The organism is Calothrix sp. NIES-2100, from assembly GCF_963875285.1.
Lineage (GTDB): Bacteria > Cyanobacteriota > Cyanobacteriia > Cyanobacteriales > Nostocaceae > Aulosira.
In genome coordinates this window covers 8,567,988-8,625,658 of the sequence record NZ_CAWNLA010000001.1, presented here as the reverse complement: position 1 = coordinate 8,625,658, position 57,671 = coordinate 8,567,988, and the positions used below count along the sequence as shown (strand labels likewise).

Annotated in this window: 50 protein-coding genes and 5 pseudogenes (2 of these 55 cut by a window edge); 15 read left to right on the top strand and 40 right to left on the bottom strand. The window is 41.5% G+C overall.

All coding sequences use genetic code 11. The annotated features are described in order from the left end of the window. A protein-coding gene (locus AACU32_RS35125; protein ID WP_096606867.1) for a hypothetical protein crosses the window boundary here: on the top strand, positions 1-568 show its 3' portion. Its footprint begins 242 nt before the window's first position; only the last 568 of its 810 coding nucleotides appear in the window; its start codon lies off the left edge, out of view; it ends in the stop codon at positions 566-568. A gap of 242 nt (positions 569-810) precedes the next feature. Here the strand turns inward: AACU32_RS35125 and AACU32_RS35120 are convergent, their stop codons facing one another. Together AACU32_RS35120 and AACU32_RS35115 are read right to left on the bottom strand one after the other, a co-directional pair. Beyond that, entirely contained in the window at positions 811-1,947 is a 1,137-nt protein-coding gene (locus AACU32_RS35120) for a tetratricopeptide repeat protein (protein ID WP_096606865.1), read from the bottom strand. A 97-nt stretch (positions 1,948-2,044) separates the two neighbouring features. Continuing rightward, the gene (locus AACU32_RS35115; RefSeq protein WP_096606863.1) at positions 2,045-2,677 is read right to left on the bottom strand and encodes an RNA polymerase subunit sigma-70; all 633 of its coding nucleotides are present in this window, start codon (positions 2,675-2,677) and stop codon (positions 2,045-2,047) included. 200 nt (positions 2,678-2,877) lie between these two features. On the opposite strand from AACU32_RS35115, the gene AACU32_RS35110 reads away from it, so the two are divergent. Next, positions 2,878-3,474, top strand: a complete 597-nt coding sequence (locus tag AACU32_RS35110; protein ID WP_096606861.1) for a glyoxalase-like domain protein — start codon at positions 2,878-2,880, stop codon at positions 3,472-3,474. A gap of 361 nt (positions 3,475-3,835) precedes the next feature. Here AACU32_RS35110 and AACU32_RS35105 read toward each other — a convergent pair whose 3' ends face one another. The 6 genes and pseudogenes from AACU32_RS35105 to lysS form a co-directional block, all read right to left on the bottom strand. Next, entirely contained in the window at positions 3,836-4,303 is a 468-nt protein-coding gene (locus AACU32_RS35105; protein ID WP_096608319.1) for a hypothetical protein, read from the bottom strand. Positions 4,304-4,346: 43 nt separating this feature from the next. Further along, positions 4,347-5,042 carry a hypothetical protein gene (locus AACU32_RS35100; RefSeq protein WP_096606859.1) on the bottom strand — a complete coding sequence of 232 codons (696 nt, stop codon included), beginning with the start codon at positions 5,040-5,042 and terminating at the stop codon, positions 4,347-4,349. Between the two features lie 109 nt (positions 5,043-5,151). Beyond that, positions 5,152-5,589 carry a CHAT domain-containing protein gene (locus AACU32_RS35095; RefSeq protein ID WP_339378547.1) on the bottom strand — a complete coding sequence of 146 codons (438 nt, stop codon included), beginning with the start codon at positions 5,587-5,589 and terminating at the stop codon, positions 5,152-5,154. Then, complete coding sequence (locus AACU32_RS35090) at positions 5,567-5,896, bottom strand: hypothetical protein (protein WP_339378546.1); 330 nt, start codon at positions 5,894-5,896, stop codon at positions 5,567-5,569. Before AACU32_RS35090 ends, AACU32_RS35095 begins: the two co-directional genes overlap by 23 nt. 420 nt (positions 5,897-6,316) lie before the next feature. Beyond that, positions 6,317-6,526 (bottom strand): annotated as a pseudogene (locus AACU32_RS35085) (hypothetical protein); the annotation flags it as partial. Positions 6,527-6,659: 133 nt separating this feature from the next. After that, on the bottom strand, positions 6,660-8,192 hold the full coding sequence (gene lysS, locus AACU32_RS35080) for a lysine--tRNA ligase (RefSeq protein WP_096606857.1): 1,533 nt from the start codon (positions 8,190-8,192) through the stop codon (positions 6,660-6,662). Positions 8,193-8,329: 137 nt separating this feature from the next. Here lysS and AACU32_RS35075 point away from each other — a divergent pair, with 137 nt between their 5' ends. Beyond that, positions 8,330-10,087 (top strand): GUN4 domain-containing protein, encoded by a 1,758-nt coding sequence (locus AACU32_RS35075; protein ID WP_096606855.1) that lies wholly within the window; start codon positions 8,330-8,332, stop codon positions 10,085-10,087. A 199-nt stretch (positions 10,088-10,286) separates the two neighbouring features. Here the strand turns inward: AACU32_RS35075 and AACU32_RS35070 are convergent, their stop codons facing one another. After that, the gene (locus AACU32_RS35070) at positions 10,287-10,688 is read right to left on the bottom strand and encodes a hypothetical protein (protein WP_096606853.1); all 402 of its coding nucleotides are present in this window, start codon (positions 10,686-10,688) and stop codon (positions 10,287-10,289) included. 458 nt (positions 10,689-11,146) lie between these two features. Here AACU32_RS35070 and AACU32_RS35065 point away from each other — a divergent pair, with 458 nt between their 5' ends. Next, positions 11,147-11,524, top strand: coding sequence for a hypothetical protein (locus AACU32_RS35065; RefSeq protein WP_339378545.1), 378 nt, complete (start codon positions 11,147-11,149; stop codon positions 11,522-11,524). Here the strand turns inward: AACU32_RS35065 and AACU32_RS35060 are convergent. Then, the gene (locus tag AACU32_RS35060) at positions 11,499-12,461 is read right to left on the bottom strand and encodes a M48 family metallopeptidase (RefSeq protein WP_096606851.1); all 963 of its coding nucleotides are present in this window, start codon (positions 12,459-12,461) and stop codon (positions 11,499-11,501) included. The genes AACU32_RS35065 and AACU32_RS35060 overlap by 26 nt on opposite strands. Positions 12,462-12,599: 138 nt before the next feature. On the opposite strand from AACU32_RS35060, the gene AACU32_RS35055 reads away from it, so the two are divergent. The 4 genes from AACU32_RS35055 (at position 12,600) to AACU32_RS35040 (ending at position 15,830) form a co-directional block, all read left to right on the top strand. Beyond that, complete coding sequence (locus tag AACU32_RS35055) at positions 12,600-14,171, top strand: helicase C-terminal domain-containing protein (RefSeq protein WP_096606849.1); 1,572 nt, start codon at positions 12,600-12,602, stop codon at positions 14,169-14,171. 34 nt (positions 14,172-14,205) lie between these two features. Beyond that, entirely contained in the window at positions 14,206-14,343 is a 138-nt protein-coding gene (locus AACU32_RS35050; protein ID WP_339378544.1) for a hypothetical protein, read from the top strand. Between the two features lie 28 nt (positions 14,344-14,371). Next, positions 14,372-14,587 (top strand): DUF2839 domain-containing protein, encoded by a 216-nt coding sequence (locus AACU32_RS35045; RefSeq protein WP_096606847.1) that lies wholly within the window; start codon positions 14,372-14,374, stop codon positions 14,585-14,587. A gap of 895 nt (positions 14,588-15,482) precedes the next feature. Next, positions 15,483-15,830 carry a DUF1815 family protein gene (locus AACU32_RS35040; RefSeq protein WP_096606845.1) on the top strand — a complete coding sequence of 116 codons (348 nt, stop codon included), beginning with the start codon at positions 15,483-15,485 and terminating at the stop codon, positions 15,828-15,830. Between the two features lie 171 nt (positions 15,831-16,001). Here AACU32_RS35040 and AACU32_RS35035 read toward each other — a convergent pair whose 3' ends face one another. Next, entirely contained in the window at positions 16,002-18,071 is a 2,070-nt protein-coding gene (locus AACU32_RS35035; protein WP_096606843.1) for a CHAT domain-containing protein, read from the bottom strand. A 238-nt stretch (positions 18,072-18,309) separates the two neighbouring features. Between AACU32_RS35035 and AACU32_RS35030 the strand changes: the two genes are divergently transcribed. Next, entirely contained in the window at positions 18,310-18,807 is a 498-nt protein-coding gene (locus tag AACU32_RS35030; RefSeq protein WP_096606841.1) for an acyl-CoA thioesterase, read from the top strand. A gap of 109 nt (positions 18,808-18,916) precedes the next feature. Here AACU32_RS35030 and AACU32_RS35025 read toward each other — a convergent pair whose 3' ends face one another. After that, on the bottom strand, positions 18,917-19,114 hold the full coding sequence (locus tag AACU32_RS35025; protein WP_096606839.1) for a hypothetical protein: 198 nt from the start codon (positions 19,112-19,114) through the stop codon (positions 18,917-18,919). A 409-nt stretch (positions 19,115-19,523) separates the two neighbouring features. Then, positions 19,524-19,928: a hypothetical protein gene (locus AACU32_RS35020; RefSeq protein WP_096606837.1), complete on the bottom strand. Its 405-nt coding sequence runs from the start codon at positions 19,926-19,928 to the stop codon at positions 19,524-19,526. A gap of 636 nt (positions 19,929-20,564) precedes the next feature. Between AACU32_RS35020 and AACU32_RS35015 the strand changes: the two genes are divergently transcribed. Continuing rightward, positions 20,565-20,993 carry a hypothetical protein gene (locus tag AACU32_RS35015; RefSeq protein WP_096606835.1) on the top strand — a complete coding sequence of 143 codons (429 nt, stop codon included), beginning with the start codon at positions 20,565-20,567 and terminating at the stop codon, positions 20,991-20,993. Positions 20,994-21,040: 47 nt separating this feature from the next. On the opposite strand, the gene AACU32_RS35010 is transcribed toward AACU32_RS35015, so the two are convergent. From AACU32_RS35010 to AACU32_RS35000, 3 genes are all read right to left on the bottom strand, one after another. Further along, entirely contained in the window at positions 21,041-21,589 is a 549-nt protein-coding gene (locus AACU32_RS35010) for a CAP domain-containing protein (protein ID WP_096606833.1), read from the bottom strand. A 188-nt stretch (positions 21,590-21,777) separates the two neighbouring features. After that, positions 21,778-22,419: a hypothetical protein gene (locus AACU32_RS35005; RefSeq protein WP_096606831.1), complete on the bottom strand. Its 642-nt coding sequence runs from the start codon at positions 22,417-22,419 to the stop codon at positions 21,778-21,780. 244 nt (positions 22,420-22,663) lie between these two features. Then, positions 22,664-25,666: a UPF0182 family protein gene (locus tag AACU32_RS35000; protein WP_096606829.1), complete on the bottom strand. Its 3,003-nt coding sequence runs from the start codon at positions 25,664-25,666 to the stop codon at positions 22,664-22,666. Between the two features lie 126 nt (positions 25,667-25,792). On the opposite strand from AACU32_RS35000, the gene AACU32_RS34995 reads away from it, so the two are divergent. Beyond that, on the top strand, positions 25,793-26,230 hold the full coding sequence (locus AACU32_RS34995) for a cyclic nucleotide-binding domain-containing protein (RefSeq protein WP_096606827.1): 438 nt from the start codon (positions 25,793-25,795) through the stop codon (positions 26,228-26,230). 50 nt (positions 26,231-26,280) lie between these two features. Here the strand turns inward: AACU32_RS34995 and AACU32_RS34990 are convergent, their stop codons facing one another. The 13 genes and pseudogenes from AACU32_RS34990 to AACU32_RS34930 all read right to left on the bottom strand — a co-directional run. Continuing rightward, positions 26,281-27,744: a cobyrinate a,c-diamide synthase gene (locus AACU32_RS34990; RefSeq protein WP_096606825.1), complete on the bottom strand. Its 1,464-nt coding sequence runs from the start codon at positions 27,742-27,744 to the stop codon at positions 26,281-26,283. Between the two features lie 162 nt (positions 27,745-27,906). Then, positions 27,907-29,274 carry a glucose-6-phosphate dehydrogenase assembly protein OpcA gene (opcA, locus tag AACU32_RS34985; RefSeq protein WP_096606823.1) on the bottom strand — a complete coding sequence of 456 codons (1,368 nt, stop codon included), beginning with the start codon at positions 29,272-29,274 and terminating at the stop codon, positions 27,907-27,909. Between the two features lie 103 nt (positions 29,275-29,377). After that, positions 29,378-30,907, bottom strand: coding sequence for a glucose-6-phosphate dehydrogenase (gene zwf / locus AACU32_RS34980; protein ID WP_096606821.1), 1,530 nt, complete (start codon positions 30,905-30,907; stop codon positions 29,378-29,380). A gap of 214 nt (positions 30,908-31,121) precedes the next feature. After that, entirely contained in the window at positions 31,122-32,267 is a 1,146-nt protein-coding gene (tal, locus tag AACU32_RS34975; RefSeq protein WP_096608318.1) for a transaldolase, read from the bottom strand. Positions 32,268-32,604: 337 nt separating this feature from the next. Beyond that, positions 32,605-33,654, bottom strand: a complete 1,050-nt coding sequence (gene fbp, locus AACU32_RS34970) for a class 1 fructose-bisphosphatase (RefSeq protein WP_096606819.1) — start codon at positions 33,652-33,654, stop codon at positions 32,605-32,607. 1,129 nt (positions 33,655-34,783) lie between these two features. Continuing rightward, positions 34,784-35,083, bottom strand: coding sequence for an RNA recognition motif domain-containing protein (locus AACU32_RS34965; protein ID WP_096606817.1), 300 nt, complete (start codon positions 35,081-35,083; stop codon positions 34,784-34,786). Between the two features lie 364 nt (positions 35,084-35,447). Continuing rightward, positions 35,448-35,603 (bottom strand): hypothetical protein, encoded by a 156-nt coding sequence (locus AACU32_RS34960; protein ID WP_339378543.1) that lies wholly within the window; start codon positions 35,601-35,603, stop codon positions 35,448-35,450. Positions 35,604-35,640: 37 nt separating this feature from the next. After that, a complete protein-coding gene (locus tag AACU32_RS34955; protein ID WP_096606815.1) occupies positions 35,641-35,859 on the bottom strand; it encodes a hypothetical protein in 219 nt (72 codons plus the stop codon). Between the two features lie 197 nt (positions 35,860-36,056). Then, entirely contained in the window at positions 36,057-36,698 is a 642-nt protein-coding gene (locus AACU32_RS34950; RefSeq protein WP_339378542.1) for a glutathione S-transferase family protein, read from the bottom strand. A 261-nt stretch (positions 36,699-36,959) separates the two neighbouring features. Next, a pseudogene (gene nrdJ / locus AACU32_RS34945) lies at positions 36,960-38,033 on the bottom strand (ribonucleoside-triphosphate reductase, adenosylcobalamin-dependent); the annotation flags it as partial. A gap of 317 nt (positions 38,034-38,350) precedes the next feature. Further along, positions 38,351-39,235: pseudogene (locus AACU32_RS34940) on the bottom strand (ribonucleoside-triphosphate reductase, adenosylcobalamin-dependent); the annotation flags it as partial. 93 nt (positions 39,236-39,328) lie between these two features. Beyond that, positions 39,329-41,122, bottom strand: a complete 1,794-nt coding sequence (gene ltrA / locus AACU32_RS34935) for a group II intron reverse transcriptase/maturase (RefSeq protein ID WP_096608317.1) — start codon at positions 41,120-41,122, stop codon at positions 39,329-39,331. Between the two features lie 677 nt (positions 41,123-41,799). Continuing rightward, a pseudogene (locus AACU32_RS34930) lies at positions 41,800-42,057 on the bottom strand (ribonucleoside-triphosphate reductase, adenosylcobalamin-dependent); the annotation flags it as partial. A 156-nt stretch (positions 42,058-42,213) separates the two neighbouring features. Between AACU32_RS34930 and AACU32_RS34925 the strand changes: the two are divergent. Next, positions 42,214-42,801 carry an Npun_F5749 family FMN-dependent PPOX-type flavoprotein gene (locus AACU32_RS34925; protein WP_096606813.1) on the top strand — a complete coding sequence of 196 codons (588 nt, stop codon included), beginning with the start codon at positions 42,214-42,216 and terminating at the stop codon, positions 42,799-42,801. Here AACU32_RS34925 and AACU32_RS34920 read toward each other — a convergent pair. The 6 genes and pseudogenes from AACU32_RS34920 to AACU32_RS34895 form a co-directional block, all read right to left on the bottom strand. Next, positions 42,798-43,037, bottom strand: coding sequence for a L,D-transpeptidase (locus tag AACU32_RS34920; RefSeq protein WP_339378728.1), 240 nt, complete (start codon positions 43,035-43,037; stop codon positions 42,798-42,800). The two genes, AACU32_RS34925 and AACU32_RS34920, sit on opposite strands and share 4 nt — an antisense overlap. A 176-nt stretch (positions 43,038-43,213) precedes the next feature. Beyond that, positions 43,214-44,030: pseudogene (locus AACU32_RS34915) on the bottom strand (IS5 family transposase). Between the two features lie 169 nt (positions 44,031-44,199). Next, the gene (locus tag AACU32_RS34910) at positions 44,200-44,385 is read right to left on the bottom strand and encodes a hypothetical protein (protein ID WP_096606811.1); all 186 of its coding nucleotides are present in this window, start codon (positions 44,383-44,385) and stop codon (positions 44,200-44,202) included. Between the two features lie 117 nt (positions 44,386-44,502). After that, a complete protein-coding gene (locus AACU32_RS34905) occupies positions 44,503-47,394 on the bottom strand; it encodes an LGFP repeat-containing protein (RefSeq protein ID WP_096606809.1) in 2,892 nt (963 codons plus the stop codon). A gap of 145 nt (positions 47,395-47,539) precedes the next feature. Next, the gene (locus AACU32_RS34900; protein ID WP_339378541.1) at positions 47,540-48,907 is read right to left on the bottom strand and encodes a tail fiber domain-containing protein; all 1,368 of its coding nucleotides are present in this window, start codon (positions 48,905-48,907) and stop codon (positions 47,540-47,542) included. Between the two features lie 73 nt (positions 48,908-48,980). Then, entirely contained in the window at positions 48,981-49,217 is a 237-nt protein-coding gene (locus AACU32_RS34895; RefSeq protein ID WP_096606805.1) for a hypothetical protein, read from the bottom strand. Positions 49,218-49,578: 361 nt separating this feature from the next. Between AACU32_RS34895 and AACU32_RS34890 the strand changes: the two genes are divergently transcribed. The 3 genes from AACU32_RS34890 (at position 49,579) to AACU32_RS34880 (ending at position 54,644) form a co-directional block, all read left to right on the top strand. Further along, positions 49,579-50,220 carry a sigma-70 family RNA polymerase sigma factor gene (locus AACU32_RS34890; protein ID WP_339378540.1) on the top strand — a complete coding sequence of 214 codons (642 nt, stop codon included), beginning with the start codon at positions 49,579-49,581 and terminating at the stop codon, positions 50,218-50,220. Positions 50,221-50,371: 151 nt separating this feature from the next. Then, positions 50,372-51,736 (top strand): DUF1822 family protein, encoded by a 1,365-nt coding sequence (locus AACU32_RS34885; protein WP_339378539.1) that lies wholly within the window; start codon positions 50,372-50,374, stop codon positions 51,734-51,736. Between the two features lie 142 nt (positions 51,737-51,878). Next, positions 51,879-54,644, top strand: coding sequence for a pentapeptide repeat-containing protein (locus tag AACU32_RS34880; RefSeq protein WP_096606799.1), 2,766 nt, complete (start codon positions 51,879-51,881; stop codon positions 54,642-54,644). Positions 54,645-54,679: 35 nt separating this feature from the next. Here AACU32_RS34880 and cysE read toward each other — a convergent pair whose 3' ends face one another. The 5 genes from cysE to AACU32_RS34855 form a co-directional block, all read right to left on the bottom strand. Beyond that, positions 54,680-55,444, bottom strand: a complete 765-nt coding sequence (gene cysE, locus AACU32_RS34875) for a serine O-acetyltransferase (protein WP_096606797.1) — start codon at positions 55,442-55,444, stop codon at positions 54,680-54,682. A 205-nt stretch (positions 55,445-55,649) separates the two neighbouring features. After that, positions 55,650-56,141, bottom strand: coding sequence for a hypothetical protein (locus AACU32_RS34870; RefSeq protein WP_096606795.1), 492 nt, complete (start codon positions 56,139-56,141; stop codon positions 55,650-55,652). Between the two features lie 211 nt (positions 56,142-56,352). Further along, positions 56,353-56,787, bottom strand: a complete 435-nt coding sequence (locus tag AACU32_RS34865) for a type II toxin-antitoxin system VapC family toxin (protein WP_096606793.1) — start codon at positions 56,785-56,787, stop codon at positions 56,353-56,355. Next, positions 56,784-57,008 (bottom strand): hypothetical protein, encoded by a 225-nt coding sequence (locus AACU32_RS34860; RefSeq protein WP_096606791.1) that lies wholly within the window; start codon positions 57,006-57,008, stop codon positions 56,784-56,786. Before AACU32_RS34860 ends, AACU32_RS34865 begins: the two co-directional genes overlap by 4 nt. A gap of 207 nt (positions 57,009-57,215) precedes the next feature. Further along, positions 57,216-57,671, bottom strand: partial view of a hypothetical protein gene (locus tag AACU32_RS34855; protein WP_096606789.1) — the 3' portion only. Its footprint extends 1,329 nt past the window's final position; only the last 456 of its 1,785 coding nucleotides appear in the window; its start codon lies beyond the right edge, outside the window; it ends in the stop codon at positions 57,216-57,218.

The following is a 57,671-nucleotide window of genomic DNA, read 5'->3' as shown; positions in this document are numbered from 1 at the left end:
GACAGTTCCTTATAATTCTGCTGTTCCTGCTAATCCATCACAAAATCAAACAGGTGTAGGTGGAGAAGCACCTACAAGCACGAAACCTACAGGACTTAACCCCAATCCCCGCATCTTAAACGAACCGCCTTATAATCGCTCTGGGCAGAATACACAGACAGATACTTCAACTACTTACTCCACACCGCAACAAGTTCCTTCACAATCAAATTCTGTAACTGAACCATCCCTAAGCCAACAGGGACAAAGCCCAGTTGCCACAGTGGCACTCAATAATGGTAATGTTAATGTCAGGCTGGTGAATGAAACTGGAGCTAATGTAACTTATCAAGTCATTGGCGATACAGAAGAGCGATCGCTCAGTGGTAAATCTAATGTAGTCTTACAGGGTTTACGTGCGCCAGTAACAGTGACATTTCAACGAGAAGATGGTGGATTAATCTCAGTCAATGCACAGCCTTCTTCCGAAACAGGTTTGTTGGAAGTGAGATTGGATGAAACAACAGACGTAGCCCAAGATGCAAAAGCCATGAGAATTCAATCTAATGGCTCGGTATTTTTGAATTAGTCATTAGTCATTAGTCATTAGTCATTAGTCATTAGTCATTTGTCATTTGTCAGTAGGGGCGGGTTTATTTGGATCTTTGTTAATGAATGAGGATATCTGTGAACCCGCCCGTACGGATCGTAGCTTGGGCTTAGGGTGTGAGAAACACAACACACTGCGAAAAATTTTGGTCAAGGGGAAAAGGGAAAAACTTTTACCCTTTCACCTTTTCCCTTTCCCCAAAACTTCTGAATTTAGAAAACTCAACGCTTGGGCAATTTAGTTAATTTATCAACTAAGAAAACCTCATTCTTGCTATCTTCGAGAGTCCGCGCTAAAATCAGCGCTCTTTCGTAAAAGTTACGGGCAGTTAGATAATTATTTAACTGCTCGTACAATTGACCATAGGTCATAAAAGTGGAAAATTCTTCTCGCAGATTTTGCAAGTCTCTAGAGAGAGCTAGGCGTTGTTCTAATAAGTCAAAAGCACGTTCATAACGTCCTACAGAACTGTGCGCTGCAACTAAACCATCAATTGCTCGTAAATAGTTAGTGCGATCGCCTGTGGTTTTAGCTATCCGCAAAGCTGCTCCATAAGTGCCAATTGTATCCGGATAATTCCCCGTTGCTAGGTAAGCATCGCCTAAGTTATTTAGGGTATTGGTTTCACCAAGAAGATCGGCAACTTGACGGCGGAAAGATAAAGCATTTTCATACAATTTAATCGCTTTGTTGTAATTGCCCAACCTAGCATTTACTAGTCCTAAATTACTCAAAGACAATCCTTCGCCTGCTAGATTTTCGACATTTTTCGCAATTGTCAAGGCTTCTTCTACGGTTTTAGCCGCTGGGGTATATTCTCCTTTTTGCAACAGCACAGTACTAATATTATTCAGTGCGAAAATTTGCGACTGAAAGTCTTTAGTATCCCGCGCGATCGCTAACCGCCGCCGCAATGCATCTTCCCCATCCTGAAACCGATTTAGCTGGATGTAGGCTTTAGCAAGCAAATCGTAAGTCGTACCTTGGGCTTTGTAGTCTCCAAGGGCGTGATAAATTTCCAGTGCTTGCAAGCAAGAGTCAATTGTTTTCTCAGAATACCCTGAGATGTTTTGTTGCTCACCAATACGCAGTAAGCTGTCTGCTTGATCTCTTGATTGTCGTAACGAGGAATTATTTAAAGGGCGGTGCAGTTGTTGCGTAATGTCAGCAGCCCTAGCCCCTAAAGGACTAAAAAAAATCGCCAACATTAAAAAGCCAGAAGTCAAAAATGGGAATTTGCTACTTTGGCACCAGGCTAAAATAGCAAAATCCCAAATTCCCAACCCGTAACGTCTTGATCTGAGGGTGGGATTGACATCCAGAATGCTACCCTCTGGTAAGAAATACCGTTGTTTCATAAAACTTACCCGGGAAATTTCGCTTTTAAGTACAAAGTCTAAGCAGGAGTCTTAATTATCCAGAATAGAGATAAAAATATACGCATTTATACTTAAGCTAAGATGAGACTAAATCTTCGCCCAAGTAAATGGCGCGAATATCTCCAGGTAATTTGGCCTCTAACATACGATATCCTTCCTGAATAAAATTGGCTACCTCAAGAGGGGTAATATTTTCTCCTTCGGCTTGGAGGTACGCAGCAATCCGAGTTTCACTCCACCGGAAAGTCTGAGCCATTAAGACGACAAACCGCAAAACAGGTGGTAGTTGATCTAAAGCTTGTTCAACGTAGCACCATAAAGCAGGCGAAGTTGCCTTAAGAGAATAATGAATTGCTTCTGTAGGTGGTAGTTCAATCTCGTTAATGCAAAAGGCTGTGATGTTGATCAGCCAATTTTGTAAGGTTAAGGCTTCTTGGTCTGGTGAAGAGCTTTTGTTTAAATCTAGCCCACCGAGTTCATAGTAGATATGCCGCCAGGTGAGGGCAAACAGATAATCTGCTTGTACAGGCGATCGCGCTGAGTGGCGAATCAAGGTGTAGACTATTGGGCTATAGCGACAAAAAATCGCCGTAAAGTACTTTCCGGAATCCGGAGAGTTTTGAAAAGAAGTTAGCAGTTCTTGGTCACTTTGATGAAACAGTGACTTGACTAGTGGGTGGTTAGCTTCAGGAAAGTGGGGTATTTGCACAAGCCTTTGAGTTGATAGTTGTTAGAATATGTGTGAGATGTTAATCTCCTATTTAAGCGCACAATATCTTCATATTTGTCTGTTGGACTTCCGACTTCAGACCCTAAAGTTATTGATACACTATAAACAAAGACTTAATTTTAGTCTTAATCGACAATAATTAAAGCGGCTCCCTAATACAATAAATATTTGACTTGTTCATGGTTATAGTAGCTAGCGTCATCCCCGTCCTGCTCAGTCCTTTGACTTTAGGCTCTTTTTTACCTTCTTTGCCCCTGGATAGCCTGTTATCAACCCAAGGCATTATGGTGTTGCTACTGGCGGCTTACGCTGGTGCCATGTGGATGTTCCTCACCAGTGCCCCAAAAGTACATACTGTAATGGTGTCGGATTTGGAAATTGCCCGACAGTTGTATGAAGGGCTGCTAGATTTACCTGCGGCTGAAGTGCCTTTGCACTACTACTACAACTACGAACAAACCATAGGCGCAACCAGCATAGACCCACTTTATATGTCTACTGGCTCTAGTTTCTCTGGCAGAACCATGAATAATGCTAGTGAAGGTTTGTGGTATCAGTTAAAGAAAAATACCCAGTTACACGTAATTACTGGCGCTAGTTTGGGGACAAAAAATCAGCAACGCCATGTTTGTTTTGACCGCGACTGCCTAGAAATGATTTTATTGCGAGTCGAAACACGCGGGTTGAAATTTAAGATTCGCAACCAAAAGCCCCTCAATTTTTTAGTTAAGGATTATGAAGAGCGAGTCATTGAAATGGCTGAGATTGCCAATTAAGGGAATTCCAGAAAATAACTTATCCTGCAATTAATGGCACGGTAAGCAAATACTTTCAGTCCTGTACCCCTACCATTGGGGTATTTTTTTAATTGCAAATCCTGGTATTTCGCCACATTAATTTTGATCAACTGCGAGATCCCCGACTTGTTTAAGGATGCTACTGGCAAATGGTGGGTTTGACCCCTCAATTGTGAGCAAAAAGTTTTCTCGCATACCCGAAATAACGCCCACAGGAACCGGAAGCCTGCGGCTATCGTTACAAAGCCTGCGAAGGCAGGCTTTGTAAGATTAGCCGCACCCGGAGGTGACGGCGGTATTTCGGGATAAGCGATAGGCTTTTAGCTTAAATTGACACGTATTAACTCTGATTTTTTCCGGACATTTGTTGCAATTTATTTAAAAGTTTTGCTACTAAATCACAAAGTTCAAGTTCTTCAAAATTATTACTAATATTACGGGTATTTTCTTCTATAAACCTACCTGCTAAAAAATTCTTGAGAGCAAAAATCCGCTCTGACTCTGGGAAACTATAGTATTTTTCTAGCTTTTCGGCAATTTCTGTAATTGGTTTGTTGGCTAGTTGCTGGCGGACTTTTACCGCAATCCAGTCATCACTTTTCAGAAACTCAATCACTAAGTCTAAAAAATTCTGCTGTTCTTCTTCCTCCCACTTTTCCCACCAGTCTCCATCCACATCCTCAACATATATGTCTACACAATCAAGTCCATAATTCATCCAATTTCTTTGTAATTCTCTAGCTGCTTCTAAATGCTCTAAAAATTCTGCGAATCTTTCTTGAGGTGCAACTGATCTTTGTGTCCCCATAATCATGTATTTTGGTTAAGACAGTGAAAAAAATGACCTAAAACTATAAGCTAAATCTTAAATAAATGCCCGTTTTTAAATGATCGCTGTTATATAGTGATATATTCACTACCTGAGTGACAAAATCCGTAATGTGGGGGTTGTAACTTAAGAACAAACCTCTATTTATGCCCCAGCGTTGCAAGGTATTTTCCCAATTATCAGACTTTTCTTGAGAAAATTCATCCGAGAGACTCGTAATTTGAATACACAGTGGTTGATTCTCTCTATTACTTACAATTATATCAGTTGCCATTGAAAAGTCGGCTATATAGCAATGCCAAAAGGTACCTTCCCGATGGGCGATATCAGTAGCGATCGCTCTGAGAATATTGATATCCGCTTGATGAAATTCCCCCGCCATCAATTTTTGTTTCCAGATAGAAAATTTTGGATCGGGTTGATTGAGCCATTTGGGAAATAAATACCTATACCAATAATATTCCGTTGGCGTCATGCGCGCATAATACTGTTCCTGCTCCTCTTCTGATTCTAAGGCTTGGATATCCAGCCAAATCAGAGAATCCTTAATAATTTGTTGTAGAAAAAAAAGTACAAATTTTTTAGCCGTTAGGGAACCAGGCTTAACATCTTTAACCCAGCGATTTATATCTTCTAACCTTTTCGCTAAACCCGGATCGATGACAGATGCTTCCTCTATAAGTAATCTTAATTGATTTTTAATTTCTTTGGCTTGCAAATAATGATAAACCTCAAAACTGGAGTAGGTAGCAGGAATTTTAAGATTATTTTATAGCATTCTCCACTCCGAACTTGTAAAAACGCAAAATCTGGGAGGAGATCGCCCATCATCTTAAACCCTGACAGATAAAAGCAGACCAGTAGCTAGGATGTGAAAAGGGAAACTCTTCTGTAGCACTTTCGATTGCTTTAATTAAGCGGTTAAATCTTGCATACATCTTATATTCACGCTCCCAATCACGATATTCTACTGAACCCCTGCTGTATTGTTTTCTACTATTTATCAGTTCTCTTTCCCTGGCTTCTGCTGCTGGAGAAATTTCTTTAACATCCTCTTTCCTTAAACTACGTAAAGAGATTTGCGCTTGTCGTAAAGCTTCAGGACGGCTTTTACCTTGTTGTCGGTGTTCGTAGTAAAATATCGAAAATACTGCTGTTGCTAAATCATCTACTGCCCATAGAGTACTGACAACCCTTCTAGCACCAGCACACAAAAAGCCTGTGGAGAGGGTGAGAATATCATCAGTTAGGGAAGGAATACCCAAATTCTTCTCGCAGGACAAAAATATGGGTGTCGTTATCGGTAGAGTAGAAACTGAGAATAGCGGTGGTTGGCTGGTCAATTAGCTTTTGTATTGCTGAAAAATTAGGGTTGCTAACTTGAATTTCGCCAGCTAGCACAGGATCTAAGCGTCTGAGATTTTCCCAAACTTGTTGTTTTTGGGCTTCCAAGGATGCGATCGCTTCGTTGTAAGCTTGGGATGTAGCGCGTGTTTGACTACCGTTATCTTTGAATTTTGGGCGATCGCGTTCTTGATCAATTTTCTGTTGCAGTTCTTCATACTGCTGCAATAATTCCTTGACTTCTGAGGGAATTTCGCCGCTTTGGTAGAGGTCGTTACTGGGTGCATCTCAGTTTTTATTTTCCAATAGACTTCTTGCAAAAGTCCTTCTTTTGAAGCTTTTCTTTGCGCCTTTGCGCCTTTGCGTGAGACAAAAAAATATTTATGCAAGAGGTCTAATGAGATAATAACTGTCATTGCGTAAAGCCTTCTCTTCGAGAGGCTGCGCCAACGGCATAGCTTCGCTTAGCGCGAAGCGTCTCGAAGAGAGGAGGAACGACGTAGCAATCGCATCGACTCGCTCTTAGTTGGAGGATTTTGCGATTGCTTCTCTTCGCTCGCAATGACATTCAAAAAAGTGGGATGCTCCCGTCGTTACTTGCCATTAAGTCTACCAGGCGTTTAGAGCGCGATCGCTCGGCGTATTCAATGGTAATGATTTAAGTCTCAGCCAAACTTCAGCATCTTGGAGCATTTGTTGCAAAAATAGGATGACAAATCTTTTAGCTGTCAGCGAACCCGGTTTGACATCTTTCACCCAGCGATTTATCTCTTCTAATCTATTCGCTAACCTGGGGTCAATTGCAGATGCTTCCTCAATCAATGACTTTAGTCTGTCTTTAATTTCTCTTGCTTGCAAAAAACACCATACCTCAAAAAATGAGTTAATTTTGCATATTTTACGACTATATTAATAGCAATATCAAGTAAAAAACCTGTAGAAATGCGATATTTCGTCTTTATACAGGTTTTTTTGCTGATTTGGTTTTTACTTATTGCTCAGTTGTTGGTTCTGGGGATGAATCAGATTTTTCGGGTTTGAGTAGGGGAAATGCGATCGCATCCCGAATACTGGCAGAATCAGTTAATAGCATCACCAACCTATCAATCCCAATCCCTAATCCGCCTGTAGGTGGCATTCCATATTCCAAAGCGGTCAAAAAGTCTTCGTCAACGCCGTGGGCTTCTAAGTCGCCAGCAGCTTTGCGCGCGGATTGTGCTTCTAGACGTTCTCTTTGGTCAATGGGGTCGGTAAGTTCTGAAAAACTATTACCTGTCTCCCGCCCAACTATAAATAACTCAAACCGTTCTACCAAACCAGGTTTAGAACGGTGTGGCTTAGCCAAGGGCGAAATTTCTACGGGATAGTCAATCACAAAGGTAGGCTGAATTAAGTTTGCTTCTACCTTTTCTTCAAAGGCTAAATTCAGTAACTTGCCAATAGATTGAGCTTCATCTACACCTGGAATCCCCGCATTTTTACTGGCTGTTTTTGCCTCTTCTAAGGTTGGGAATGAATCGTAATCTAAACCTGTAGCTTCTTTAACTAAATCATGCATCGTCACCCGTCGCCAAGGTGGTGTCAAATCAACAGCTTCCCCTTGGTAGGTAATTTGCAGCGTACCGAGGACATCTTGAGCGACAGTGGTAATAATTCCCTCTGTCAGCGCCATCATGTCGTTGTAATCGGCGTAGGCTTGGTAAATTTCAATTGTGGTAAATTCCGGGTTGTGTCGAGTCGAAATTCCTTCATTGCGGAAAATTCGCCCTAACTCAAAGACCTTTTCAAAACCACCCACAATCAACCTTTTGAGATGAAGTTCTGTGGCAATCCGCAGATACAACTCCATATCTAAGGTGTTGTGATAGGTGATGAACGGACGTGCATCTGCACCCCCAGCTTCACTTTGCAGAACTGGCGTTTCAATTTCCAGAAAATCGCGCTGTTCTAAATAGCGACGAATACCCGCAGTAATTTGGGCGCGTTGGCGGAAAGTTTTGCGTACATCAGGGTTGACAATCAAGTCAACATAACGCTGACGGTAGCGTTTTGCCACATCCGTCAACCCATGCCACTTGTCGGGTAGAGGCAATAAGGATTTGGTCAGGATGCTATATTGTTTGACGTAGACAGATAACTCGCCCTTTTCAGTCCGTTTGATAGTACCTTTGACTCCCAGGATGTCGCCTGCATCTGAAAGTTGCTTGAGGTGATTGAAAGCATCAGCATCAATATCTGCCATGCTTTCTTGGATGCGATTTTTCTCTAAATAAAGTTGAATAGTACCTGTTTCATCTTGCAAAGTGAAGAAAGCCAATTTACCAAAAACACGACGCGCTAGGATACGTCCAGCAATGGCAACTTCTAAATCAACTTCTTCGCCACTGGGTAAATCAGCAAATTTTTCTTGCAATTGCGCTGCATGGTGGGTAGATTCCCATCGATAGGCATAGGGATTCATTCCTAGCTGTTTTAGCTGGTCTACTTTTTCCAGCCTCGCGGCACGGATATCTTCTTCCGACATGGTAACGAACGCTCATAGGGCAAGATTAATTATAGATGCTGTAAAAGTAGCTGGGACTTTCAAGGAGAAAAAGGGGCAGGGGGACAAGGGGGACAAGGGGGACAAGGAGGACAAGGGAGATAAATAACAAATGCCCAATGCCCAATGCCCGTGTCCCGCCACAAGCCCAATGCCCAATGCCCTTTCCCAAAAGAATTAGTGACACCTTTGCTGCTAACAGGCTACAACAGAGTGGATTTTCCGATGCAATAACATCTACCTCTATGGCTAACCCGGCAAAAGTTATACCCTTACCTGCGTCAATTGATCATATTCTCTCAAACTTGCTGAAAAATACTGCTGCTAGCGTTGCACGGAAACTAGAAGAAATAGCTAGTGGTTACAGTACTTCAGCTTTTTTACCATCGACTCTCAAGGATGAGACGCGCTATATTGAAGCACTAATCCAATCTCAACAAGCTTCTAATAATACTCTCAATGAGCTATCTTTACAGTTGCGATCGCAATTTACCAAAGAACTTGTAGATTTGTTGCTAGAATGGCAAGCTAATCAAATCCAGTACCAGTTAAAAGATATCCGTAAATTATTTGAACAGAAAAATTTAGCAACTATTTTTAGTCAAGAACAAAGTTACAATATCTTAACTGAAGGGCAAGAAAAATACCGTTTAGTTGTCTTGGTTTCGCCTCCAAATGTTAGCCAAAATTGCCCATCTTCTTTGCAACACGACTTACCAATAGAATTACCAGAGAAGTTAAAAGCTTTTTTACATAAGGACTATCCACTCAACAGTAATTTATGTCCCGTTGCATTTTATAGTGACTTTTTTATCCGTTCGATTACTGATGTAGACCTCCTCCAACTACAGAAAATTTTAGCTCCTGTCCCAACAGTAGTATTGCACAGCAATATCACTGATTACGAAGTTTATTTTCATGCAAATTTTTGGCATCCCCAAAATAGTAACATTACTAAAATTTCCATGCCGGCTTGGAACTGGGAAGAAGTCAAGGAATCTTTACAAGCAGCAGATCATGATGATATACGAGCTATTCGCACTATTCGACAAATCATTGTGACCATTCACCAATTGCTAGCAGCTTTTATTACAGATTGGTATTACCTACATCTTAATCATACCTATGAACCACAACTATTTAATTTACAATCAGAGTTGGCAGTGGGCAGATGGTCATCAGATTTGCTGAGTCCTTATATTGATACTATTAAAGATATTTATTTACAGCAAAAACTTGTTTTTGAGGAAAATTTACAACATTTAACTGAGGATAAATATACAGCAGCTGGTGAGCAAGATAAAGGAGGAGAAAATTTGTTCATCCCAGTAGAAGATTGGACAATAGGTGAGTCAGAAGCTCCTAACTCCAATACTAAATCAGCCATCTATTACTCTAAACTGCGTTATCTACTATCAGAAAAAAACTGGAAAGAAGCCGATGAAGAAACCAGCAGAATTCTACTCAATCTCGCAATTCAATACAAGCAAAACTTAACTTTAGAGCAAGCAATGAGCGATGAGTTATTTTTGTCTAGTGAATCTATTGATCATTTTCCTTGCGAAGATTTGCGCATTATTGATAAGCTCTGGTTAAATTATAGTAATTACCATTTCGGTTTTAGTACTCAAACATGTATTTGGCAAACACTCAGTCACTCCCAAAAAGATGTGAACTTTAACTGTAAAGATTTTGTTGAACTTGTTGGCTGGTTAGTAAATGAGAATGGGCTTAACGACGAGGAAATAATCTATGGACTTGATGCTCCTATAGGCCATCTTCCTTTTGCTTTTACAAAGTTATTTCCCATAACCGAAGTTAACAACTGCGGCGGTTGGTACAATTTTTACTATCGCCTGCAAACTTGTGAAATATAGCTGTTGACTGTTGACTGTTGACCGTTGACTGACTTGAAAGCCCTTTATTGTCAGGGTTTTATCTTAGCTTGATATCCTAATCTATCTGGCTACAGCTATATAAAATATAGCATTCCTATGTAATTTGTAAACTTACTTATAGAATTAAGCAACAGGGAATAAATTTAATTTTTTGACTAATTATGTGGGATTGCTATATTTATATTGCCGGTGGATTTTTAGGAAAAATAAATTTTATTTTTAGGTTGGTAAATTTCAATATTGCTTTGATTAGTTCTTGCTGTTCTGGTTTTAAATTAAGCTTTTCTAACCCTTGATTAAGGTTATTACCTCTATGTAATTCTTGAGCAAGTTGGGCACGTTGAGATGAGTTTAAAACAGCCTGAATTTCTCTATTTCTTCTTTGACGCACAGCCTGAAGCCTTTGGCGCTGTAAAGGAGTTAACTCAATTTCTGAGTATGAAGTAGTAGTGTGGGCAACAATGAAGTTAGCTCTTGTGTTAATTTGCTCTGGTAATGCTAAGGCAATTTCCGGGAGAAAAAATACCAGAATAACAATATAAGTTAATACAAAGAGAGATTTGGTCAATTTAATTATCATAAATCTATTCTTGATCAGTTAGATCCCCGACTTCTTTGAGAAGTCGGGGATCTGGAAGTAGGGAATTTTCACAACTCCTACACGGATTGCTATAGTTGGGGTGCGTTGAGTAAAGTTTACCATATAGCAGTCCTATGTAAACTGCCGTACAGCTTTAACTTGTGAGCAATACCCTTAGGGGTTGTTTGAAAAGTATTATTGCTAACACCGAAGCCTCAAAAACCTAACCCCCCTACCCCCCTTCCCTAGAAGGGAAGGGGGGTTTCAAAGCCTCTTGTAGGAGAGAGGAATGGAAGTGAGGTTTCTAGTATACTTTGCACTTTTAGATACCCCTACCGCCCCTTTCCCAGGAGGAAAATCTCTCAAAGTCGCCCTAAAAAAGGGGATAATGGGGGATATAGAATGTTTTGCTACCGAGAAGAGGACTTTTCAAACATCCTCTGAGAGCAAAATTGTTAATGCTATCAGCAATTCCAGTCAAAAAATCAATAAATGCGATCGCCAATATAGCAATTGGGTTTCCCAATGTAGCAATTGGGTTTCCCAATATAACAATTGGGTTTCCCAATATAGCAATTGGGTTTCCCAATATAGCAATTGGGTTTCCCAATATAGCAATTGGGTTCGCCAATATAGCAATTGGGTTTGCCAATATAACAATTGGGTTTGCCAATATAGTAATTGGGTTCGCCAATATAGTAATTGGGTTTGCCAATATAGCAATTGGGTTTACCAATGTAGTAATTGGGTTTACCAATGTAGTAATTGGGTTTGCCAATCGTCGATTTCCCTTTTGCTTAGTAACAAAAGTTACTCACGGTTTTTCATGCGGTTAATTTCCTGTTGTAATTCTTCAATTTGGCGGCGCAAATTTTCGGCATCATTTTCCGGGGTTTGGGATGGAACATTGACTGCTCCCGATGCAGGCGATCGCTGATAATTACCTTGGCGAATTTGCTGAAATTCTGCGGATACTGCCCACTCCCGTAAATACCGCAAGCGTTCCACCGCAAAAGGATGGGTGAGCATCATTCCTTGAGAGCCATTGTACATCAGGAATTTGTAGACTTGATTGAGTGCATCTGTATCTAATGCCTGATAATTTTCTGACTGCTGGATAAATTCTTGTAAACTACATTCATTGGCATATTTGATACTACCGCCTGAGATTTTCATCATCGATGACATGACTGGATTCAAGTCATCGATGACTAACAGCGCCGCCCGATCCGCTGACAACTCCGCTTTGCGCCGCCATTCAAAAAAGGCGAAAATTAAGGCTTGAGTCACAACATTGCCAATGCCAAAGGTTAATTCACCCAAGGCAGAAGCAGCACTCATCGCCCACATCGCCATTTGAATTAAAATAGTATGACCACATTTAATATGCCCCAGTTCATGGGCTAGCACCGCCCGAATTTCGACTTCGTCTAGTAAGTCTAGTATCCCTGTATTTATGACTATGTATGGATTCTCTTGCCCCAAAGCATAGCTATTTGCTTCGGGATTCTGCAAGACAAAAAGTGTTGGTTCTGGGTAAATATCCAAATCCCGCACACATTCGCGAAACATCTGGTAAATAGTGGAGTATTGACGTGGCCCAACTTGGATGGTGTTACCCATTAGATAAACTAACTGTGGGCGTTCATAGATAAATTCCACAAATTTACGGGCAATCAAATCAAAACCCGGTAAATTGCGTAAAGCTTGCTCGGCTTGGCGATCCAGTGGATGCCTAAAGGCTTCGCTGGAAATTCCTGTGTAAGTTGGCATAATTCAGGTAATTGGTGATTTGTCATTAGTCATTAGTCATTTGCAATTACAAAGGACAAATAACAAATGACTAATGACAAGATAATAGAAATGGGGCTATTTGGAAGTAAAAGTCACTTTGTATGGGATTAGAAGCGTGTGATTGAGGCAGAAGTTCATTTGTCACTACATAACTTTTTGCGATCGCAGGCGGGTTTCCCTTCCTGGCCCCATCATTTGACGATGGCAAGGTTGGTAGCACGCGCCTTGCGTTTGGGACGTAGCGCCTTAATTCAAGTCGGGGCTGTGTGTGGCTATCAAGGACGATATCGCACTAGTTTTGTGGCCTCGGCATTGATGTGGTATGGCCCTGTAATTATTGTGGCACCACAAACAGTGCAGCAACGGTTGTTAAAAGTCGAAATTCCTCGGCTACAGCAGTGGCTGCAAACCAAAAAACCAATTAGAACTGGTGACGATTGGCCTGGTGCGGAGTTCCAAGGGCTACTATTAACTACCCCAGCCGCTTGGTTAAGCAGACAATTCGCAGATGGGGAACATTTTCCTGTAGGGATTCCCACGATTATTGATGGGGTAGACGATTTGGAAGATTGGGTACGTCAAGAACTTACCCAAAATATTCAACCCCATGACTGGGATCAACTCATGCTGGCTTGTCCGGAACAAGCGGAAATTATTCGCTCTGCACGAGCGCAACTGACGAAGGAATGTTTCCTGCATCCGGCTAATCCTTATGAGTGCTATCTCATTTCCCAACCAGAAATAGAGGTTTTGCAGCATCTCTATTCAGCGTTAGATCAAGCTGAACTTCCCGATGCTTGGAAAAATTTTTGGCACTACTTCCAAAATCTCAAAGAAAATCCCTCTCCCTCATCTCCCTCATCTCCCTCATCTCCTCCCCTCCTGTGGGCAACTATTGCCCGTCGTCAAGGTTTATTTTCGTTACACTGCGCCCCCATTGAACTAGGAAAAATAGTCTCAGAGATTTGGCAGCGACAACCTGTAGTTTTTGTTGGTAGCGCCTTAGAACCAGAAACGGAGGCTCCCCTGTTCCGTCAGCGTTTGGGGTTGGAGGATGTCACTTGCTTGAAGTTCTCTAGTGATAGCCAAACAGATGCTATTCAACTGTATGTACCCTATCAGTTACCTTTACCGAACACACCAGAATTTCAAGCGGCGTTTATTCACAAAGTTAGGACTCTACTATGTCTGGGTGCTACTGCACCAGGATTAACAGTGGTGTTAATTGGGGACGTGCCACTCAAAGCTCAAGCAGGAGCAATTCTGGCTGCTGAGTTTGGTTCACGGGTGCAGGTAGAAAAAACTTGCCTCGATGACAATGGGATTTTGGTTTGTGGTTGGGAATTTTGGCGAGAACATCAAGGAGTTTTACCCGCACCCCATTTGTTAATTATTGCAACTTTGCCCTTGCCATCTTTAGAAAGTCCCCTAGTAGCTCTTCGGGTGGCTCATTATAAGCGATCGCATCAAGATTGGTTTCGTTTATACTTATTGCCCACAGCTTTGAATGAATTGCAACGAGCCGTGGCTCCTGTGCGCGAAAGTCAAGGGATTGTGGCTTTACTTGATGGGCGTGTAGTCAATCGCAGCTATGGTGCGCAAATTCTCGCAGCTCTGAGTCCCCTAGCACGGATTAACTACCTCGATCCCAGCCTGTTCTCCCATCCCAACGAAGAAAATTCTGCTTAATTTGTATTGCCCAATGCCCAATGCCCAATGCCCAATGACAATTTACGTTTTGTCAACCGCCGCGCGATCGCCCCATAGCAAAGGCTATCATCATCTCACAGATGTCATTGGCAAGTGCGTAGACCACAGGGCTTGCCACAGGCATGGCTGCCAATCTCCACCAAAAACTTAAATGAAATTAGAAATTTAAATTGCTGATTATGGGTGAAGCAAAACGTCGTAAAAACACACTAGGTGAAAACTACGGTCAAGATACTCGGATCTTACCCTGGGTTCCCATTTCCAAATCCCAAGCTGAACTATTTGTCAGTTGGACTACTCGTGCTGCTTGGATTGGTATTGTCGGTATGGTTGTTGCTTGGGTAACCATCCGTTTTATTGGCCCTGCTTTTGGTTGGTGGCAAGTAGTTGCTTAACACCGCCAATCTGGTTGTAAATCTGGAATTACACATTAGGGGCACATTTATTGTGCCCCTAATCTATTTGACACTTGCTTAACCAATGAGCAAAACTTCCAGGTAGACCGCAAAAATACGCTTAAATATTAAATTTTCTGTATTTTGTGTAACGTTTACTTATAATTAAAAAAAAATTTAGTAGCTTATGCAACAATTTCGCTATACTCTACAAAAGTCCTGAAAACTTGCCTAAATGGCAACATGAGTTGTCTGAGTCGAGTTATTCTCAGTATGAAACCTATTAATTTTAGGTTTTACATTTGGCATTAAGCTCACGATACACCGAATGTATAATCGAAAATGGTTAAATTATTCAGCTGTCGGGAATAACAAATCTCAAAGTTGTACGGTCATCTGCCAAACGCCATAGATTGAGGAGAATGCAACTCGGCGGATTAAGTACTTGGGCAATACCAAGCAGATGTCAGAGAAGAAACTGACTTATTAAGCTATCCTATGTTATTCAGGCTACAAAAATCAGGGTCAAAGCCTTTATCTGTAAAAGATTTGGCTACACTAGTCAAGAAAAATATAATATGTATCTTTTATATGGTTGACTAGTGACAAATTTGAGTTACTCTTAAAGCGGAATCCTTCTCGTAAGCATCTAACCTGACAGAAGCGCATAAAGACAATCTTAAATTTGGCAATTCTGTCGGATATTATGACTTTGCAAACTGAATACTTTGATACGGTACTTAAAACCGTTATCCACTACCCTAAGCAAGGTAGTCAACAAAAGTCTACGTAATCTTCTGGTTATTGTAATGGATAGTTTACAATACCAATGGATGAGAAAATCTAAAGAAAATATAAAAGTTACACAAATGACTGTGGTGTCTGGAGGACAAAAGTGTTTCTGAGACTAGCGCATCAACATCGGCAATTCGTTCAAGACTTGGTAATGAACCTGCAAGCCTTGGCAATAGTACTGGAGCGACGCGGTTATCCTGCGTCTTGTTATACCTGCGGCGACCAGATGAATAGCGCTTCATTTATGGTGAGCTTGGGAGATAATCATTTAATTCGGTTTTTAGTATCTGACTACGGGATTACTTGGACAGAAATGCGAGATGATCGCGAATTAATGAAGCTAGAAGGTGCGGAAGCGATTAACCAGTTACAGGAACTTGCTAATCTCGTCAAGCAAGCTGCACCAGCTTCTACGACAACAAATAAAGCCCTCGCCAAGAAGTATTAAGGATTCTGGCATCTAATGGGGCATTATAAAATCCATCACAAGAGGCTAATCAATGGCTATGTGGTAATTGGGAATTGGTAATTATGAGTAAGTTCTGACTCATAAATTACCTATTCACCATTACTAGTCAACAGTCAACAGTCAACAGTCAACAGTCAATAATCTCCCTAATTACAACCCATTACCAATCAAAATAAATGGGGCCCAATAGTAGGGATGACTCAGACCAGTACCGGCGGCTATAGGAATATTCTGATTTTTCACCTGGGATTTCCCGGTAATTAATGCAACTTGTGCTTGTCGCAAGGCTTCAGCTTTTGTGAGCTTACCTGAGGATAATAGGGTGTAAAAAGCACTCATCAATGCTTGCGTACCACCATCATCCACAGACCATAAAGAGGCTATAGTTGCTTTAGCGCCTGTTTTTTGCATTTGGTAGGCAAACCCTAAAATTTCCTCACCGTTACCTAATTTACCTCCCAAGCCGGTTTCACAGGCACTTAACACTACTAAATCTACATTCGGTAAAGACCAATTGGCTACATCTTTGAGATGAATGCGATCGCCGTTGCCAAATAAAATAAATGAATCTTCTGGTTTACCCACCACAAAAGCAGCATGGGTTGCTAAATGGACAATTGTATAATCATCCATTTGCGGTATGGTAGTTTGGGGACTGAAGGCTTGGTCAATCAGTTTTTGAGTTCCGGGAATCGTGGCGGCTATATTGTCTACTTCTTGTCCAGCAAATGCTAACCCAGAAAAATTCAGCCGTTGATCGCCGACTTGGACTTGATAGTTACCCTTGGTAAAAGCACCAGCTAAAGCCCGGAATTTTGGTTTTGGTGGGGTGTTGAAGTTACTCAGACTAGCCGCAGTAATGTAATTGACACTAAAACGCTCAATTAGCCATTGCTTGCCATCATATAAAGCAGTTAAAGGAATATAGCGTAACTGGTCATCTGGTGCGTAAATCAGTTGGGTTACACCTGAACGTTTAATGTCATTTTCTATTGGTTTGATCAGCCAGTTATACAACTGGCTGCTAGATTGTTTAGCACTTTTAGCACGAGAACTTTTTAAATCTTGGCGGAACCCTGCGATCGCCTGGTTCAGTTGTTCCCGTGTGACAGCAACGGTGCGATGAATTGGCACAGATTCCGGACTTACTACTACCAACTCCAAGCGATCCTGCAACACTAAGGGATAGATTAATAAAGATTTTTGCGGTAATTTCGCCAAATTATCCCGGAGTTCGTTTATATTCGCCAAATTTAAATTTTGCCCCTTGGCTGTGAGGCTAATTTGATCCAACTGTGACTTGACTGGTGGACTGGCAATAAAATCGTTAAATTGTTTTAAGAGTTGTTGCTGAGTTAATACTAATTGCTCGATCCGTTGTTTTTGTTGTGGCGATCGCTTTTCGGGGGGAATTTTCCGGAGTTTTGTTAATTCTTTACCCAGTTCTACAGCATTATCCAGGGTTTGATCTAATTTTTGTTTAGTGGGTTTTTCTGGTGGGATGATATCAATACCTTTAGCAGTCCCTTCATTACCACGCACCCCCTGAAGAAACCCTTGTAGTTCTTCAACTTTCAGCAGATCCAGACTTCGTTGTGCTTCGGCTACACGTTCCTGTTTCAGCAGTTTGTCAGCCAAAATGCGATATGTTTGGGCAACAGTGATACTATAAGCATCGGGTTGGGGTGCAGAAAGCAATGATGGATTTAGCCGCGCCATTTCCCGATTAATTAGACAATGCTTATAGAAGAAAATTGCCAATTCTGGTTTGTTTTGAATATCAAACAAGTACCCGATATTACTGTAAGTTTTACCAGTTTGGACGCGATCGCCAAGTTCTCTGTTAATCAATAAAGCTTGCTGATATGATGCCAGTGCTTGGGAGTAATTAACTTGTTTTTGGTAGATTCTGCCAATATTGTTCAAAGTTACCGCTTCCCAAAAACGTTCTCCCGTTTCTGTGCTAATGGCTAATGCTTTTTCTAATCTCTGTAATGCTGCTTTTAAATCACCTTGCTCAGAGATTTTCACCGCTTCTTCATTGAGCAATCTGATTTGAGATGCTGGCTGATTATTAACTGAAGACTGAGTGTTTGCTGGAGAATTTTGCTGTGTGCTGACATTTGTATTTACCTGTTTGTTTCCAGGGGAAGTACACCCAGAAAGCAAAATCACAAGAGTAGTCACAACAATACTGTATAGCTGAAAATAATACCGCATAACAAAACACCCCCAATTTTTGGGAGCGTAAATCTGAGATTAATAAATTACCGTATTTTGATCATCCTGAGTGAGCAAAGCTAACTCAGCATTTCAATATATTTATACTATTATAACAGAAACGGAACCTGCGGCTTCTCGGTCGCACCTGTAGCTTTTTATCTACATTGAGAAAGATTGTGCTTTGACAAGGCATAATCTATAAGATGTACATTCATACGTACTGATAAATTTAACAATGTCACGAGGAAAACCAAGTCAACCAGAACTACCACCAACTAGTGCCATTGACAGTCCATTAAATCATGCATTTGACAATTGGTTTGCCTATCCTGTCAGAGTGCAACCTCACCATACCGATTATGCAGGCGTTGTCTGGCATGGTACTTATATAGCTTGGATGGAAGAAGCAAGGATAGAATGCTTGCGATCTATTGGGATTGAGTATGCCGATTTAGTAGATTTAGGCTGTGATTTACAAGTTGTAGAACTTTCCCTGCGTTATCATCGTGCTATTCCATTAAGTACGGCAGTTTTAGTCAAAACACGCATGGCTGATGTGACTGGTGTGCGAATCAACTGGGATTATGCGATTGTTTCAACTGATGAACAACAGTTGTATACCACCGCCAAAGTGACTTTAGTCGCATTAGATCGCCAAAGAGGTAAAATCATGCGCCAGTTACCTGCAAGTGTCAAGGATGCACTAGCAAAGATTTCCACATTACATAAATAAGGTGATTTCCGAGAAAGAAAATACCAGAAGTCGAAACCAACGGCGGCGGTATATTTATTCCTGTAAATCGCCTAAATAAGAAAGATGAAGGATGCATCCTTCATCTTTCTTACTTACCATTGCGCATCTGGGACAAAGTTTGTGGCAAATTAATGATCTGATCCCAAATATCTTGGGGAGTAATGCCAAAACTTATCTGTAATAAAACTAGGATCGCCGCTATAGTCAATGCAGTTCTTACAGTCGTTTTTAAGATTTTCCACAATACTGCAAATACGATCCAAGCTAAAATTAAGGTAGGAATCATAGGTATAAATTGCTGAAAAATAGCCCTTGTTTAAAAGGGTTTTCGTTCGGAAAGGTTAAATTTTTATTGGGCTAACAATTACGACTGCAAAAATTAAATTCTGGCTTTTGAGACCAATGATTTTGAGCATTATACCATCAACGGTCAGAATAGTTGAAATTTAAAATAATAATTTTTGCTACAGATATGTAAATAATTCTAGTTCTGGCCTGTAAACCCGGAAAAATCAGAATAAAGTGCGTCGTTAGACATCGCCAAATCCACCGATAGCTACCTAGTAGTCTATCGCATTAATTTTCCTGGGCTGCGAGATCCCCGACTTCTTCAAGAAGTCGGGGATCTGACACCTCGCAACCTGTCATAACTTATGTGGTGAACTACTAGCTTGGGGAAGCCAAGCTGGAGTTTACTAAGAATTATCATTTCTCCCAAATAAATTTTTCTTAACAGATTTGTTTTTATCAGGTGAATATTCAGAGCAATTTTTAGCCTCTTCTGTCATCACAATATCAGGCTTGACTGCACATTTAAGATAATGGTTGTTAGCATAATATTGACAGTTTTTACAAGGAACTTTAGTTAAGCTATTAATGATAAAACTTTTTTTATGATCTGTTGATGTTTGATGTTTGCGTAAAAGGAGAAAAAAAGCCATACAACTAATAACCAAAGCCAAAGGAGTTAAAGATATAGCAATATCGGTTCTAGTAGGTTGCTCGGATTTGCCGGACTCATATTTAACATCATTTCGTGTTACTTGATGAATATTTTCATCGGCAATTAGATTCTTTTGTAGAATAAGCTCAATAGACATATTATCTACCTTTAACTATTATTAGTTTGACCAAATTGATTCGGGAAATTACAGGGTTAGAGTCAGGGAAATTTTTACAGAGAATAGAGAAATAAAGGTGTGATTCTAGCAGGTCATTTTTTCAAAAATCAAATAGAAGTTTTATCTGCAAAGGGGCAGTAGATTTTGTCCAATAGATGTGTGGCAAATCATTAAAAATCTTTACTAATTTAAACTAAGTTTGATAAATCTCGTACTGGCTTGTTAAAGTTTGAAAATGCAAGGCTTCAATTATAGGTTTAGCAAAACAGAAGTTATCGTATATCTGTCGAGAGTTTTGCTTGTTATTTATAGTTATACATCTAAAGGAATAAATCAATGGTTGAATTTGCCAATCTAAGTTTTTATGTTATCATATATAGACACTCTAATAGGAATTAACAGATAGTTCAGGTGTAATACTGGCAGTTTTTTAGATGGAATAGAACTGAGTATATAAGTCTAGAAAATAAACAATTTCACTGCTGATTAATAATAACTATTTTCTCCCCTACACTTACGCAAGAAAAATATTTTTATCATGGCAGTCAAGTAATTGAATAACCGCTAAAACAGATAGGTTCAATTACTGGACAAAAGTTGAATTTGTAAATAGATATGAATATAAACTTTGACAACACGATGCCCTGGATGCCTTTGGCATTACTTTGGCTAGCTTATACACTTTTAGGATGGTATCTTGCTGCTCATCACATTATTTGGTTGGCGGGAGGTTTTATCGCTGGTGTAGCTATAGCTATCGCGAGAAAAAGTATCTCTTGGTTAGAGAGGTTGTTGACTTTTGGCTCTCAAACTTTAGTAATTATCTTATTTTTAAGTATCTCGATTGGTACTATTGCAACTTGGTCAATAATATACAGTCTTTTCCTCATCCCATTAGCAACGACGTTTTTAGCAGATTTAGAAATGCGTTTTGCAGGTTTTAGGAAACTAGATTCATTTTTGATTTTAACAGTATTAGCAGTATTGGGCTTAGTTGTGGGTGAAATGATAGATATTCTCATTTTACCCAGTAGCAGATACTAATAGTAGTTGTTCCAATGGATCAACAGATAATGATGGGGAGATTGTAGTTAACCCCGCAAAAATAACTGAGTAATTACGTAGGTATTACCTTTGCGCCACACTCCCACACCTGTTTCTCTAAACACCGGACGGAGAATATTTTCTCGGTGTCCGGGACTTTTTAACCAACCTTCAACTGCTGCTGATACAGGCTGAGGAATATTTTTACTTCTAAATAAGTTTTCTCCCACTATCCAATAGGAGATTTTCCCAGCGCTGACTCTTTGAGAGAGTGTGCTACCATCAACTCCGGTATGGCTGAAAAAGTTTTTTTCTATCATTTGGCGGCTGTAGTTTCTGGCTACCTGCGCCAATTTTTCATTATTTTTTAAGGATTGAAGTCTATTTTTTTGGCGTACTTGGTTGATTGAAGAGCGAACTTGTGATTCAATTTCGGCAGTTTGGGGCGTTTGAGCAGGTTGTGGCGGTTGTGGCGGCTGTTTGGATGGTATTTCAATGTTGGGTAAGGGTGGTAAATACTCGATCGCTTGGTCACATCCGGTTAAGCAAAGTGCGATCGCTATCCCTAATGCCTTAATTATCCAATGGAACAGCATTGGACTTGACAGCAGTCCACTACGGTACAGTTTTTTAGTCACTTTTTGCTGCTTGATGTCTCATCTCAACCTCAAATTTAACAAAATTCAATCGAGAATGAGTTCGTAGTTTTGAACAACTGTAGACGCACAGCAGTAAGCCAGTGCGCCTTTGTGTTTCCGTGACAGCAGTTATTATTGATTACTTTTTATTGCGGATTGTTAAGAGCAGATTTGAGCTTCAGCTTAACTTTTGTGCCTTTTTTGAGAACTACTTCACCACCAGGACTAGATAAAACATAAGCACTCGCAGCAGCAGCACCCGCTAAACCACCATGTTTCACATTGGTTTTTTTGCCGATAAAATGACCTGCAACAGCTCCGCCTAAAATTAGTCCAGCATTCTGAATGAATTTGCCTTTAGTTTTTGTTTCTACCTGAGTATTTACTAAAGCCGCATCAATGGGATAAGTTTCGCCATTTTTGAAGGTAATTTCATCAAAAACTAGATTTAACTTAGCTTTTGTCCCTTTGGCTGCTTTGACTACATTTTCTAAATGTCCTTGAATTACAGCATCTTTTAAGTCAGGTTTTACACCCTTTACAGAGTCTTTGACCCGAAGACTAAAGCGCTCATTATTAGTATTTTTACCAGTTGATAACTCTTGTTGAAGAACTGTATCTAGATTGGTATTTGCTGGGATGGATACTGGTGATGTTTGAGTATTAGTACTGGTATTGGTGGTTTGAGTAGAATTAGTGGTATTAGCAGTGCGATCGCTTGGCTTACTACAAGCAACAGTGTTACTAACTAAAGCTACACTTAGTAACAATGGTAGGAAATTTTTCATTGTTCTTGGTATTTGAAATTTTGTAAACTATAAATCGGAAACTAAGCGCAAAAAAAGCGGCATAAAACCTGATTTTTTACAGATTATATGCCCTTTTTTCACCTTAATAAGCAATAATTTTCATTAATATTGGGCATGGGGCATGGGGCATGGGGCATGGGGCATTGGGCATTGGATATTTCTTATTTATCTCCCTTGTCCCCCTTCCCCCCTTCCCCCCTTCCCCCACTCCCCTCCCTGCCCCTCATCTCCCCGTTTCTTCTACTGGGCGGATAATTGCCGGGGCTGGTGTCACTTGTGGTTGGAAGATGGCTTGTAATCCCTGTTCTAAGGTTTGTGCCATGACAATGCGGTTTTCGTAAGCGACGACTACCCGTACTAGAGTAGGTAATTTATTTTGTGTAGCTTCTAAATAAATTGGTTCGACGTAAAGCAGGGATTCTTCTATCGGTATAATTAAGAGATTACCTTGAATGGCTCTGGAACCTTGGCGATTCCATAGAGAAATTTGCCCAGATATCACAGGATCTTGGTTAATTCTGGCTTCAATTTGCTCTGTCCCGTAAATTAGGCGTTCCTTGGGAAAGACATACAATAACAACCTACCGTAGTTTTTACTATCCGATCGCGCTGCTAACCAAGCGATTAAATTAGTTCTTTGTTTGGGAGTGTAGGGCAACAACAGGATAAATTCTTCAACGGATACGTTGGGGAGGCTGGTAATTAAATAATACGGCTCTACCGGACGGGCTTGACTACCATAGATTTCGTTAGGGATTTGCCACTGGTCTTCCCGGTTGTAAAATACCTGAGTATCAGTCATGTGGTAGGTCATCAACCGTTCAGATTGAATTTTAAAAAAGTCTACCGGATAGCGGAGATGACTTTTGAGAGTTGCAGGCAAGGCACTCAGGGGTTTAAATAGTTGAGGGAAGATATTCTGCCAGGTGGTAATTATCGGATCGTTGGCATCGGCAATGTAAAAGTTAACAGTGCCGTTGTAAGCATCAATGACGACTTTTACGGAATTGCGAATGTAGTTAATACCATCGCTACCTGTGTCTGAGTAGGGATAGCGATCGCTTGTGGTGTAGGCATCAACAATCCAGTAAAGGTAATTTTGATTGTTGGAGAAGTCTTGATTAGGATTGTCAAGATTGGCATTGGCGACAACTAAATAAGGATCGCTGTCATAGCGTAAAAAAGGTGCGATCGCGCGAATTCTTTGCTTGACATTTCGCCGCAACAAAACTTTTGTCTCTGGTAAAAAGTCCCGCGTCAGCGCCATCTGCCAATCTTTCAAATACATCGCAAATAGCCACTTCCGCCCAGAAGTCCCAATGGTAATACCACCTTGTCCATCATAACTGTTGTAAACATTATCACTACCACTGGGATAGTCTAGTTCTCTAACTTTTGTGCCAGTAATTACATAATTATTAGTAATTTCACCGTAATAAATTCTCGGTTGACCAATGGGAATACTTTGCCGAATGGCGTCGCTGGAGGTAGTCAGGGCACTACTATCACCACTAATATCTTTGACAAAATACTCAGGTAATCCACCCTGTCCCACTGTATTGACCGGGCTAACGGTAAAACCAAAACCGTGAGTATAAATTAAATGACGATTCACCCAGGTCTGCGCCTCCTGTGGTACTGCACTGTAATCTAACTCCCGCGCTGCAATTAGTACTTGCCGTTGTTCTGTATTTTCTACGGGTTTTTGCTGAGGATTTGCTGGTGCAGCAGGTAGTTCTGTGTCTGTTTGCAGAGTGTAGCGGTCAATATCAGCATCAGGAAAGCGATAGTATGGTCGAATTTGCTGCAACTGACGGTTAGTTTCTAATAATGGTCGCTGATCCCAAAGGCGAATATTACGAATTGTTAGATCATTGGCTTTGATATCAGCTTCAGTTAATTGACCTTGGGGGTTGAATGTTCTCGCATCGATCGCTTCTAAATCGAATGCTCGCCGTGTCAAGGCAATAGTACGCTGAATGTAGGGCTGCTCTCGTTGCAATTCATTCGGCTCAACGATTAAATATTGCACAGCTGTGGGTAGGAGAAAATCACCTACTACCGCTAACAGCAGATAAATTCCTAATCCATAAAATACAAATCGCCGATGTTGGGATTGAGGTTTCCAGAAAATCGTGCGCCAAAACAAGTAAAAAGCGATCGCTAACGCCAGTACCCACAAAACATTGTCAGCTGGTAACTGTGCCATAACATCGGTATAACTAGCACCATAACTGACTCCACGCTCTGAATACACCAATTCATAACGATCTAGCCAATAACTCACAGCCACCATCAACATTAATCCACCACCCAACCCAGATAAATGACGCTGCTGTGGTGGGGAAAACCCCGGAAAAATCCCTTGACTTAGACTGTCTGCCGATAGTAGATAGGTGAGAGTAACGGCGATAAAACCATACAAACATAATCCCAGCAACCAGAGTTCTAGGAGTTCCCAAACTGGTAAGGAAAATATATAAAAGCTGATATCTTGACTAAATAGCGGTTCTGTGATGTTGAAGGGAGTGGGATGGAAATATTGCAGCACCTTTGCCCAATTTTGGTAGAATATCAGCGCAAATAAGACACTGAACACAAGCGCGATCACTGCGAGTAAAAATCGCGGATAAATTAAAATAGCGATCGCTATGACCGCAACTAAACCGAGATACCAGCTTTGAGAAATTATTTTCCTGACTAACTCCCAGATGGTCTCTAGTTGGAACATGGCGTTAACAGGTATACTCACCTTGTTAACATCAAAAGACCAGTAAGACCAGATCGTTTCGGCGTAGTGAGCCAGTAATAAGCCTACCAACAAGCTCAATCCTAAAGCTAGAGGTAGCAGCCAACGCAATTTTAAAGATAACAAGCGCCCTGTATTCGGTGACTGAGTGCGATCGCCGATCGGATACCGAGGACTGAGATAGTTTTTTAGTTCACTACTAAGTACTGCTTCCTCTTGTCTAACTTGCGCAATTTTCAGAAACTGGGGATACTTCCACCTTTGTGCTAAGTGCAGATTGACCAGTAGATAAGCAGCACTTATCCCTACCACAACTACCCATAATCCGCCCTTCGTCACCAGTCGCAGCAGAAATACTTGCAAATAGCCGACTTCCACAAACCAGAAAATCTCTACTCCTAAACGCGAACTTAGTTCTAAGAGTAGCCACAGACCGAGGAATACTATTAATAGTTTTAAGCACCATTTCCTACACATTCCTTGGTAGCCACCTTTTTGCTAAATCACAGCTATATAATGATTGTCCTTTGTTTCGCAGGTGCTATCCTACGATTTAATTGTGAAAGATGACCTAAAATGATGTTTGATTTTTAACTTGCAATCATGCTAAGCAGCGTTGACCGTTTATTGTTTGTGCGGCGAGTCCCCATTTTTAAGGAATTGCGGGATGATTTTATCGTGCGGCTGGCTTCTGTGATGAACGAGCTGTCATTTCCGGCTCATCATGCCATCTTTAGACAAGGAGAAGAAGGGCGATCGCTCTATATTGTTGTGTCTGGTCGTGTGAAAGTCCACATCGGCGATAAAAAGTTAGCAGAAGTAGATAAGGGAAAGTACTTTGGCGAAATGGCGGTTTTTGACACCCAACCCCGTTCTGCTTCCGCAACGACTTTGGAACCTTGTGATTGTTTGGAACTGACACAAGAGCAACTTTATGACGCTATTGAAGAAACTCCCGAAATTGCAGTTAATATTATTCGTGAATTATCGCGTCTCATTCGCAAACTGAATGAAAATATTAATGTGGATAATAGTCATTAGTCATTAGTCATTAGTCATTAGTCATTGATTATTTTTGTGCGTTCCCATGTCTATGAGTCTGTTTTAAATTCCAAACATTTCTTAACAAACTGCTGTGGGATCTCTACACTTGCGCCCCAGTGCAAATGAACATAAGAGGCGTGAATATTTGCAGGTAAAGCCCAGCCTTCAAATCCCATATTTTCCTCACAATCGTAACGGTAAGTTGCAAACAACGGTTGATTGGGTGCTGATATTAACTGCGAACGATGAAATTCATGTCCATAAACAGTTGTACCTGAATTTATTAGCAGACTATCTTGTAAAGCAACTGCGCGACGATAACCTAAAGTTAAGCGTCCTCCCATTTGGCTAGATGTGGGTAATACTCCTAGCATCGGCCAAGATTCCCCAGCAAAATCAATAATTTGTTCACACAAATACATCAATCCGCCACATTCAGCAATTGTGGGTATTCCTTGCAAAATTGCAGTTTTCACAGCTTTACGAAGGCTAATATTTTCTGATAATTGCTGGGCGAAAACTTCCGGAAAACCACCACCAAAATATATTCCTTGGACATTTTCTGGTAATTCACTATCAGCTAGAGGACTCCAAAAAACCAGTTCTGCACCCAGTTGTTGCAATAAATCCAAATTATCTTGATAGTAAAAATTAAAAGCGCGATCGCGTGCTACCGCAACTCTCACTACACAGCTACTAGACTCTTGTTTATCCCCCTTGTCCCCCTTGTCCCCCGGTTGGTGAGCGTTCGCGTAGCGTCTCGCAGAGAAGTCGAACCACATCCCCTCATCCCCACTCTGCAACAGTGGTAACAAGCGTTCCCAGTCAAAACAACTATCACCTAAGTCAGCAAGGCGATTGATGACAGCATCCAGTTCGGGAAGTTCGGCTGTCGGTACTAAACCCAAATGGCGATCGGGAATTGAGATATTATCCTGACGCCGCAGCACGCCGAGAATGGGTAATTTTAATGGTTCTAGGGAGTTTTTGAGTAAAGAAAGGTGGCGATCGCTCCCGACGCGATTAAGGACTAAACCAGCTATTTTAATATTGGGATCAAACGAGCAATAACCATATGCGATCGCCGCCACAGAACCCGACAAACGACTACAATCTATTACCAACACCACAGGTAAATTTAGTAATCGGGCGATATGTGCTGTACTAGCAAAATCAGTTATTTGTTTTTGGTCATTTGTCATTTGTCCTTTGTCATTTGCAAACGACGATATCCCATCAAAAAGCCCCATGACTCCTTCGATGAGAGCATATTGACTTTTTTGACTATGTGTGGTAAAGCAATGCTGAACATAAGCTTGTGAAGTCAGGACTGGGTCTAAATTCCGACAAGCAAGACCAGTAACGTGGTGATGAAACATCGGATCGATATAGTCCGGGCCGACCTTAAAAGATTGTACAGCGATCGCGCGGCGACATAACGATGCTAAAAGAGTGAGCGTCACCGTTGTCTTGCCCACCCCACTACGCTCTCCAGCAATTACTAAAGCCATAAAAATAGATTTTAATTAAAAATGCGATCGCAACTAGACAAAGACTAGGAAATAAAATTGTTGCACAAACGCAAATAGAAAATTTAGATAAATGCCTCCAGACTTGAGATAAAAATATCTTAAAATCTGGAGGCGATCGCAGTATTTGATTTTTAGACTGAACTAACTCTTTTCTCCTAACTTTAATAATTGCGCTGTTAGTACCAGACTGTCTTCAAACAGAGTCTCATGACCCCAACGCTGCACCTGCTGACTCATCAACACTTCTGCCTTTTGTTCCGAAAGTGAACTGACTTGTTGAAACAAACCTGCGGACTGCGCACCACCGTGGGTTTCCATGCGCATACAACCGCCAGTTTCCGAACAAATCACTGTACCGCAGTCGGCTTTGGGATTGGTAGAACTTAGGCGTAGAGCAATTAAATCACCTGCCACTTCACCCGCATCAGCAACTGGAACACCTGCTACTTCCGCTTCGACTTGCCTTTGATCCTGGGTAACAAAGCGAATTTTAGCAATATCATAGTCTCCGCTTTCTTTTGCATAGGCAATTGGCTGCCATTGCAATCGACTTGCCAACCAACCTAAAAACAGCAAAGCTTGTGAGGGGTTGCCTTTTTCGTAATCAATGTTAACTCGGTCAATTTCTTTCAGCGCCGCACAACGCTCCGGTGAATCGTAAGCTTGAGCTGTCAATTCTTGCCATGCAGCCAAGCGTCGCCAGTTCAAATCAGCTAAAGGTATACCATTTTCTACCAACTCTTGTAAGCTGAGTAGATCGGTTTCTGGCTTGTTGAAATTGCAAGAATCTACGATAACATTGTTACATACTGCTGCCAGTCGCTTAAATAAAGGGTTGTTGGGGTCTGGTGTTGCTTTCCACCACAGAAACTTGGGTAAACCACCAATCAACAAAGCTGGGATCATTCCCCCTATCCGTTCCAAGGCGCTGGTAGTTCCAGACAGAGTGATGTATTCACAGCAAATGAGTGTACTTGAAGATTGCTTTTGAATCGGGCAATAGGCAGAAACTTGCGCTTTCACCCCTTCATCTTCACCAACAATCGGACACAGCGCAATAATCCGGCACGGGTTACGGATAGCAATCTCATCAGCAATCCGGGGACTAGCCCCATCTCCACTATAGGAAATAGAACTGTCTCCAATAGACCCGTTACGCTGACCTTTGGCAAATTGTTCCCGCAAGATAGCCAGGGTTTCTGGGGTTGCGGTTCCAGTTTCTGGTAGTTGAAATTTGCGCTGCACTTCTCGCAGTGCTGCGTCTGTTTGTGGCCCTAAAATGCCGTCAATTGGGCCATTGTAAAACCCTAAAGTCGCCAAAAGATACTGAGTTTCTTCTGGTTCATAAACCACTAAGGTAAAAGTAGTGGCGCGAGTGGCTGCTGGTAGCGCACCATCATCCCCAGCAATACCATAACTTTGCCAAATTTGATTCAGTTCCGCTTCTATTTCTGTCAGCGAAATATCCTTTGGTGCTTGCAGTGAGAAAATCGTAGGAGCTTGAGTCATAGTCAATTTTGGTTTTTGTCATTTGTCCTTGGTCATTTGTCCTTGGTCATTTGTCATTGAGATTTTTACTAATGACTAATGACTAATGACTAATGACTGATACTTACAGTCTGCGCCAGCGACGACCATCCTGATTAATCAAGAGTTCTGCTTCTGCTGGTTCCCATGTACCGGCTTCGTACTGGGGAATGGTAGCGGGATCTGCGGGTGCATCCCAAACTGAAAGGGCTGGTGTGACTACCTGCCAAGCTGCTTCTACTTCATCTGCCCTGGTGAACAATGTTTGGTCGCCCATCATACAATCGAGGAATAGGCGATCGTAGGCATCAGAAGTAGCTTGGATACCAAAGGAACCATAGCTAAAGTCCATGTCCACGGAACGGGTGCGGAATTCTGCCCCAGGCATTTTGACATCAAAACGCAGGGATATGCCTTCGTTTGGTTGAATCCGCATCGCTAAAATGTTGGCATTCCTTTGTTGTGCAGCAGATGGGAACATCCGAGACGGAACATCGCGGAAATGGATGGAAATCTCACTGACTTTTTTGGGCATCCGCTTGCCGGTTCGCAGGTAGAATGGCACACCTTGCCAGCGCCAGTTATCCACCAAGAACTTCATTGCTACATAAGTAGGTGTTGTTGAGTTGGGATCAACCCCTGGTTCTTGATGATACCCAGGTACTGGTTCTCCTTTCATCCAACCAGCGCTGTATTGACCGCGTACAGAGGAACGTGACAAATTATTTACATTTGCCAATTTAGTAGCTTGCAGCACCTTCACCTTTTCCGTGCGAATACTGTCGGCATCCATTGAGTTTGGTGCTTCCATTGCGGTCAAACAATACAGTTGCATCAGGTGGTTCTGCAACATATCCCGTAGCGCCCCGGCTTTTTCGTAGTACCCAGCGCGGTCTTCAACTCCTACGGTTTCTGCCACGGTAATTTGGACGTGGTCAACAAACTGACGATTCCACAAAGGTTCAAAAATCGCATTGGCAAAGCGAAATACCAATAAGTTCTGAACGGTTTCTTTACCTAAGTAGTGGTCAATGCGATAAACTTGGTTTTCTTTGCAGAATTTCTGCACGACTTTGTTGAGGCTTTGGGCAGAAGCTAAGTCTCTACCAAAGGGCTTTTCAATTACCAGACGGTGCTTGTAGGGGTCGTCTAGCATTCCTGCTCCCCCTAATTGCTTAATGGCTTCAGGGAAGAAGTTAGGAGCCACAGAAAGGTAGAACATTCTGTTGCCCCTTGTGCCCCGTTTCTCGTCTAATTCGCTCAATAAGTCTTTTAATTTTTGATAGCTTTCCGGTTTGTCTATGTCGCCAGGACAGTAGAACAGACCTTGTAAGAAGTCTTGCCAGAGTTCCCCTAATTCGACACTACTATGAGCCTCTTCCATGCCTTTTTGCATTTGCTCGCGGAAGTACTCGTGGCTCCACTCGCGACGAGCTACGCCGACAATGGTAGTTTCTGGGGGAATGCGCCGTTCCCGTCGCAATTTGTAAAGTGCTGGTACTAGTTTGCGCCAGGTAAGGTCACCAGAAGCGCCAAAGATCACGATAATTTGGGGTTCGGGCATCCCTTGTTGTTGTAGACCAACGCGCAAGGGATTTTCTAACAGACTGACCATAACAGTTTTGGATTGAAGATGGGAGGGTTAAAGATTGGGCATGGGGCATTGGGTATGGGGCATGGGGCATGGGGCATGGGGGCATGGGGCATGGGGCATGGGGCATTGGGCATGGGGCATTAATCCCCTTGTCCTCCTTCCCTAGTCCCTACTAGCCCCTAGCCCCTACTAGCCCCTAGTCCCTAGTCCCTAGTCCCTAGTCCTTCCCATGCCTTTACACTGGTGACAATAGCTTAACTTTGTCTTCTAAAGAGTTCATTAAGGACTCGAAAGGCTGGACAAATTTGTCAATCCCTTCTACTAGCAGCTCGTCCATCACGACATCAATATCGATATTGATGTCGGGATCTTTGAGGCTTTCTATCAGGTTGTAAGCTTCTTCTATGCCTGTGTCTACACGATTAGCGACATTGCAGTGATCTGCACAAGCGGTAATCGTGGCTGGTGGTAGGGTATTGACGGTATCTGGGCCAATCAACTCATCGACATACATCACGTCGCTGTAGTTGGGGTCTTTGGTGCTAGTGCTGGCCCACAGTAAGCGCTGGACTTGAGCTCCTTTTGCGGCTAAGGCTTGCCAGCGATCGCTCTCAATAATTTTCTTGTATTCTTGATAAGCAATCTTAGCATTAGCGATCGCTAGTTTTCCTTTCACCGCTTTCAGTTTTGCCTCAATGGCAATATCATCAACGCCTTTTTTCAACTTAGCATCAATCTTGCCATCAATGTTGCTGTCAATCCGGCTGAGGAAGAAGCTAGCTACGGAAGCTATGTTGCTGATGTCCTTACCTTCACTGACTCGTTTTTCTAAACCGCGAATATATGCCCAAGCTGTATTAATGTAGCTTTCTACAGAGAACAGCAATGTGATATTCACATTCATTCCTTCAGCTATTACCTGTTCTACTGCTGGTAACCCAGCTTCTGTACCAGGAATTTTAATCATCAAATTTTCCCGGACAATTTCTTGGAAATAACGACGGGCTTCGTTGATTGTAGCTTCAGTATCGTGGGCGATGGTTGGTGGGACTTCGATACTCACATAACCATCTAGTCTATTCGAGGCTTCATATACAGGGCGCAAAATATCACAAGCATTGCGGATATCTGCAAAAGCTAGGGATTCATAAATTTTGTATGTTGGTAAGCCGGCGCGGACTCCAGCTTCGATATCGGCATCATAAATCACATTGCCGGCGATCGCTTTTTCAAAAATTGCTGGGTTGGAAGTAATCCCACAAATTCCTTGATTTTCAACCAAATTTTTGAGTTCGCCTGATTGAATAATGTCACGGCTCAAATTATCCATCCAGATACTTTGACCGTATTGTTTAATCTCTAAGAGATGATTAGTTGCCATAGCTATATTTGTTTCACTCCTGTTCAGGATTTTTTCAGTGAAGTTGGCAAAACCCATCAAAGTTTGATGGTGACTTTTGAATTGTGGCGTTGCCAATCACTTCTCGCATCGACCCGCTGAGATAATGTTTAATTCACCTTGCAAAAGCGCTATTGTGCATTCCCAATCGCCGTAATTATTGTTTACTCATGTTGTCACAGGTAGTACAAGCATTTATGCCGTTTTTGTGGCTCCTACTGGTGCAGCTTGGTGGCAATAATTACTCAAGTGTAAGAAAGCTTACTTTACAGTCTTTATTTCCTTCTGCCTTCTACCTTCTGCCTTCTGCCTTCTTAAACTAGTGACCGTTTTGAATAAAAGACTCCACCTTGGCTACATCCTCTCTGCTACCAATAATTAGAGGTGTACGTTGATGCAGCTTCTTCGGTACTACGTCCAGGATATCTACCAATCCTGTGGTAGCACGACCTCCTGCTTGCTCAATCAAAAAGGCTAAAGGAGCAGTTTCATAAAGCAGACGCAATTTGCCTTCTGGTTTTTGAATTGTGCCAGGATAGAGAAACACTCCACCTTGAACCAAAATTCTGTGGATGTCGCTTACCATTGCCCCACTATAGCGAGCTGTGTAGCCTTCTGTCCGATGGACATAGCGGATGTATTCCCGAATAGATTCTTCCCATTGCCAAAAATTCCCTTCGTTGACGCTATACACCGAGCCGTGATTGGGAATTTTGATATTTTCTTCTGTGAGAATAAACTCACCTAAGCTGGGATCAAGGGTAAATGAGTGAACGCCCTTACCTATAGTATAGACCAGCATTGTGCTGGGGCCATAGAGTATGTATCCGGCGGCCAGTTGCTTGCGTCCATTTGTCAGTAGGTCAACAGCTTTGCCATCGATATCATCACCTTCCTGCTGGCGAATGGAAAAAATCGAACCTAAGCTGAGATTGGTATCGGTATTTGATGAGCCATCAATTGGGTCATACAGCAAGGTATAGCGGCCAATTGGACAGTTCTCCGGGATGTAATAGGGTTTGTCCATTTCTTCAGAAGCTAAGCGGCAAACTAAGCCACTTTGCTCAAAAACAGCTATAAATACATCATTGGCATAAACATCCATCTTTTTAACGGATTCACCCTGGACGTTAATGTCGCCAGTGAATCCCAAAACACCTTCCATTAATCCCGCACGGCTGAGGTGACGTGCAATCAGTTTTCCCGCTAAACCAATCCGATTCATCAGCGCACTCAAATCCTGCGCCTGGGCGGAAAAACTTTGACATTGTTGGAGGACGTGACGGGATAAGGTTGTACAATCTCTATTTAAAGTCTTATCTCCAGTGTATTTGTTAGATAAATCTAACGATTCAGGTGCTTGAGCCATTGTCTTGTTCTCCCTAGGAATGTGTGTTGGTTCGGCTGATACCGTTTATGGCAATTTATCTAGTAGTCTGGCAAGCTAACTCCATCTGGGTGAAACATTCTCCGCTTTAAACTGTCTCCCCTTCTCCCGAAGTTCTGTTCGTCGTTCACTTAGCGTCTCGTTCGCGTCAACGTCTCCCTATGAAGTGTCGCCCGCCGGCGCTCAGACTTCTCTTTGTGAGAGTCGCAATCCATCAAAATTGGGTTGCCAAACCACTAGTCTCTGCCTCTATCTTAGAAAGGTAATTTGATAATCCAGATGTGTTTTTAGATAAACTAAAGAAATCAATTGTTTATCGCTGGTCAGTCTCTCGAGGCTGCGTTGAAAATAGTACTGACTTTTGACTTTTGACTGTGGTCACTGAGCGTAAAGCCTGCGGCATAGATTCGCTTAGCGCGTAGCGGACGCACCAGAAGCCGAAGTGTTGACTGTTGGCTGGGAAATAAGATTTTCAACCGTTTGTTGTGGGATTTTACCGTGATTGACTGTCTTGAAAATAGCGACTAGGCAGTTCGATTCAGCTAATTCAAATTTTTTCCGGCTCAGAGCGATTCCTTCTCCTGTCAAAGACGCTGCGCAGTAAGCGTAAAGCCTACGGCATAGCTTCGCTTAGGGCGCAGCCTCTAGTCCCTTGCGCGTCTCCCCGAGTGAGAAGAGAAGCTCTGCCCAAAGGGTAACTATAATCGCTCAAAATAACCCCCCATTATCCTAATATTCCACTGTCACTATAGTTAAGTGCGGCTAATTGCACAAAGCTTTACGGCGTGGGCTGAATTCTTTAGTCCACGAAAAACTCTGTAGCCATAGCCCAGCCAGTGCGCTGCGGGTTTCCTCCATTTGTGATGGGAACTGCCTTCCTGGCTTCAACAGAGCCGACGATATGTCGGGTATGCCAAAAAACTGCCAGAAAACTGTTTGTGTGGGTATTGCGGGAAGAGACCTACCATTCGCCAGCAGTATCCTTGAAGGGTGAGGCTCTCCCGCCCCCTTATTGGTGAGTTATTTGATGCTGAATTGTTACTAGTAAATCACGGCGACTAATGTCTTGCAGAACTAGATAACAATTTGCTATAATCATATTTCGCGTTTTTTATATTTCTTGTTTTTTCGCCCAGCTACCTCGTCGGTTATCGTCTCGTCGGTTATCTTCTCTTGGTTTAGCTTTATTGACTTTGAGTTGACGCCCCATCCATTCTGCCCCATCTAATTCTGTGATAGCGGCATCTTCTTGGGCATCTTCATTCATCTCAACAAATGCAAAGCCCCGCATCTTGCCTGTTTCGCGGTCGGTAGGTAAAACTACCCTTTTAACTTCGCCATAATCTGCAAATACTTCTTTTAAGTCCGCTTCGGTAGCGCGGTAGGAGAGATTTCCAACGTAAATAGTCATGTGGGTCACGTAAGTTTCAACAAGGAGCGATGAGTTCAGCTAAAAACAGATATATGCCTCTGATTCACCGATGGCGAATGTTGTAGAGTGGCCAGCTGAGATTGTGACATGGTCTACAACTTTATGTGCCATGTGGCTGAACTTACTCATACGCTCATATAATAACTGATCATAATATTTTTCAAAGTATGAGATTTTACAAACCCTAATAGCATAAAATCAGCAACTCTTATCAGTCTGGTATTTTTACTGATTTTGTTTTATAAGTTACAAAAATTTACAAATATAAATATTTATAGATTATTCTAGCTAGAAGTAGAAAATATTTAATTACCCTTAATAGCAATAAATGGCGATCGCAAATTCACACTAACGCAGATGTGGCGATCGCAATCTTCTCCCTTGTGATTGTACCGAAGATCATTCCTGAGCTAATCACAGGCGATCGCTCAAGAACTCTCAAAGATTTAAGCGTCAGACTGTGATACCAATTCGGGATGAAGATGCATTGCCACCTCACATAGAATTGGTATCAGCAGTTGTAAATCAGATGTTTGTCAATCAATGGCAATTTGTTGAGGGCCAGCAGCTTTACCATTATGAGCCTCAGTAGCACTAGAGGTATAACTGGTTGAGCCTGTTTGTTTATCCAGCCAGCTTTTTACAGGATCGTCTGCAAGATTGAGTCGCAGCACACCCGAAACAAATCCTCCCAAAAATGAGACTGGATGTTGAGTAAATTCTTTAAAAATTGGTGACAATTCATCAATGAACATTTAGAATCTCCTCGTGATGCTTTAAAAAATTATCACTTGTTTATTAATCGTAACGTGAAAATCAATCTCAGGTCACTGGTGGCAAAGTATACACACTACTGAACAAGTAGCAAGTGGGCAGAGGAGAAATGACAGCTGACTATTGACAAATGCCCCATGCCCATTTTCATACATCTGTACGCAATTGATGACGGTTACTAATAAGTAATTTCACCATCGCTAAAAAATAGCTGCGTCATTCGCTCATAATGCTGGCAGAGATTGGACAATTGAAGAACATAGTCAATAATAGGACTTTGGAATGGTGGCTTAATGGTATTACCGACATAAGCATACAAAGTTGCATCTACAGTTGTGGGTTTATCTCCCATAAAAAATGGTTTGTCAGCAAGGAAATCTGAGAGTGCTTGAAAATCCGCGCTGGTAATCAGAAATATTTCCTCACGGCTATGACGACCCATACCATGACCATACATCTGAGAGCAAAAATTATCACGGATACTTTCTAGAATTGGCTGTAATTCGGCTGCGGGTATCATAGGTAAGAAATTAGCTAACATTTCTCGATAAATTTGCCAATTTTCTGCAACATTGAAGCGAATATCACCAATACCCCAGTAAATGTTTTCTTTGAGCATCCGACGGAAAGCAAGGGATATCGCTCGCTCAGAAGGTGACAACCCTTCATCAAGGTCGATACCTTCTTTTTGTTTCAGCATTTCAATAATTAAAGTGGAATCACTAATTAGTTTCCCTTGATATTCGATGAATGGTATTTTGCCTTTTGGGGCTGTTGCTAAATTAATGTTTGTATCAATTTTATAAGGGAGCTTAGCCATACGTAACTACGTTTCCAGCTTCATACAGGGTGGGCTAAGACTTGGTAAATTCCATGCAGGCGGTGTTTTGTAGAGGGTAATCATGAAAATTAATCGGCTGTGCCGATGGGACAACAGTTATATTAGCTTTCAGACGAAAGAAATTTTCTGTTTTATGCCAACAGGATTTTATAAAAAGCAGTGGTGAAATTTATTTTCCAACCACTGCTTATGAGTCTACGAAATAAATTTCCCTCTTCCTCAGTTACTGTTCATGTTGCTTTATGAGGTTGGTTGCTGTTCAGGGAACATGCATTTATCAGAGTCACAACCAGAGGGGCCAGCTTCAGCCAATTCACCTAAATCATAGCGACTTAAAGCTGCACAGAAATCATCTGTTTTTCGTCGTGTTTTTACTTCTTCAGTTAACCGCTCATAGGTGAGCTTATCTATTGGTTCAAAGGGCAAACGTGGGAATGATTGCAAATCATCGAACCGAGCTAAAAGCGCTGCGGAAATATATCCTTCATCATTTTTTATGGCTTCGTAAATGCGCTGTCCAAGAACTTCCACTTCTTCAGAACGTAGTTCTAAAGTTGCAGAAGTGTTATGGGTGACATAATGTCGCTGAACTTGGAGAACAAAATCTAATTGAGCTAAAGCAGAGAACTTAGAAACATCAATTTGATCGGCTCCTGGTAAATCAGCCCAAGGTACAGCAACCGGGATTTCTACTAACCATTCACTAACACGAGAATCAAAGGGATCGTGAAGTAAATTTCCCTTTTCATCTTTGTCAGATTGAGAAGGAATGACGTTGTAGCCATAGTCAATACAAGCTAAAGCTACTGGGTCATTTTTCCGGAAAGTAATCCGGCGAATAAATCGTTGGGCTTTGGGAGGATGCCAGCCAGAACTAGCACCTGTTAATAGTGCCTTAGTGCCACTAGGTTGGACAGTTGTACAGCGATTGGGACGTTTGAGATGATGGCGATCGCAATATTCCCAAACTACTCGGTGTACAATATCTTTCCAGAAACTCAGATATTTCTCTTCTTGACGTTTAAATGCCAATCCTTGTTCAGTAGCAGGTCTTCCTGCTTCCCACCAACGCAACCAATCCACACCAAAAGCATGGACAAAGAAATCAAATAAGCCAGTGAAAGAAACCCCGACAATTGGGTCTAACTCGCGGCTTTTTTGATAGCGAGGTTCGAGGAATTTATGATTTAAAAGCGCGGCTACAGAAAGTGCCCCAGCAGTGAAAGCTTCCTCTTGTTCTTTGTAGTTATCGGGGTCAAGTTGATTCAGGTGAACTTCTGACAAATTACAGTGGAAGTTGCTGCCAATAATTTCCATTTTTGTTACCCTAGAAGCTTTTTATCCTCTAGTTCTACGAGTTCTTTATTCCTCGTAGATCCGACTATATTTTCTACTAAATATAGGAAGTAATATTAGTAGCCGGAGACTCGTGGAGCCGTTCCCAAGAACGGGGGTAAAACCCAGATTATATTCTTGTTACAATTTAAAATTCATCTTAAATCTTGAATTGTAATAAGGTTCACTCTCTAGTCTGTACGGTGTCAAAGATGATTTAATTCCTCTGATTACCTCGGTATTCCCAATCGCAGGGTTCACCGAATTTCCCCGGTGTTTAACGTGAGGCAAAATTACTTACCACACGGGTTTAGACCAAATCGAGCTAAGCGATGTTCTAGTTCATCAGCATCAAGATTTGCATGGTGTTCTTGCAACCAATCTTTTGCTGTTCCTTGTTCATAAGCTTTCAAGAAATCAACTTTTAATGCCGATGTTGGTAGCAAATCAATGTTAGCTCTAGCTACTGCTTCACCAGCCCATTGAATAGCACCCTCACCGCTGTAATACTGTTTGCGAACAGCATCAATAGATTCTTCTAATGTCGGCTTGCGATGAAAAACTCTTGTATGGTTTGCCATCCGGAGAGCATCACGTTCTGGATCAATTCGCCAGTTACCTTCTGCATCTTGCTGCCATAAATTATCCTTGGCAGTAGCTCCTAATTGATCGTCAGCCCTGAACTGACGCATACCCGCACTTCTTCTTATATTACCTGCAACAATTGTTACCGCTGCTTGATCGATTAATAGACAGCATTCAACAGAATTTAATTGCCTTCCTACAGCTTTATTTAGGATAGATGCACAATTTTGGTAAAGTATGGGCAATTTTACCGGATTTGCAACCCCTCCAAAACCTTTTAAAGTTTCTCCGGCTTGACGAACATCACTAATATCAACGAATACTTGAACTTCCCCACTAAATCTCTCATCTGTGGAGATTTCTAATAAGGTTTGATAAGATTTCACCCAACCTTCACGGCTATCGCCAACAGAGATAGTAACTTGATTATCCTGTATAGAGATTTCCGTATACTCACGACGCTGTTCTTTAGGAGTATTACCAATTTCACCCTGCACTGTGACATTGAGGCGATTGCGGATTGGAGGTAGTTGATTAATATATCTTGGTTCGATGATGGTTCCAGTACCACAGCCCATCATTGCTAAGTCCATCATCAACCCAAAGGCTTTCCAGTCTTGTAGGTTGGTAGAAGTGCAATTGTAAGCCCCAGAAAAGTTTTTTGGCTTGGCTATCCAATCGGTATTACCCTAAGCCACATTGTCGCCAATGTGACTCGGCTTCAGAACCGTGCGTGATACTTTCGCATCACACGGCTCCTCAATGATTTGGCTCTTGTCATGAGTACCGTCTCGTTTGGTTTTGATGTCATGGCAGTGTCTATGCAATAGTTGGTAATTGTCGTAGCTGTCTTTCCCTCCTTTGGAACGGGGAATAACATGGTCTACTTCCATTACATCTCCATCTCTGAAGTACATATTGCATTCAGTGCATTTTCCATTCTGCTTTTTCAGCAGTTTGGAGACTCTAGTAGGTAATTCGACACTTTTGCCCATGCGGGTAGCCCAGTAGATGAAATCGCCGTTGTAGGGGCTGACTTCTCCCTTGACTTTGACAAATTTCTGGATATGAAAATCACCGTGGTAAGTAAGATAGAGAGTTTTACCTTCAGTAATGGCGCGGAATATCCAGTTTGACCCGTCCTTGGAGCCGAAATACTTCCTAGTCCACCGTTTTGTAGATTTGTGAAGATGTCTAGCCTTAGTCCAAGCAATTAGCTTCAGTGTCAATAAGTTGTCAAGCTCTTGAAAGATTTCAGCACTGTTTACTTTAGAGTAATAGTTGTTCCATCCAGTGATGATTGGGTTTAGTCGCTTGATTAGCTCGATTTGAGATTGACAAGATTTTAGCTTGTCAATTTCATTAGCTAACCTTCGATAGTGAGCTTTAACAGCCTCTTTACTTGGCTTAATGTATGTCTTGTATCCTAGCGGTTTACCGTGTGGGTTTTTGCCTGTTGCGTACTTTCCTACTGGGTACTGACGGATATTAAAGCCAAGGAAGTCAAAACCAGGGGTTTCTTCACCCATATATTCCAGGGTGTGAGTGATGCGAGTTTTTTCTGGTCTAAGTTCTAAACCAGTATCATTAAGGAATTCCTCAATCAGTGCTTTAGCGCTCATAATTACATCCAGCTTGGGATGTAGGATGACAAAATCATCGGCATATCTGACTAAGGTGATTTCCTTCTCGTTGTTGTTCTTTTTCCCTGGAAGAGTTCGGGCAAATTCCTTGACAATCTTTTCCATCCCGTGTAATGCGATGTTTGCTAATAGTGGCGAAATCACACCACCTTGAGGGGTTCCTTCATCAGTTGGAAACCATACTCCGCCATCATGAAAACCAGATTTAAGCCATGCTTTAATCTGTCTGCGAAGTTTTGGAAACGTATTGATTTTATTCAATAGTTTTTTATGGTCAATTTTGTCAAAACATTTTGCAATATCGGCATCTAGAACATATTTGCTCTTTTGCTTGATTGCTACTTTGATACCCTCAATAGCATCCATACAGCTTCTACCAGGTCGGAATCCATAGCTATTAGGCTCAAACTTGGCTTCCCATTCGGGTTCCAAGGCTAATTTCACCAGTGCTTGTTTTGCCCGTTCTGCGATTGTGGGTATCCCCAAGGGTCTTTTTTCTGTTTTCCCAGGCTTGGGAATCCATACTCTGCGGGTGGGGGTAGATTTGTGGTTTAGTTCTAGTGTTTTTACTAGTTCAAGTCGGGCGTTAGGCGTGAGAGCCTTTTTCCCATCTATTCCCGCAGTGTTCTTTCCTTGGTTATCTTGTGTCACTTTCCGGACGGCAAGCATTTTGGCAGACCAGGAATTTAGAAGAGTCTTTTGCAATTTACGCACTGCTTTGACATCTCCCCTTTGAGAGGCTTGATAGATTCTCTTTTGCAACTTGTACACCGTGCGTTCTAGCTTCCGCCAGTTCACTTGTGTCCATACCACCATCGGATTTTCCCGTGTTTTAGTCATCTTCATTGCTTTGTTGACACTCTATCTTCCAAATCATCGGGAATCTGTCGGCGTATCCATACCCATTACAGGTAGGCATTTGCTTCTGATTCCATCTCTTCCTGTTAGGGCTTGCGGATTGGTTCCTACTCTAATATCGACCTCTTAGAGAGCCACAGACAGGATTACTTCGTTCCGTATAACCTTTTGTTTGAGTGTTTAGGACGGTACTACTCAGCCGGAGACAGGAAAGCGTGACCTTTAATGGCGGTACTTTCGGGTTCCTATATGCCTCAGTGTCTTTTGACCGCAGCGTATCAACCATTCTTTTCGCTACTTACTGGGTTACGACTGTTCAAACGTAGCTTCACTTTCGTTGTCCATGCACTCTTGCTTGCTGGGATTCACCTCATGGTTTGGTGTTACCAGCGTTTTTCCCCGCTTTACCCTTTGATAACCAGTCGCTAGGTAGGGGAAATGCTTTCACTCCCACGCTTGGAGGATAGGACTTTGTGATGGTTTATCACATCACCTATAAGGTTATACAGTTATCAAGGTTCGGTTATCCGTACATAACTTATTCGGTTATCCGCTTGGGTATTTGTAACGGATTTCTAAGAACCTAGCGAGTCATCCCAAGGCTAAGGATTGTGCTGAAAAGCGTTTCCTGTAGCCAGTTTCGACTCAACGAATCACACACCACCAACCCATAACCAGCGACCACTGGGTAGGGCTTTCATGTTACGCTGCATTTTGTCTAAAATTGCAGCTTCTTCCCGGCTGAGTTTCCCCAGTTCTACTAAACCTTGAAGAGTGCGATCGCAAACTTCATCCCAAGTTTCTCTTAAACCCGCCGGACTGCGACGGCTATAAGTTCTGAAAAACACAGGATTAGCTGCGGGGGCAGTTTCTGGGAACTTTGCACTCTGGCGTTTTCTTTCAAGCTCTCGAACCATAAATCCAGTCTTGTTGCGTGCTGACAGATTAAGACTATAGACCAAGTAAATTTAGGATGAAAGATTGTCAAAAAGCACAACTTGCGCTTACTTAACAACTGTACAAAGTGCAACATCAATCCATAATGTATAATATTGTTTCCCTTTTACAGCATCATGTCTCTTGCTCCTTGGCGAAGTGCGATCGCTCAAGCCCTCCATCAAAATCGCACTCTACCTTATGCCCGTTACTTGCAACTAGCAACAGTACGGGTAAATGGTCTACCTGCTAATCGAACTATAGTTTTTCGTGGCTTTTTGCCAGAGACTAACCAGCTAAAATTTATTACTGATTCCCGTAGTGAAAAAGCTGAGCAGATACAGCACCAACCTTGGGGAGAAGTTTGCTGGTACTTCCCCAAGACACGAGAGCAATTCCGAATTAATGGTGGCTTAACCTTGGTAGAAAGTGATGATTCTCAACCTGATCTAGCATCAGCACGCATTTCTACCTGGCAAGAGTTGAGTGATGCAGCCCGGTTACAATTTAATTGGCCTCATCCTGGTAAACCGAGAAATAAGAATGAACAAGCTGCTTTTTCCCCACCCCCACCCGATCGCGATCGGCCATTAGTAAATTTTTGCTTACTGCTACTCGAACCGTTACAAGTAGATCATTTAGAATTACGCGGCGAACCACAAAACCGGATATTTTACTACAGAGATGACCAGAAAGCATGGTCTGTTACAGAAATTAATCCTTAACGAACAATCTCAACAACAGTACCAACTTGTACCCATTGATATAGTTCATCGACATCTTGATTTTTCAGAGAAGGACAACCCAAAGTCCAATTTTGGCGATCGTCAATCATTTTATCTGCGCCATTTGGTACTCCATGAATACCCACCTCACCTCCAACAGGAACATCCCAAGCTAACTGGCCATTAACTTTAGCCTGAAAATGCTTTCGCCAAGATTGAGCATTAGGATAATTCAGCTAGAGGAACTTTGACCATTGTGGATGAGAATAAAAATCTTTGATTTGTAAAATTCCTTCTGGAGTTCTTCTATCACCTTCACCCTGCTTATCACCTGTAGGATTAGTACCAAAAACTACTGGGTAGGACTTGAGTGGTTTGAGAGGTTGTTTGAAAAGTTTTTGAGGGCTAAAAATTATGCCAATCGCCTCACCATAATACGTATCATTGCAAGATAAATAAAAGTCTCGGATGTTTCGGGCAATAACTCATAATCGCGAACTAATCGGCGACATCCCATGAGCCAACCAAAAGTTCGCTCTACAACCCAACGTTTTTTGAGCAACACAAAACCCTTAGCCTCTTGCGATCGCAAAACTACCTGCACAATCCAACGGCAAACATTCATCACCCACTGCATAAAAGGTTCTCCATCAAAACCACCATCTACCCAGATGGTTGTCAAACGAGATATCTTTTGATGAGACTGTTTGACCCGTTTGAGAACTTGTTTTCCTCCTTCTCGTTCAGCTACATTGGCTGCGGTGACTAAAACCCTCAACACTAATCCCAAGGTATCGACGGTCATAAATCGCTTACGTCCTTTGGTCTTTTTACCTGCATCAAAACCAACTAACTTGCTGACCATTGCGGCGCTTTTCACGCTTTGACTGTGAATTATTGCCTCGGATGGGCGCTTGTTGGCGTTGATTTTCTATCCGAACCCATTGTCTCAGGCTGTCATGAATTTTTAGCCAAGTTCCATCTTTACGCCAGTTCCCAATTGTGTGTAGACCGTCTGCCAAGCTGGAAAGTCTCCAGGCAGCGGTAAGCGAAGCTATGCCGAAGGCTTATCGCCATCTAACTCCTTCTACCAAAATGTAGAAAATCGCGTTAATCACCTCCCACATATTGACTTCACGTTTTCGACCACCTGGTTTCGCTTCCGGAATTAGGTCACTAATCAATTTATATTGCTCTAAACTCAGGTTGCTCTTGTATGCTTTACTCATACCACTCTCTCGGTGCTGTTTGTTATCTATTCACAGCGTATACTGAGAGAGCTTTTTTACAACATTCCCGACTTTTCAAACAACCTCTAAGTAGATTTGGTCATAATTTAATCTACAAATCATCAAAAGATATAATTTTGAGCGATCCTGAAGTAGAGCAAGCTAGCCATTAAATTCCTGTTACTACGCCAAACATATAATCTTCAAAATCATCTTGCTGTTTTGAAACTGTAATCGTTTTTCCCCAGGAGTAGCATTGGAAGTTGATAGTTTCTGCGGTATTGTCAATGGCTAGTCCGCCTAGAAAAACAATCCAATGATCGGGATAATTGCCTGCTGATTTGTTCCCAAGCAAGGTTGCATCAATCAGCAGAAATGCTACACCACGGTAATCCTGAATGAAGAAGTCACTGAATGCTATCTGGTGTTGTGAATTTATCTGAAGTCTTAAGGCAAGTAGAGATGAATTTTGCTATTCATCGACTAAACTTCTAAGACTCATATCTGAAGGATAGGCACTCCGAATCCCCACACTGGGATTAAATCCTTTAGTCTCTAAAAACCTTCTAAGGCTGGGAACTAAACGCTCAACTTTCCACGGTGATGGTTGAATGCGAACAGATTCATTTGCCTCGATCGCAACGTTTTGCATACTTGAACCATTCCCAGATACCTGGAATGTGAGCTTTGAGCCAAAGTTCTCTATGTGCAAAGTTTGTCCAGCATCTTTTAAATGTAGACGCAGTTTGTGACCGGGAGATAAAGAAAGATTGTCAACTATAAATGGCTTTTGCTGAGTAGAGTTGATTCCAGCCCTGCTCTGCATTTGCAGTCTAAATTTCTTGGCAACATTGTTTGGTACAATTGCTAGTGATAAATCTCCCCCTCTTCGCTCAAGAGAAATAGTATCTGTCAAATTAGATGGCTTTTCTCCTATTTTGAAAATTGCGGGTTCTATTTTTACAGTTGCGGATAACGTAGGTGATTGTGTTGCCCAATGGTAAGTTGTATTGGTTTTTTTCGCACTAACTTTGCAGTGGAGTGTTTGAGTATCTCCTTGAAGGTAATAAAGTTCAGGAAATGAAGTATTTTGTCCATTCTCACCCATTAGGGGAAGACGCGCCAAGCCAGGAATGCGTTGAGTTGGGTCACGACGAATTTGCTCCCACTGAGTTGGTACTCCATTGAGGTTGGGTTCATAAAAAGTTCGACCTGCATCGTCGGTTATTTGGACAGTCTGTCCATCCTCTGCTGCTAGAATAACGACTCCCCCCAGAAGTAATGCTAGTGTTTCCCATTTGGGAGTATGAGGCTCCTCACTTAGAACTGAGTAAGGAGTGTAGAATAGCCTAGCCCCCAACCACTCACCGCCATTGTACTTGTTGTCGTATTCAAAATGGTTGTCATTGTAAATGAGAATCTTGCGACGATTATCGCTATCCTTGCTTCCATTCCATTGATGGTTAGGATCGGCAAGCCAAATCTCCCAAGGTTCAGATGTATCATCCCAATGAATTGGCAAAACAGTGTGAGCAGAACCACCCCAGAATTGACTTAGTGATAAAACAGGATAATCACCGCGTTGATGAGCGGCACGGCTTTGTATGAAAACCTCTCTAGGATTATGGGTCATCCCATTAAAAAACTGTTTGAGAAACCAGTTAATACTACAAATGCCGAGTTGATAGGCTTGCTTAATGTTAATTTCTCGTATGATGGCACTATCAGTGTTTGGATCTGGTTTATTGCTGGTGGAATCAGGATGACCAAACCGATAAATTGGTTCATTGAAGAGAGAACGCTGAACCATTGCATAAATAGCTTCTAAGGACATTCCAAAGCAATTACCGCCTTTAGCGATGCCTTTGAAAACCGCATGGTAATATAATGATTCCCAGCCTTCATCAAGGTAACTTAGTGGATTAATCCACTGGATTCCCTGACTATCCACATCACTAAAGGTGGCTGCATAAGTCTCTCGATCGAGTTTTTCATTACTAAAGTTATGAAATTTCCAAAACCACTGCTCTCGAAATGCCTTGTTAGCATCGTAAGGCTGTGACTTCTCGCGAATCGTGTAATCCATATGGAAAGCATCCTGCTCGTGAAGCGTGGAAGCTAGATAGCCCCATAGGTTGTCAACGGAATAGACTGGTTGCAGGTGTTTGTTGTAGGGAGACCTATTATCCCCGTGGTTGATTGTTCCTAAACGATCGTCATCGGAGTCAAAATCACGATCCCAGCCTTCAAACATTACAATCAGCTTGAGTTCGCCCTGTACACAATCCGTCACTGGAAACGGCGGCCACCCAAGTGTTACTTCCGATCGATCCCAATACCCGCTACTGGGTACCCGTCCATCGGATAGCGTTGCGTTACTGGGTGTTTCCAGACGATTTTGCACCTCAATATGATGCCAGATATAAATCTCTAGACTAGAATCATCTGTGACTTCATCGCCACCTGTTCCCCAAAGTCGCTGAACATAAAGCTCCATTGACTTGAATGCACGAGTACCAAACTCTTTAGGACTTCCAGCGTAAGGGCCACTAGGATGCCAAACAATTACACCATGCTCAAAGTTGCTGTAGCTTCCTCCAGATGTAGGGGTACTTGTTTGATCTGACACTGGAAAACCCAAATGTCCAGTTGCACCACCGTGGATTTTTTCCCATGCTTGGAGAATATTTCCATGCACTTCCCATGCACCCCGATCGGGTTTCCAGAAAATCACACCACCCTCGAATCGATTGGAACGCCCAATTTCTGCTCCATCTTTTATCACAGGTTGCTCATCAGTCAGTGGATAGCCAAGAAAACCACCTGCACCTCCTAAACTTAACCAATGTTCGCGAATAGCTCCATAAACAGTGTAGGCTCCTGTAGCAGAATGCCAGTAAATGTCACCATTCTCAAATCGAGATACTCGTCCACCGTTGGGAGCATCCTCCTCATTGCTCACAGGTAGCCCCAACTGTCCATTAACATCATTATATTGGCGGTAGTGAGCATAGATAAAGCCATGTACTTCAAAAGCCTGACCGCTAGGGTTAACAACAATCATTCCCCTTTCAAAATAGGCAGCTTGAGCGCCACTTGCAGTCTTTAATGAGTCTCCTATTAAGTTTCCTATATACTCTTGTAAATCACTTTTTAGAGACCACCAAGCGCCAAAAGTGGATATAGAAAGCATTGCTGTGCCAAATACAGGTGAATTAAAAATTGCTCCATTTAAAAATACTTCATAGGTAGAGCTTCCATTTAAAATGTGCCTCGGTTGTTGAATCTCATCTCCAAGAACATTTTGACCACCTACTGCTTTCCATTTCAAATATATTGGATTGTTTTCACTTTTGTACAACATCTCTTTTCTCTCCTAATAAAGATAAGTAGGTGGGCGCAAAAATTTATAACTATGTCATTGCCAACGGAGCGCAGCGAAGTGAAGCAATCACAAGGGTTTTGACCTTTTTACATTTTGTTACATAGTTAGTTTTATTTGTGCCTACTTACTTAGGCAGTTTCTGTGCCTGCTTCAAAGCGTTTACCTCAGTTACCAGTTGTGCAATCTGCTGATGTTGCTCCTGTACCACTTTAGTGAGAACAGCAACAATATCTAAGGCTCCAATTGTTGTGCGATCGCGGGTTGCAACTAAATCTGGCACATCTTCTGCAATAAAGCCAACGTGCAAATCTTTTTCGGGATCGTTACCATAGTTAAACTTAACAGGGCTGAGTCTTTGTAGCGCTAAGGTTGCTTCTTCAAGCGAGAGGGTGGCAGTATTGGTTATGTAATTCCGAGAGGTAACAAATCGAGCATTGAAGATATTTACCCCATTGACAAAATCGTTCTCGTGGTTAATCGAGAGCTTGTTGCCCAAATCAACTAGCGCTCGACACAGGGGTTTGTTGGTGCTAGCTTCTGGATTGGTACGGGCAGACAAAATCAAATCCCCCCACCCATTCACAGCCATTAACCGTGTCCCTTTACCTGGATTATTTTGGGCATCATGATGAGTCCCCCCTTTGAACCAACAGAAATCTGATGCGCTCCTGAAATACTGAGTCCCTGTTTGTACGCCAATCCCATAGTCACTGTTCCACAGGTTAATCATTTGGCGGGTTTTCGCACCAAAACTCACATTCCCTGTCGTGGTGTCCATCACAAAGCCCCAGCCAGCACCAGTATTACCCCAGAAACCGACTTGAGTATCACTACTCATCCCGACAAAGGCTTGGTCTTTAGCAGGTTTAGTTTGATAAAACCAAATACCTGCTGTATTGTATGCCTGTCTTACCCGCATTCGATCAGCAACATCCAATTTATATCCAGGATTTGACACTCCAATCCCAACATTCCCTGCTGTATTAATGGTTAAATACGCACCAGACCACTGGCTGTTATCATTCCAAAAAATACAGAGGGGGTTTCCAGTTTCATAGGTGCGGGGTCCTGAAATATGCCAAAAACCAGTCGGGTTCCTAAGATTTAAAGCTACAGAAGAAGGCTGTTGTCCTGCGGGTTGTACTCGGTCAACAACTAAATCACCCCCTTCAACAAGAACTTGGTCTCCATCAAGAAGTTTGATATCACTAGCCATTCGATTTCTCCTGTTAGATTTTGTAAATTGGGAACTACCGTACAACTGTAAAAAATGCGATCGCACTGCAACACCACCCTGATATCGCAAGTAATTTTCTCCATCTGATTTCGGGTACAGTCCAAACTTCACGAATTTCCGTGCGATGATGTGCTTTTTCAATCCGTTTGTCAGAACTAACATTAATCCCTGAAAATTGCTGTGCTTGGGCTTTTTCAAACCATTCTTTGACTTGAGAATAGAGTGTAGGATGGTTGGCTTTAAGTGCCAGAACATAATCGGCTTTCTTGTCGATAATCTGTTTTTACACAGTTTCACCCACTATCTTCTTTGATTTGTCAAGTTTTATTTATACTAAATTAGATGCGCTTACCCTGGAAAAACCACCCTGACCACGCGCCGTAATTCCTGTACCTTTAACACCGAACCATTTGTCACGAGGAAATTCCTCAAACATCCCCCGGATATAGTTAGCACAACTAGCAGATGGTTCGGCATAGGTGGAAATAGGAAAAGAGATAGGAGTAGCTGTTGCAGCTATAATTAAACCAAGAATTACACTTTTAATTTTTAGATGCTTATTCATTAATATTTCCTCACATTTAATTATTTGCAATTACCAGAGGCGCTTTCTTTTGTCCTCACTTTCAATAACAAGTGAGAAAAACAGATTATTCCGAAATTTCCTAAAAATTTTTTGTGGTAATTCTGGTAAGTGTTTTCTCACCCTGTCAGCCAAGGTGAAATGTGGAGGTGGAATTAATTATCTAGCCAGTGTGGGTGCATAAAAGCTGGCTGTCAAAGATATCTGTGTGAAAATATTCGGAGGTAGTGAAATTACTGAAATAATCGGTAACATATATACTATAAATTAGTCAACCTCACTAATCTGCGATCGCAATCCTCTTTGATCTGCTCCCTTTTATATAAGTTGAGCTAATATGCTTATGCAGTCCAAAATAGCAGCAGAGTCTGTTACACATCTGATAATCGATGCAGCACATCAAGAACTAATCGCTAAGATTGCCCGAAAATACACTAGAGGAAGCTCTATATCTTGGGAAGATGCAGCACAAACTGCCATAATGAAAGTCTATGAAGTGGTGAAAGCAGAAAAGTTTCACCAGGGAGGAATCGCAGAATTTCAGCGTTGGGCTACAGTTGTAGCACGATATGAGATTCTGAATTTTGTCAAAAAAGAAAGTTTACGAAGTCACCAAAGTTTAGATGCAACCATTGTGGGTACAGATATTTCTTTGATAGAGACGATTGCTGATGAGTTCAACCTCTTGGAAGCGATCGCGCGTGTAGATTTAATTATCCAGGCAAAACAAGCAATTATTAATTTAGATGGGCGTTATCCCAAACGCGGTTATCTCAAACTCTGGGAACTCATAGTCACAAATAAAACCCAAACCCAACAAGCCTCTGTGTTGGGAATTAGTCAAGGAGAAGTTTCCAAGCGTTGGAAGGAATTAGTCGGACGGATCGCTATAGAATTAGGACTACTGCAACCTGAAGCTGTGAAACGCGAACAACAAAATATTCAGAGCAAATATACTCACAGACGTTCAAAAACTAAGTGGTAACTTTATTAAAATTTGCTTTTGTTAAGTATTTAATAAGTTTATTTTTCCTGAGCATAGAATAATGCACTGATTTGTTAACACTATTAGCCATATCCCGAACCTGAAGAAATACCAACCTATGCTTACAAAATGTGACAAATCCAATGCTACTATGCGAAAACCTTACCCAGCGATACCACAACCAGGAGAAATCTGGGAATTAAGCCGCCAGGTATTATCTCCGATAAAATTTTCTCCAAATCAAGAAAATAACTTATATTCAAGTGAAGCTCAAAGTTTTTTACAGGGTAGTACTCCACCCCGCTATGTAATGATTGTGACGGAACCAGAGTTAGATAATGAAACAGAAACAGAATGGAATATTGTTTCTGTGATGGTACTGTCTGTAGAAATCAGCTTTATTTCAGATGTCGATTTACTTATTCCGGCAAATATTTCTGGTTTAGCACAAGATTTACTAGCTGAAACTTGGAATGTACAGCTAATGCTTGCTTGTAATTTATTACAGCCAGTTGCTAAACGAGTTTCACATGAAATTTATGATGTATTGCTGACGATAGGAGATTATGCTCACGGATTAGTAAATCAACAACCAAAAATTTCTACGATTGAGTGCTTAGGTTTAAAACCCGGAAATAAAAAAGCCTTAGAAACACCTGAAATTGCTCTTTTTCACAAGCAAGAGCAAGCTTGGAGTGATGTTTTAACAATACCGTTGGCAGCTTATCATACTTACATTAAAAGTCTGGAAATCACCAATCAAATTATTAATGAACAGTTACAAATAGAGCAGGAAATATCAGAAATAGAATCGAGTAAAAACCAATTTTTACAAGTCATATCTGCATCTTTGCGTAAAACTCAAAATGTTCTCAGTCATTGGCTGCAAAATATTTGTGAGCCAGAATGGGAGGTTGTTTCCACAGTACCAAACTTCGCCATTGCTACGCGCAGTCATACAGACTCGGAAAATACTTCCGCCAACTCTGATGAAATAGCAGCAATCATCAATCAATTATCTGTTAAAAATGATGAAAGCCTACGTCAACGTGCGGCTAAACGTTTAGGAGAAATTGCTGTTGGTAATTCCGATGCAATTCAAGCCTTGCTATGTTTGTTACGAAGTACTTCAGATGATGAAACTCTGTGGACAGCTGTAGAAAGTTTGCGAAAAATTGATCCAGAAAACCCAGCCACTGGAGTTAAGAGAGTTAAACTGATTGACTTAGGAATGCAAATTGCGGGTAAAACCGTAGCTTTAGCTGTGGCTTTATTACAAAAATTGGATGGTGATATTAGTGTACTTTTGCAAGTTTACCCCACAGGTAATGATGATTATTTACCACCTGATTTAAAACTGATTTTGCTAGATGATTCTGGAGAAATATTGCACGAAGTTATTGCTAGACGGGCAGATATTTACATCCAACTTAAATTTAGCTGTCAACCGAGAGAAAAATTTAGTGTGCGGGTAGCTTTGGGAGAAACAAGTGTTACTGAATATTTTGTTATTTAATAAAACTATATTTATGCTAAATCATTTGTGCTCAACCAGATCCTCGACTTCTTGAAGAAATCGAGGATCTTAATCTGGAAGTATGCAGGTTATGGGAAAATAAAAAAATTGTTTTTGATTATCAAAGCTATCTTTAAGTTTTATGGCACTAGCCACGGTTCTTAACTTTGCCGGCAAAAATCTTCAAGGTCGTGACTTTAGAGGTCAAAACCTTACAGGTGCAAACTTCAGTAACTCTGACATTCGCGGTGCAAATTTTAATAATGCTATTTTGAGAAATGCTAATTTTCAAAATGCCAAAGCTGGTATTAAACATGATTGGGCAACTTTTCTCCTCATAGTATCGTTTTTGCTATCAGTATTATCAGGAATTTTTTCAGGATTTTCAGGTACTTATTTAATAACTTTTGTTTTTAAAACTGCTTATAGTATCAATATTTGCATTTTTTTAGCATCTTTTGCTGCACTTACAGCTTTTTTTGCTATTACTATTTTTCAAGGTATAAGAGAAGCTTTAGGAACAGTCGTCATTATTAGCGCCATTGCAGGAGCTTTTTGTGGAATATTTGCTGGAACATTTCCTCAAGCAGTAGTAATTCCCTTTATTACTGGCTCTTTTTTAGTTGCCATTACAGTTGCTTTTCTCTCTGGAGTTATAGCTTGTACTATTGCCGGAATAATTGCTATTTATTTTGTGGCTACAGTAGTTACCTTGAGCGTAATTGGAGTTATTCCTGGCGCTCTTGTTGTTGCGAGAATGGCTGTTTTTATGGGGTTTTTTCATGGAGATATTTTTAGTGCTTTTGTTGAAAGTTTTATAGGTGCTATCAGCGTCACTATTCTCATAATGTTGCTTAATGGTTACGTTGGTTGGCAGGCTATAACTTTCAATGAAAAATACAATTTGATTAGGAAAATAGCTGTTGCATTAATTTGCATTCGTGGAACCTCTTTTAGAAATGCCGACATCAGATCAGCTAATTTTAGCAACGCTACTCTCAAAAATATAGATATTAGAGATGTAAATTTGATTCATAGCAACTTTCACTATGCTAAACAACTTGACTATGCTATGTTTGAGAATACAATTTTAGATAATCTAAAAGTCCGAAATTTACTTGTTACTAAAAGGTGTGCAAAAAAATCTTTTGTGGGTTGTAATTTTAAGGGTGCAAATCTCGCAGACGCAGATATGAGTTATGCGGATTTAAGTGAAGCAGATATCAGTGAGGCTATATTTACCCGCGCAAATTTAGAATATGCTAATCTCACGAAAGCTCAAGCAATAGGAACAAATTTTCATCAAGCCAAGTTAACAGCAGCTTGTTTAGAATCGTGGAATATTGATAGCACAACTGAATTAACAGGTGTGATTTGTGACTATGTTTATCTCTTAAATCATCAACAAGAACGCCGCCCTAGTAGTGGAATATTTGCTGCTGGAGAATTTACCAAGTTATTTCAAGTGGCGATAAATACTGTTGATTTAATTTTTCGTAATGGTTTGAATTTACAAGCTTTATCTACGGCTTTGACCAAAGTACATTTAGAAAATGAAGATAGTCTATTAGCACTTAAAAGTATCGAAAATAAGGGCGATAACGTTGTTGTTGTTCGCGTCGAGGTAGCGGCTGATGTCGATAAAGCCAAAATCCACGCTGAACTTACTCACAATTATGAATTTGCTCTGAAATCTTTAGAAGCTAAATATCAAGCCGAACTCAAAAGTAAAGACGAACAAATTGTACTTTATCGCCAGCATCAAGCAGATTTAAAAGAATTGATGCAAATGATAGCTCCTACTGCTAAAAAAACGGTAGATACTAAACTAGTAGTTTTAAAATTAACTCAAGGTAACTTAAATACAGGATTTTCAGTTACACTACAAATCGGTTTAGAAGGCGAACATCCATATTTTGAATCTAACGGTAAATTGCCTCCAGCTTCAGAATTAGCTTTAACATACAATCAATGGCAAGCTGCATATCGCCAAAGCTTACAGGGAAGTTTGCGCATTAAGATTAGCGAAACACAAGTTACTAATATTAGCAGGCGTGAGTTATTCAATGAATGCGATACTGCGGCAACTAGTTTAAAAAAACAGGTAAATTTATGGTTAGATTCGGAATTATTTCGCCCTCTTAAAGAGCAATTACTAGAAAAATTAAATCCATCAGACTCGATTCGGGTTTTGCTGCAAACAGAAGATAGCCAACTCAGGCGAATACCCTTACATCTGTGGAATTTTTTTGAACGCTATCCTAAAGCTGAGATTGCTATTTCATCTACTGCTTATGAAAAACGCGAAAAAATTAAATCTGCTAAATCCCAGGTAAAAATTTTAGCAATATTAGGAGATAGCGCTGGAATTAATCTTCAAAAAGACAGACTTTTACTGGAAGAATTACCCAATGCAAAAATTACATTTTTAGTAGAACCGCAACGCCAAGTATTAAATGATGAACTGTGGCTGCAACCGTGGGATATATTATTTTTTGCAGGACACAGTTCAACTCAGGCTGATGCAGAAATTGGCAATTTTCGGATTAACTCAACTGATAGTTTAACTATTGCCGAGCTGAAAAATGCTCTCACAAAAGCAATTGAGCAGGGTTTGCATCTGGCAATTTTTAACTCCTGCGACGGTTTGGGACTAGCAGTCAACTTAGCTGATTTGCATATTCCCCAAATGATTTTTATGCGCGAACCTGTACCCGATAAAGTAGCACAGGAGTTTTTAAAGAACTTTCTGACCGAATTTTCTAGCGGTAAGCCTTTATATCAATCATTACGCTCGGCACGCTCTAAACTGCAAGGCTTAGAGAATGAGTTTCCTTATGCGACTTGGCTACCAGTAATTTGTCAGAACCCAGCGGAAATTCCTCTGGTATGGGGGATGGGGCATTGATTTTCATGCGATCGCAGCTAGGAAAGGGAGATTGTTTAAATTCCAGCACCATCTAAAAATTGCTGAATAGCTTTATCTCTGAGGTTGCACCAAGTAGTTTCTTTGACTTGTTCATCCTCATTTACAGGTAAATTACCTGCCAAAACAGGAGTTTTCTCAGATACATAACTGGGCTGAAGACTTTGTATTTTTTCTTCCAGTGCTTCAATCCGGTCTACTAAAGCACGAATTACTTCGGCTTCTGAATCTGGTAAGTTGTTGTGTTCTAGGGGTGCAACTCTGACTCCAGAACGATAGATAATGCGACCAGGTATACCAACAACTGTGCAATTAGAAGGAACATCCCTAAGGACAACCGATCCTGCACCAATGCGGACATTGTTTCCTATTTGCAGATTACCTAATACTTTTGCGCCAGCACCTACTACAACATTTTCACCCAAGGTAGGATGGCGTTTACCGCTTTCTTTACCAGTACCGCCAAGGGTGACACCTTGATAAATTAGGGCATAGTCTCCTATAATCGCAGTTTCACCAATGACCACACCCATACCGTGGTCGATAAATACGCCTTGTCCAATTGCTGCGCCTGGGTGGATTTCAATTCCTGTGAAAAACCGAGCAATATGAGATATCAGACGGGGGATAAAAGGAATGCCAATCACATACAGCCAGTGAGCCAGCCGATGGAATATCAAGGCTTGCAAACCTGGGTAGCAGAATAACACTTCTAACCAGTTGCGGGCAGCTGGGTCACGTTCAAAGATGATGCGAAAGTCGGTACGCAGTGTAGATAGCACGAGATAGTACCCTCGGAAAGCAAAAAAGCTACTTTCCCATATTATCGTTCCATGTGTTCTGCGTAACAAAGTTGATCAATGGTCAATAGTCAATGGTCAATAGTCATTGGTCATTGGTCATTTGTCTACCGGTCACTGAGCGTTCGCGTAGCGTCTCGCAGAGAAGCCGAAGTGTGTCCCCCTTGTCCCCCTTCCCTCATTTCTATTACGGCTGCTGCACTGTCAAGGTGTAATTGTGCTTCGCTCCAGAATCAAATGTACCTACCCAAATTTGATAGGTTCCTTTTTTAAAGTTTTGATCGTCAATGCTAGCGTCTTTATTCTTACCAGTATCATCGCCACAACGAATTGTTTGATCGTCTGGGCCTTTGATTAGTAATGTAGTATCCTTACCGCCAGTGTTAACTAGTATTTTTAGACGCGGAAAGTCTTTTTCTAAAATCAGTATGTGATCTGGTTTGGGATCGGCAAAGCCAATGCAAGCTTTTTTATCGCGATCGCGGTTACTAATCGCAGATAGTGAGTAAGAACCACCTGTGTAACCTTCAACTACTCCTTTTGCTGGATCAAACCCCGGAGACAGCTTGAGTGTGCCAAAGTTTGCTGGCTCGGCTATTACAGGTTGAGCGATAATGGCGGTAAATATAGCTAAAAGCAAGCTAAATTTAGGCTGAAGCAGGAGGCGACGATATTTCATAGCAGTCCTCCAACAATTAATTTTATAAGTAACTATATATACATATTCTAATCAAAAACCCGTAAGATTTACCAATTTGTGACACATTGAAATCTGCCACAATTAAAGGCTGAAAAAGTTGAAGATGTGGGGGCTGGGGGCTAGGGAGATGAGGGAGAAGTGAAAAATGTGATTTTCATGACGAGCGTTATGTGATTTATCACATGAGTGTCTAGCTGGCAAAAGTGCTATCAACAAACCAATTTTCAACTCTTAAATCATTAAAAAACTCAAAATCAGAAACATTATTAGTTACCAAAATTAAATTATTACAGTAAGCAATACTCGCAATTTGCCCATCTACAAAAGCAGGAGTTTTGCCAATATTGGATAATCTAGCCCTTTCTTTGGCGTGCCATTGTGCCGCCTTTAAATCGTAATCAAGGACTGGTAAATTTAATACCGATTCATGAATATAATTCCAAAGAGACTCTCGCCGCTTAGATTCTGGCAACCTCAAACAGCCATGTAAAAGTTCATGAACAACAACACTTGAAACTGCAATTTCTGATTTATGAATATCTAGTTTGTACAAAACATTGGCATTAGGGATAGGACGTGCTGGCTCAGAGATAATATTGGTATCAAGTAGGTATTTCAAGCTCATAGCTCAATTTCTCTGCCCACACTGCGATCTCGTAAGTTAGCGAAATCATGATCAGTAAAGATAATCCCCTCGTTTTGGATTATGCTTCTAAATTTTTGTAATCCTTGCCAAAAATTATCTCCTCTAGATTCCTCCTTTTTTTTACGAAGAAACTCCAACAAATAGTCCCGTTCTTCTGGGGGCAAATTTTCAATAGAATTAATAATTTCTTGTAAAGTCATTAGAGCGTCTCCTAATCAAGTAAATCCTACCTTTGCTAACTCTATTTTAATCTCTCAATCCAAAGCCTCAGCCTCTTAAATTTAGTCAATTTCTGCAAAAATTATGATACGAGCTTGGGCACAGTTAATGCATTTGGTGGGTCGTGGATGCCAGAATAACTCCCTACCCCGAAGTATTGAGGGGATACCTAAAACCTTGCAAGAGAACTAACTAGAGAAATAAGGATTACCAATTCCTGAAGCATCCTCAAACAGTCCGGGTAATGGTGCAGGAAACACCGACTGCATCATCTCAGAAGGATGCGACACATGCCCGTTTCCGAGAGAGGTTGTATAGTTCGTAAACGAATCCTGCAAAACCCCACTATCTCGACCCGACTTTTCCACTGGTCTTGGACTCACCAGGGCTGATGGCGAACTACTCGTCGGTGCAACCAAAGGTGCTTCCGCAGTCATTCCCGTTAGCGCGTCTACGCTCGCTACTCTTGCCTGACTAGCCTTGTGGGGCTGGAAATCAGGCGCATAGAATCCTGCATCGATCGGTACCCGTTTTCCCAGTACGTAAGGATTGCCCCCTTCTTTATTAAAAAGAGTGGTAATATCCTTACCCAAGTAATGATTTGATCCCCAGTCGAACCGATAATGTGCTATGGATTCTCGCGA

What these genes read in the sequence shown, in the direction of transcription:
- AACU32_RS35120 (WP_096606865.1), bottom strand. Translation starts at nt 1,947, where the DNA reads ATGAAACAACGGTATTTCTTACCAGAGGGTAGCATTCTGGATGTCAAT.
- AACU32_RS35110 (WP_096606861.1), top strand. Translation starts at nt 2,878, where the DNA reads ATGGTTATAGTAGCTAGCGTCATCCCCGTCCTGCTCAGTCCTTTGACT.
- AACU32_RS35105 (WP_096608319.1), bottom strand. Translation starts at nt 4,303, where the DNA reads ATGGGGACACAAAGATCAGTTGCACCTCAAGAAAGATTCGCAGAATTT.
- lysS (WP_096606857.1), bottom strand. Translation starts at nt 8,192, where the DNA reads ATGTCGGAAGAAGATATCCGTGCCGCGAGGCTGGAAAAAGTAGACCAG.
- AACU32_RS35075 (WP_096606855.1), top strand. Translation starts at nt 8,330, where the DNA reads ATGCCCAATGCCCGTGTCCCGCCACAAGCCCAATGCCCAATGCCCTTT.
- AACU32_RS35070 (WP_096606853.1), bottom strand. Translation starts at nt 10,688, where the DNA reads ATGATAATTAAATTGACCAAATCTCTCTTTGTATTAACTTATATTGTT.
- AACU32_RS35065 (WP_339378545.1), top strand. Translation starts at nt 11,147, where the DNA reads ATGCTATCAGCAATTCCAGTCAAAAAATCAATAAATGCGATCGCCAAT.
- AACU32_RS35060 (WP_096606851.1), bottom strand. Translation starts at nt 12,461, where the DNA reads ATGCCAACTTACACAGGAATTTCCAGCGAAGCCTTTAGGCATCCACTG.
- AACU32_RS35050 (WP_339378544.1), top strand. Translation starts at nt 14,206, where the DNA reads ATGACAATTTACGTTTTGTCAACCGCCGCGCGATCGCCCCATAGCAAA.
- AACU32_RS35045 (WP_096606847.1), top strand. Translation starts at nt 14,372, where the DNA reads ATGGGTGAAGCAAAACGTCGTAAAAACACACTAGGTGAAAACTACGGT.
- AACU32_RS35035 (WP_096606843.1), bottom strand. Translation starts at nt 18,071, where the DNA reads ATGCGGTATTATTTTCAGCTATACAGTATTGTTGTGACTACTCTTGTG.
- AACU32_RS35030 (WP_096606841.1), top strand. Translation starts at nt 18,310, where the DNA reads ATGTCACGAGGAAAACCAAGTCAACCAGAACTACCACCAACTAGTGCC.
- AACU32_RS35025 (WP_096606839.1), bottom strand. Translation starts at nt 19,114, where the DNA reads ATGATTCCTACCTTAATTTTAGCTTGGATCGTATTTGCAGTATTGTGG.
- AACU32_RS35020 (WP_096606837.1), bottom strand. Translation starts at nt 19,928, where the DNA reads ATGTCTATTGAGCTTATTCTACAAAAGAATCTAATTGCCGATGAAAAT.
- AACU32_RS35015 (WP_096606835.1), top strand. Translation starts at nt 20,565, where the DNA reads ATGAATATAAACTTTGACAACACGATGCCCTGGATGCCTTTGGCATTA.
- AACU32_RS35010 (WP_096606833.1), bottom strand. Translation starts at nt 21,589, where the DNA reads ATGCTGTTCCATTGGATAATTAAGGCATTAGGGATAGCGATCGCACTT.
- AACU32_RS35005 (WP_096606831.1), bottom strand. Translation starts at nt 22,419, where the DNA reads ATGAAAAATTTCCTACCATTGTTACTAAGTGTAGCTTTAGTTAGTAAC.
- AACU32_RS35000 (WP_096606829.1), bottom strand. Translation starts at nt 25,666, where the DNA reads ATGTGTAGGAAATGGTGCTTAAAACTATTAATAGTATTCCTCGGTCTG.
- AACU32_RS34995 (WP_096606827.1), top strand. Translation starts at nt 25,793, where the DNA reads ATGCTAAGCAGCGTTGACCGTTTATTGTTTGTGCGGCGAGTCCCCATT.
- AACU32_RS34990 (WP_096606825.1), bottom strand. Translation starts at nt 27,744, where the DNA reads ATGGCTTTAGTAATTGCTGGAGAGCGTAGTGGGGTGGGCAAGACAACG.
- opcA (WP_096606823.1), bottom strand. Translation starts at nt 29,274, where the DNA reads ATGACTCAAGCTCCTACGATTTTCTCACTGCAAGCACCAAAGGATATT.
- zwf (WP_096606821.1), bottom strand. Translation starts at nt 30,907, where the DNA reads ATGGTCAGTCTGTTAGAAAATCCCTTGCGCGTTGGTCTACAACAACAA.
- tal (WP_096608318.1), bottom strand. Translation starts at nt 32,267, where the DNA reads ATGGCAACTAATCATCTCTTAGAGATTAAACAATACGGTCAAAGTATC.
- fbp (WP_096606819.1), bottom strand. Translation starts at nt 33,654, where the DNA reads ATGGCTCAAGCACCTGAATCGTTAGATTTATCTAACAAATACACTGGA.
- AACU32_RS34965 (WP_096606817.1), bottom strand. Translation starts at nt 35,083, where the DNA reads ATGACTATTTACGTTGGAAATCTCTCCTACCGCGCTACCGAAGCGGAC.
- AACU32_RS34955 (WP_096606815.1), bottom strand. Translation starts at nt 35,859, where the DNA reads ATGTTCATTGATGAATTGTCACCAATTTTTAAAGAATTTACTCAACAT.
- AACU32_RS34950 (WP_339378542.1), bottom strand. Translation starts at nt 36,698, where the DNA reads ATGGCTAAGCTCCCTTATAAAATTGATACAAACATTAATTTAGCAACA.
- ltrA (WP_096608317.1), bottom strand. Translation starts at nt 41,122, where the DNA reads ATGACTAAAACACGGGAAAATCCGATGGTGGTATGGACACAAGTGAAC.
- AACU32_RS34925 (WP_096606813.1), top strand. Translation starts at nt 42,214, where the DNA reads ATGTCTCTTGCTCCTTGGCGAAGTGCGATCGCTCAAGCCCTCCATCAA.
- AACU32_RS34905 (WP_096606809.1), bottom strand. Translation starts at nt 47,394, where the DNA reads ATGTTGTACAAAAGTGAAAACAATCCAATATATTTGAAATGGAAAGCA.
- AACU32_RS34900 (WP_339378541.1), bottom strand. Translation starts at nt 48,907, where the DNA reads ATGTTCTGGCACTTAAAGCCAACCATCCTACACTCTATTCTCAAGTCA.
- AACU32_RS34895 (WP_096606805.1), bottom strand. Translation starts at nt 49,217, where the DNA reads ATGAATAAGCATCTAAAAATTAAAAGTGTAATTCTTGGTTTAATTATA.
- AACU32_RS34890 (WP_339378540.1), top strand. Translation starts at nt 49,579, where the DNA reads ATGCAGTCCAAAATAGCAGCAGAGTCTGTTACACATCTGATAATCGAT.
- AACU32_RS34885 (WP_339378539.1), top strand. Translation starts at nt 50,372, where the DNA reads ATGCGAAAACCTTACCCAGCGATACCACAACCAGGAGAAATCTGGGAA.
- AACU32_RS34880 (WP_096606799.1), top strand. Translation starts at nt 51,879, where the DNA reads ATGGCACTAGCCACGGTTCTTAACTTTGCCGGCAAAAATCTTCAAGGT.
- AACU32_RS34870 (WP_096606795.1), bottom strand. Translation starts at nt 56,141, where the DNA reads ATGAAATATCGTCGCCTCCTGCTTCAGCCTAAATTTAGCTTGCTTTTA.
- AACU32_RS34865 (WP_096606793.1), bottom strand. Translation starts at nt 56,787, where the DNA reads ATGAGCTTGAAATACCTACTTGATACCAATATTATCTCTGAGCCAGCA.
- AACU32_RS34860 (WP_096606791.1), bottom strand. Translation starts at nt 57,008, where the DNA reads ATGACTTTACAAGAAATTATTAATTCTATTGAAAATTTGCCCCCAGAA.